Source organism: Streptomyces sp. NPDC047081 (assembly GCF_040643775.1).
Classification (GTDB): Bacteria; Actinomycetota; Actinomycetes; order Streptomycetales; family Streptomycetaceae; genus Streptomyces.
Genome location: NZ_JBEYUY010000032.1, coordinates 1 through 56,822, shown reverse-complemented (window position 1 = coordinate 56,822; position 56,822 = coordinate 1). Strand labels below are relative to the sequence as shown.

52 protein-coding genes and 1 riboswitch (1 of these 53 running past the window's edge) are annotated in these 56,822 nt (G+C 71.2%); of the genes, 29 read left to right on the top strand and 23 right to left on the bottom strand.

Annotated features, from left to right (window positions below):
- Positions 1 to 1,552, top strand: partial view of a GMC oxidoreductase gene (locus tag ABZ848_RS40865; RefSeq protein ID WP_360840360.1) — the 3' portion only. The gene continues 32 nt to the left of window position 1, outside the view; only the last 1,552 of its 1,584 coding nucleotides appear in the window; its start codon lies off the left edge, out of view; the stop codon is at positions 1,550 to 1,552.
- A gap of 13 nt (positions 1,553 to 1,565) precedes the next feature.
- Here ABZ848_RS40865 and ABZ848_RS40860 read toward each other — a convergent pair whose 3' ends face one another.
- On the bottom strand, positions 1,566 to 3,362 hold the full coding sequence (locus tag ABZ848_RS40860; RefSeq protein WP_360840285.1) for an AMP-dependent synthetase/ligase: 1,797 nt from the start codon (positions 3,360 to 3,362) through the stop codon (positions 1,566 to 1,568).
- A gap of 295 nt (positions 3,363 to 3,657) precedes the next feature.
- Here ABZ848_RS40860 and ABZ848_RS40855 point away from each other — a divergent pair, with 295 nt between their 5' ends.
- The 6 genes from ABZ848_RS40855 (at position 3,658) to ABZ848_RS40830 (ending at position 8,731) form a co-directional block, all read left to right on the top strand.
- Positions 3,658 to 4,455, top strand: a complete 798-nt coding sequence (locus ABZ848_RS40855; RefSeq protein WP_360840283.1) for a metallophosphoesterase — start codon at positions 3,658 to 3,660, stop codon at positions 4,453 to 4,455.
- A gap of 124 nt (positions 4,456 to 4,579) precedes the next feature.
- The gene (locus ABZ848_RS40850; RefSeq protein ID WP_360840282.1) at positions 4,580 to 5,023 is read left to right on the top strand and encodes an SRPBCC family protein; all 444 of its coding nucleotides are present in this window, start codon (positions 4,580 to 4,582) and stop codon (positions 5,021 to 5,023) included.
- A gap of 83 nt (positions 5,024 to 5,106) precedes the next feature.
- On the top strand, positions 5,107 to 6,264 hold the full coding sequence (locus ABZ848_RS40845; protein WP_360840280.1) for an ArsA-related P-loop ATPase: 1,158 nt from the start codon (positions 5,107 to 5,109) through the stop codon (positions 6,262 to 6,264).
- A gap of 57 nt (positions 6,265 to 6,321) precedes the next feature.
- Complete coding sequence (locus ABZ848_RS40840) at positions 6,322 to 6,822, top strand: DUF5304 domain-containing protein (protein ID WP_360840279.1); 501 nt, start codon at positions 6,322 to 6,324, stop codon at positions 6,820 to 6,822.
- A 107-nt stretch (positions 6,823 to 6,929) separates the two neighbouring features.
- Positions 6,930 to 7,883 (top strand): ROK family glucokinase, encoded by a 954-nt coding sequence (locus ABZ848_RS40835; protein WP_360840278.1) that lies wholly within the window; start codon positions 6,930 to 6,932, stop codon positions 7,881 to 7,883.
- Between the two features lie 140 nt (positions 7,884 to 8,023).
- Positions 8,024 to 8,731: an endonuclease/exonuclease/phosphatase family protein gene (locus tag ABZ848_RS40830; RefSeq protein ID WP_360840276.1), complete on the top strand. Its 708-nt coding sequence runs from the start codon at positions 8,024 to 8,026 to the stop codon at positions 8,729 to 8,731.
- A gap of 7 nt (positions 8,732 to 8,738) precedes the next feature.
- Here the strand turns inward: ABZ848_RS40830 and ABZ848_RS40825 are convergent, their stop codons facing one another.
- The 4 genes from ABZ848_RS40825 to ABZ848_RS40810 all read right to left on the bottom strand — a co-directional run bounded on the left by ABZ848_RS40825 (position 8,739) and on the right by ABZ848_RS40810 (position 11,870).
- Positions 8,739 to 9,737 carry a CU044_5270 family protein gene (locus tag ABZ848_RS40825; protein ID WP_360840274.1) on the bottom strand — a complete coding sequence of 333 codons (999 nt, stop codon included), beginning with the start codon at positions 9,735 to 9,737 and terminating at the stop codon, positions 8,739 to 8,741.
- On the bottom strand, positions 9,730 to 10,353 hold the full coding sequence (locus ABZ848_RS40820) for an RNA polymerase sigma factor (RefSeq protein ID WP_360840273.1): 624 nt from the start codon (positions 10,351 to 10,353) through the stop codon (positions 9,730 to 9,732). Before ABZ848_RS40820 ends, ABZ848_RS40825 begins: the two co-directional genes overlap by 8 nt.
- Positions 10,354 to 10,513: 160 nt before the next feature.
- On the bottom strand, positions 10,514 to 11,098 hold the full coding sequence (locus tag ABZ848_RS40815) for a hypothetical protein (RefSeq protein ID WP_360840271.1): 585 nt from the start codon (positions 11,096 to 11,098) through the stop codon (positions 10,514 to 10,516).
- Complete coding sequence (locus tag ABZ848_RS40810) at positions 11,091 to 11,870, bottom strand: alpha/beta fold hydrolase (protein WP_360840358.1); 780 nt, start codon at positions 11,868 to 11,870, stop codon at positions 11,091 to 11,093. The genes ABZ848_RS40815 and ABZ848_RS40810 overlap by 8 nt, the downstream gene beginning before the upstream one ends.
- Before the next feature lie 190 nt (positions 11,871 to 12,060).
- On the opposite strand from ABZ848_RS40810, the gene ABZ848_RS40805 reads away from it, so the two are divergent.
- The 5 genes from ABZ848_RS40805 (at position 12,061) to ABZ848_RS40785 (ending at position 16,919) form a co-directional block, all read left to right on the top strand.
- Positions 12,061 to 12,789 (top strand): lysophospholipid acyltransferase family protein, encoded by a 729-nt coding sequence (locus ABZ848_RS40805; protein ID WP_360840356.1) that lies wholly within the window; start codon positions 12,061 to 12,063, stop codon positions 12,787 to 12,789.
- Between the two features lie 35 nt (positions 12,790 to 12,824).
- Positions 12,825 to 14,039 carry a DUF5931 domain-containing protein gene (locus ABZ848_RS40800; protein WP_360840270.1) on the top strand — a complete coding sequence of 405 codons (1,215 nt, stop codon included), beginning with the start codon at positions 12,825 to 12,827 and terminating at the stop codon, positions 14,037 to 14,039.
- The gene (locus ABZ848_RS40795; RefSeq protein WP_360840268.1) at positions 14,036 to 14,713 is read left to right on the top strand and encodes a response regulator transcription factor; all 678 of its coding nucleotides are present in this window, start codon (positions 14,036 to 14,038) and stop codon (positions 14,711 to 14,713) included. Before ABZ848_RS40800 ends, ABZ848_RS40795 begins: the two co-directional genes overlap by 4 nt.
- 107 nt (positions 14,714 to 14,820) lie before the next feature.
- Positions 14,821 to 15,849: a 6-phosphofructokinase gene (locus ABZ848_RS40790; protein ID WP_360840266.1), complete on the top strand. Its 1,029-nt coding sequence runs from the start codon at positions 14,821 to 14,823 to the stop codon at positions 15,847 to 15,849.
- Between the two features lie 74 nt (positions 15,850 to 15,923).
- Entirely contained in the window at positions 15,924 to 16,919 is a 996-nt protein-coding gene (locus ABZ848_RS40785) for a 2-hydroxyacid dehydrogenase (RefSeq protein ID WP_360840265.1), read from the top strand.
- On the opposite strand, the gene ABZ848_RS40780 is transcribed toward ABZ848_RS40785, so the two are convergent.
- Positions 16,871 to 18,751, bottom strand: a complete 1,881-nt coding sequence (locus ABZ848_RS40780) for an anthranilate synthase family protein (protein ID WP_360840263.1) — start codon at positions 18,749 to 18,751, stop codon at positions 16,871 to 16,873. The two genes, ABZ848_RS40785 and ABZ848_RS40780, sit on opposite strands and share 49 nt — an antisense overlap.
- Before the next feature lie 89 nt (positions 18,752 to 18,840).
- Positions 18,841 to 18,897: a trp operon leader peptide gene (locus ABZ848_RS40775; protein ID WP_071528813.1), complete on the bottom strand. Its 57-nt coding sequence runs from the start codon at positions 18,895 to 18,897 to the stop codon at positions 18,841 to 18,843.
- Between the two features lie 233 nt (positions 18,898 to 19,130).
- Here ABZ848_RS40775 and ABZ848_RS40770 point away from each other — a divergent pair, with 233 nt between their 5' ends.
- From ABZ848_RS40770 to ABZ848_RS40750, 5 genes are all read left to right on the top strand, one after another.
- Entirely contained in the window at positions 19,131 to 25,385 is a 6,255-nt protein-coding gene (locus ABZ848_RS40770) for an RHS repeat-associated core domain-containing protein (RefSeq protein WP_360840261.1), read from the top strand.
- Between the two features lie 17 nt (positions 25,386 to 25,402).
- Complete coding sequence (locus ABZ848_RS40765) at positions 25,403 to 25,834, top strand: DUF4265 domain-containing protein (protein WP_360840259.1); 432 nt, start codon at positions 25,403 to 25,405, stop codon at positions 25,832 to 25,834.
- Positions 25,831 to 26,502, top strand: a complete 672-nt coding sequence (locus tag ABZ848_RS40760; RefSeq protein WP_360840257.1) for a hypothetical protein — start codon at positions 25,831 to 25,833, stop codon at positions 26,500 to 26,502. Before ABZ848_RS40765 ends, ABZ848_RS40760 begins: the two co-directional genes overlap by 4 nt.
- Before the next feature lie 68 nt (positions 26,503 to 26,570).
- Positions 26,571 to 27,923: a class II 3-deoxy-7-phosphoheptulonate synthase gene (locus ABZ848_RS40755; RefSeq protein WP_360840256.1), complete on the top strand. Its 1,353-nt coding sequence runs from the start codon at positions 26,571 to 26,573 to the stop codon at positions 27,921 to 27,923.
- Positions 27,924 to 28,068: 145 nt separating this feature from the next.
- Positions 28,069 to 28,302 (top strand): (2Fe-2S)-binding protein, encoded by a 234-nt coding sequence (locus ABZ848_RS40750; protein ID WP_360840354.1) that lies wholly within the window; start codon positions 28,069 to 28,071, stop codon positions 28,300 to 28,302.
- Here the strand turns inward: ABZ848_RS40750 and bfr are convergent.
- Complete coding sequence (gene bfr / locus ABZ848_RS40745) at positions 28,299 to 28,778, bottom strand: bacterioferritin (protein ID WP_360840254.1); 480 nt, start codon at positions 28,776 to 28,778, stop codon at positions 28,299 to 28,301. The two genes, ABZ848_RS40750 and bfr, sit on opposite strands and share 4 nt — an antisense overlap.
- 175 nt (positions 28,779 to 28,953) lie before the next feature.
- Between bfr and ABZ848_RS40740 the strand changes: the two genes are divergently transcribed.
- On the top strand, positions 28,954 to 29,601 hold the full coding sequence (locus ABZ848_RS40740) for a sulfite oxidase-like oxidoreductase (RefSeq protein WP_360840252.1): 648 nt from the start codon (positions 28,954 to 28,956) through the stop codon (positions 29,599 to 29,601).
- 22 nt (positions 29,602 to 29,623) lie between these two features.
- On the opposite strand, the gene ABZ848_RS40735 is transcribed toward ABZ848_RS40740, so the two are convergent.
- From ABZ848_RS40735 to thiO, 6 genes are all read right to left on the bottom strand, one after another.
- Positions 29,624 to 30,124: a DUF4396 domain-containing protein gene (locus ABZ848_RS40735; RefSeq protein ID WP_360840250.1), complete on the bottom strand. Its 501-nt coding sequence runs from the start codon at positions 30,122 to 30,124 to the stop codon at positions 29,624 to 29,626.
- A 76-nt stretch (positions 30,125 to 30,200) separates the two neighbouring features.
- A complete protein-coding gene (locus ABZ848_RS40730; protein WP_360840248.1) occupies positions 30,201 to 31,070 on the bottom strand; it encodes a deoxyribonuclease IV in 870 nt (289 codons plus the stop codon).
- A 67-nt stretch (positions 31,071 to 31,137) separates the two neighbouring features.
- The gene (gene pknB, locus ABZ848_RS40725) at positions 31,138 to 33,063 is read right to left on the bottom strand and encodes a Stk1 family PASTA domain-containing Ser/Thr kinase (protein ID WP_360840246.1); all 1,926 of its coding nucleotides are present in this window, start codon (positions 33,061 to 33,063) and stop codon (positions 31,138 to 31,140) included.
- Between the two features lie 193 nt (positions 33,064 to 33,256).
- Positions 33,257 to 34,051: a thiazole synthase gene (locus ABZ848_RS40720; RefSeq protein WP_360840245.1), complete on the bottom strand. Its 795-nt coding sequence runs from the start codon at positions 34,049 to 34,051 to the stop codon at positions 33,257 to 33,259.
- Between the two features lie 3 nt (positions 34,052 to 34,054).
- Positions 34,055 to 34,255, bottom strand: a complete 201-nt coding sequence (gene thiS / locus ABZ848_RS40715; RefSeq protein WP_360840243.1) for a sulfur carrier protein ThiS — start codon at positions 34,253 to 34,255, stop codon at positions 34,055 to 34,057.
- A complete protein-coding gene (thiO, locus tag ABZ848_RS40710) occupies positions 34,252 to 35,406 on the bottom strand; it encodes a glycine oxidase ThiO (protein WP_360840242.1) in 1,155 nt (384 codons plus the stop codon). The genes thiS and thiO overlap by 4 nt, the downstream gene beginning before the upstream one ends.
- Positions 35,404 to 35,515: riboswitch (TPP riboswitch) on the bottom strand. It overlaps the preceding gene by 3 nt.
- Before the next feature lie 53 nt (positions 35,516 to 35,568).
- Here thiO and ABZ848_RS40705 point away from each other — a divergent pair.
- The 6 genes from ABZ848_RS40705 (at position 35,569) to ABZ848_RS40680 (ending at position 40,471) form a co-directional block, all read left to right on the top strand.
- On the top strand, positions 35,569 to 35,910 hold the full coding sequence (locus ABZ848_RS40705) for a hypothetical protein (protein WP_360840240.1): 342 nt from the start codon (positions 35,569 to 35,571) through the stop codon (positions 35,908 to 35,910).
- A gap of 45 nt (positions 35,911 to 35,955) precedes the next feature.
- Positions 35,956 to 37,185: an FAD-dependent oxidoreductase gene (locus ABZ848_RS40700; protein WP_360840238.1), complete on the top strand. Its 1,230-nt coding sequence runs from the start codon at positions 35,956 to 35,958 to the stop codon at positions 37,183 to 37,185.
- A gap of 65 nt (positions 37,186 to 37,250) precedes the next feature.
- Positions 37,251 to 37,622 carry an Rv2175c family DNA-binding protein gene (locus ABZ848_RS40695; RefSeq protein ID WP_123760175.1) on the top strand — a complete coding sequence of 124 codons (372 nt, stop codon included), beginning with the start codon at positions 37,251 to 37,253 and terminating at the stop codon, positions 37,620 to 37,622.
- Between the two features lie 142 nt (positions 37,623 to 37,764).
- Positions 37,765 to 38,412, top strand: a complete 648-nt coding sequence (gene thiE / locus ABZ848_RS40690; protein ID WP_360840236.1) for a thiamine phosphate synthase — start codon at positions 37,765 to 37,767, stop codon at positions 38,410 to 38,412.
- Positions 38,413 to 38,510: 98 nt separating this feature from the next.
- A complete protein-coding gene (gene metF / locus ABZ848_RS40685) occupies positions 38,511 to 39,434 on the top strand; it encodes a methylenetetrahydrofolate reductase [NAD(P)H] (RefSeq protein WP_360840235.1) in 924 nt (307 codons plus the stop codon).
- A gap of 56 nt (positions 39,435 to 39,490) precedes the next feature.
- Positions 39,491 to 40,471 (top strand): hypothetical protein, encoded by a 981-nt coding sequence (locus ABZ848_RS40680; protein ID WP_360840233.1) that lies wholly within the window; start codon positions 39,491 to 39,493, stop codon positions 40,469 to 40,471.
- A gap of 21 nt (positions 40,472 to 40,492) precedes the next feature.
- Here the strand turns inward: ABZ848_RS40680 and ABZ848_RS40675 are convergent, their stop codons facing one another.
- The 5 genes from ABZ848_RS40675 to ABZ848_RS40655 form a co-directional block, all read right to left on the bottom strand.
- A complete protein-coding gene (locus ABZ848_RS40675; RefSeq protein WP_360840232.1) occupies positions 40,493 to 41,998 on the bottom strand; it encodes an NAD(P)/FAD-dependent oxidoreductase in 1,506 nt (501 codons plus the stop codon).
- A gap of 30 nt (positions 41,999 to 42,028) precedes the next feature.
- A complete protein-coding gene (locus ABZ848_RS40670) occupies positions 42,029 to 42,649 on the bottom strand; it encodes a DUF4126 domain-containing protein (RefSeq protein WP_360840231.1) in 621 nt (206 codons plus the stop codon).
- 400 nt (positions 42,650 to 43,049) lie between these two features.
- The gene (locus ABZ848_RS40665; RefSeq protein WP_360840230.1) at positions 43,050 to 43,685 is read right to left on the bottom strand and encodes a TetR/AcrR family transcriptional regulator; all 636 of its coding nucleotides are present in this window, start codon (positions 43,683 to 43,685) and stop codon (positions 43,050 to 43,052) included.
- 50 nt (positions 43,686 to 43,735) lie between these two features.
- The gene (locus ABZ848_RS40660) at positions 43,736 to 45,820 is read right to left on the bottom strand and encodes a YhgE/Pip domain-containing protein (RefSeq protein ID WP_360840229.1); all 2,085 of its coding nucleotides are present in this window, start codon (positions 45,818 to 45,820) and stop codon (positions 43,736 to 43,738) included.
- Positions 45,792 to 46,517 carry an ATP-binding cassette domain-containing protein gene (locus ABZ848_RS40655; RefSeq protein ID WP_360840227.1) on the bottom strand — a complete coding sequence of 242 codons (726 nt, stop codon included), beginning with the start codon at positions 46,515 to 46,517 and terminating at the stop codon, positions 45,792 to 45,794. Before ABZ848_RS40655 ends, ABZ848_RS40660 begins: the two co-directional genes overlap by 29 nt.
- A 192-nt stretch (positions 46,518 to 46,709) precedes the next feature.
- Here ABZ848_RS40655 and ABZ848_RS40650 point away from each other — a divergent pair, with 192 nt between their 5' ends.
- The 3 genes from ABZ848_RS40650 to ABZ848_RS40640 all read left to right on the top strand — a co-directional run bounded on the left by ABZ848_RS40650 (position 46,710) and on the right by ABZ848_RS40640 (position 48,996).
- A complete protein-coding gene (locus ABZ848_RS40650; RefSeq protein WP_360840225.1) occupies positions 46,710 to 47,276 on the top strand; it encodes an SAV_6107 family HEPN domain-containing protein in 567 nt (188 codons plus the stop codon).
- 269 nt (positions 47,277 to 47,545) lie between these two features.
- Entirely contained in the window at positions 47,546 to 48,316 is a 771-nt protein-coding gene (locus ABZ848_RS40645; RefSeq protein ID WP_242760967.1) for a methyltransferase, read from the top strand.
- A 278-nt stretch (positions 48,317 to 48,594) separates the two neighbouring features.
- Positions 48,595 to 48,996 carry a DUF3040 domain-containing protein gene (locus tag ABZ848_RS40640; RefSeq protein ID WP_360840224.1) on the top strand — a complete coding sequence of 134 codons (402 nt, stop codon included), beginning with the start codon at positions 48,595 to 48,597 and terminating at the stop codon, positions 48,994 to 48,996.
- A gap of 89 nt (positions 48,997 to 49,085) precedes the next feature.
- Here ABZ848_RS40640 and ABZ848_RS40635 read toward each other — a convergent pair whose 3' ends face one another.
- The 4 genes from ABZ848_RS40635 to ABZ848_RS40620 all read right to left on the bottom strand — a co-directional run bounded on the left by ABZ848_RS40635 (position 49,086) and on the right by ABZ848_RS40620 (position 54,828).
- On the bottom strand, positions 49,086 to 51,608 hold the full coding sequence (locus ABZ848_RS40635) for a DUF3488 and transglutaminase-like domain-containing protein (RefSeq protein ID WP_360840222.1): 2,523 nt from the start codon (positions 51,606 to 51,608) through the stop codon (positions 49,086 to 49,088).
- Positions 51,605 to 52,993, bottom strand: a complete 1,389-nt coding sequence (locus tag ABZ848_RS40630) for a DUF58 domain-containing protein (RefSeq protein WP_360840221.1) — start codon at positions 52,991 to 52,993, stop codon at positions 51,605 to 51,607. Before ABZ848_RS40630 ends, ABZ848_RS40635 begins: the two co-directional genes overlap by 4 nt.
- Entirely contained in the window at positions 52,993 to 54,033 is a 1,041-nt protein-coding gene (locus ABZ848_RS40625) for a MoxR family ATPase (protein WP_360840219.1), read from the bottom strand. Before ABZ848_RS40625 ends, ABZ848_RS40630 begins: the two co-directional genes overlap by 1 nt.
- Before the next feature lie 249 nt (positions 54,034 to 54,282).
- Entirely contained in the window at positions 54,283 to 54,828 is a 546-nt protein-coding gene (locus ABZ848_RS40620) for a carbonic anhydrase (RefSeq protein WP_360840217.1), read from the bottom strand.
- A gap of 332 nt (positions 54,829 to 55,160) precedes the next feature.
- On the opposite strand from ABZ848_RS40620, the gene rsmH reads away from it, so the two are divergent.
- Both rsmH and ABZ848_RS40610 read left to right on the top strand, forming a co-directional pair.
- Complete coding sequence (gene rsmH, locus ABZ848_RS40615) at positions 55,161 to 56,120, top strand: 16S rRNA (cytosine(1402)-N(4))-methyltransferase RsmH (RefSeq protein WP_360840215.1); 960 nt, start codon at positions 55,161 to 55,163, stop codon at positions 56,118 to 56,120.
- Positions 56,121 to 56,165: 45 nt separating this feature from the next.
- On the top strand, positions 56,166 to 56,681 hold the full coding sequence (locus ABZ848_RS40610; protein ID WP_360840213.1) for a septum formation initiator family protein: 516 nt from the start codon (positions 56,166 to 56,168) through the stop codon (positions 56,679 to 56,681).
- Positions 56,682 to 56,822 lie beyond the last annotated feature (141 nt).

Here is a 56,822-nt window from a genome sequence, read left to right as displayed (position 1 = left end):
TCTCACCCGCATCGGTCTCCAGTCGGCCCAGGCCGCCGAGGAGGCCGCCGCCGTCGACAACGCCCCTGCCATCGTGGTCGGTTCGGGTTACGGCGGTGCCGTCGCCGCGCTCCGGCTCGGGCAGGCCGGCATCCGTACCCTCGTCCTCGAAATGGGCCGGCTCTGGAACACCCCCGGCGCCGACGGCAAGGTCTTCTGCAACACCGCCAACCCGGACCAGCGCTCCATGTGGTTCCGCACCCGCACCGAGGCGCCGCTCGCCACCTTCCTCTGGCTGGACGTCGTCAACAAGGACATCACCGCCTACCCCGGCGTCCTGGACCGCGTGCACTTCGACAACATGTCCGTGTACGTCGGACGCGGTGTCGGCGGCGGCTCCCTGGTCAACGGGTCGATGGCGGTCACCCCGCTCAAGTCGTACTTCGCGGAGCAGTTCCCCACCGTCGACGCCGACGAGATGTACGGCACCTACTTCCCGCGCGCCAACTCCATGCTCGGCGTCAACACCGTCGACCCCACCTGGTTCGAGTCCACCGAGTGGTACCAGTTCACCCGCGTCTCCCGGAAGCACGCCCAGAACACCGGCCTGAAGACCACCTTCGTGCCCAGCGTCTACGACTTCGCCTACATGCAGAAGGAGGCGGCCGGCACCGCGACCAAGTCCGCGCTCGGGCAGGAGGTCATCTACGGCAACAACTACGGCAAGAAGAGCCTCGACAAGACCTACCTGGCCGCCGCGCTCGGCACCGGCAACGTCACCATCAACACCCTGGAGAAGGTCAGGTCCATCACCCGGGCGAGCAACGGGAGTTGGCTGCTCACCGCCGACCGCATCGACGTCACCGGCGCGGTCGTCGAGACCAAGCAGTACAGCTGCACGTACCTCTTCCTCGGCGGCGGCAGCCTCGGCACCACCGAACTCCTCGTCCGCGCCCGGGACACCGGCGCGCTGCCCGCGCTGAACTCCAGCGTCGGGGCCGGCTGGGGCACCAACGGCAACACCATGGTGGGGCGCGCCAACCACCTCTGGGACACCGTCGGCGCCAACCAGTCGACCATGCCCGTCATGGGCATCGACGACTGGGCCAACACCGCCAACCCCGTCTTCGCCGAGATCGCCCCGCTGCCCACGGGCCTGGAGACCTGGGTCAGCCTCTATCTGGCGATCACCAAGAACCCGGAACGGGCGTCGTTCACGTACGACTCCTCGACCGGTGGGGTGAAGCTCGGCTGGACGGCCGCGCAGAGTGCCGTGTCGGTCGCGATGGCCAAGAAGCTGTTCGACCGGATCAACTCGGCCAACGCGACGATCTACCGCTACGACCTGTTCGGCTCCACCAGCAAGGTCTTCGCCGACGACTTCTGCTACCACCCGCTCGGCGGCTGCGTGCTGGGCAAGGCGACCGACAACTACGGCCGGGTGAAGGGCTATTCGAAGCTCTACGTCACCGACGGCTCGCTGGTGCCGGGCAACATCGGCGTGAACCCGTTCGTCACGATCACCGCGCTCGCGGAACGGACGATGACACGGGTCCTCGCCGAGGACACCTGACCCAACCGGCCCGCTACTTCTGGTAGATGGCCTCGATCTCGTCCGCGTAGTCCTTCGCCACCACGTTGCGCTTGAGCTTCAGCGAGGGCGTGAGGTGGCCCGACTCCTCCGTGAACTGGGAGGACAGAATGCGGAACTTCCGCACCGATTCCGCTTTCGACACCGCGGCGTTGCCGTCGTCGACCGCGTCCTGGATCGCAGCGATCAGATCCGGGTCATCGCGCAGCGACGCCGCGGTCACACCCTCGGGCTTGCCGTGGTCTGCGGCCCAGCGGCCCAGGAACTCCTCGTCGATGGTGACCAGCGCGCCCACGAACGGCCGCCCGTCGCCCACCACCATGCACTCCGCGACCAGCGCGTGCGCCCGGATGCGGTCCTCGATCACGGCCGGGGCGACGTTCTTGCCGCCCGCGGTGACGATGATCTCCTTCTTGCGGCCGGTGATCCTGAGGTAGCCGTCCTCGTCGAGGGTGCCGATGTCCCCGGTGTGGAACCAGCCGTCGGTCAGCGCCTCGGCCGTCGCGGCCTCGTTGTTCCAGTAGCCCTTGAACAGGTGCTCGCCGTGCAGCAGCACCTCGCCGTCGTCCGCGATCCGGATCACCGAGCCCGGCAGCGGCTGCCCGACCGTGCCGATCTTCGTACGGTCCCAGGGGTTGAAGGCGGTGGCCGCGCAGGACTCGGTCAGGCCGTAGCCCTCCAGCACCGTGAAGCCGATGCCGCGGAAGAAGTGGCCGAGTCTCTCGCCCAGCGGGGCGCCGCCGGAGATGGCGTACTCGCCCCGGCCGCCCAGCACCGCGCGCAGCTTGCTGTAGACCAGCTTGTCGAAGGTCCTGTGCTTGATCTTCAGACCGAGCGAGGGGCCGGACGGGGTGTCCAGCGCCTTGCTGTACGCGATCGCGGTGTCGGCCGCCTTGTCGAAGATCCTGCCCTTGCCGTCGGCCTGCGCCTTGGCGCGCGCCGAGTTGTAGACCTTCTCGAAGACGCGCGGGACGCCCAGGATCAGCGTCGGCCGGAAGGACGCCAGCTCGTCGGTGAGGTTCTTGATGTCCGGCACGGTGCCCAGCTTGATCGGCGCCATCATCGGCGCGATCTGCACGAGCCGGCCGAAGACGTGCGCCAGCGGCAGGAACAGCAGCACGGAACACTCGCCGGTGCGGAACAGCGGCCGCAGGCGCTCGACGATGTTGCCGCACTCGGCGAAGAAGCTGCGGTGGGTCAGCACACAGCCCTTGGGGCGCCCGGTCGTGCCGGAGGTGTAGACGATCGTCGCCGGGTCGTCCGCCCGCGCCAGCGAGCTGCGGTCCTCGACCATCGCGTCGGTGACGTCCTTGCCGAGGCGCCCGAGCTCCTCGATCGCGCCGCCCTCGATCTGCCACACGTGCTTGAGCGCCGGCAGGCTGTCGCGTACCGACTCGACGGCGGCCACGTGGTTGTCCAGCTCCACGACGCACGCGGTGGCCCCCGAGTCGCTCAGGATCCACTGCACCTGCTCCGGCGAGCTGGTCTCGTACACCGGCACGGTCACCGCGCCCGCGCTCCAGATCGCGAAGTCCAGCAGCGTCCACTCGTACCGGGTGCGGGACATCAGGCCGACCCGGTCGCCGGGCTGCACGCCGGAGGCGATGAGACCCTTGGCGGCCGCGCGCACCTCGGCCAGGAAGGCCGTCGCGGAAACGTCCTGCCACTCGCCGCCCACCTTGCGGGCGATCACGGCGACGTCCGGATGCTGCGCGGCGTTTCTGCGGACGATGTCGGTCAGGTTGCCGTCCGCAGGGACCTCGTACAAAGCCGGAAGGCTGAACTCGCGCAAGACTGCTGCTCCTAATAAGGCGCCGGCGCCACGACGTTGTGTGATGCGACGGTGGGTCCAAGGCTCGGGCAGGTACTCAGAGCTTCAGTGGTTGAAATACTGAGCACGACTGGACTGCCCGGACGTTACCCGCCGGTATGGCTTCTTCGACAGGGGGTCCCGGCGAGATGTTCGCTGCGTCACACAGATTGGTGTTCCTCCGCGTACGGTAGTCCACCCGCTAACTGACTGGCCAGTAACCGCAGGTCCCGCCGCCACTGTTCACGTTTGCCGCACACGCTTACCCTTGATCGCCATGGCATCCACACCAGCTGGTAATCGCACCACGCGGGTCCACGTGGTCAGCGACGTGCACGGCAACGCCCGTGACCTGGCCCGCGCCGGCGAAGGCGCCGATGCCCTGATCTGTCTCGGCGACCTGGTGCTCTTCCTCGACTACGCCGACCACTCGCGCGGCATCTTCCCCGACCTGTTCGGCAGGGAGAACGCCGACCGCATCGTCGAGCTGCGCACCGCCCGCCGTTTCGAGGAGGCGCGCGAGTTCGGGGCCCGGCTGTGGGCCGGCATCGGCGGGGACCGGGCGTCGGCGATCGAGAAGGCGGTGCGCAGGCAGTACGCCGAGATGTTCGCGGCGTTCCCGACACCGACGTACGCGACATACGGCAATGTCGATATGCCGCCTCTCTGGCCGGAGTACGCGGGACCGGGCACGACCGTGCTCGACGGTGAGCGGGTGGAGATCGGCGGCCGGGTCTTCGGCTTCGTGGGCGGCGGCCTGCGCACGCCGATGCGGACGCCGTACGAGATCAGCGACGAGGAGTACGCGGCGAAGATCGAGGCGGTCGGCGAGGTGGACGTGCTGTGCACCCACATCCCGCCGGAGGTTCCGGAGCTGGTCTACGACACGGTGGCGCGGCGCTTCGAGCGGGGCAGCGCGGCTCTGCTGGCCGCGATCCGCCGTACGCGCCCCCGGTACGCCCTGTTCGGCCACGTCCACCAGCCGCTGGTGCGGCGGATGCGGATCGGCGCGACCGAGTGCGTGAACGTGGGGCACTTCGCGGGGTCCGGAGCGCCCTGGGTTCTTGAATGGTGAGTGAACGCAGGTGGGGGTGAAGTCGGGCGCCGACGTGCGCGGTAGCCTTCACGCTGCACACACGTGCGCACGACGACCTCTCTACTGGCCTCTTTACCGGCCCGCATCTGGAGGAGCCACGGCGATGGCGGAACACACCAGCTCGAGCATTACGATCGAGGCGGCACCGGCCGACGTCATGGGGGTGATCGCCGACTTCGCCCGGTATCCGGACTGGACCGGCGAGGTGAAGGAGGCGGAGGTCCTGGCGACCGACGCGGCCGGGCGCGCCGAGCAGGTCCGTCTGGTGATGGACGCGGGTGCGATCAAGGACGACCAGGTGCTGGCGTACACGTGGACCGGGGAGAACGAGGTCTCCTGGACGCTGGTGAAGTCGCAGATGCTGCGGTCGCTGGACGGGGCGTACATCTTGAAGGCGGCGGGGGGTGGGGCGACCGAGGTCGTCTATCAGCTGACCGTGGATGTCAAGATTCCGATGCTCGGGATGATCAAGCGGAAGGCCGAGAAGGTCATCATTGATCGGGCGCTGGCGGGTCTTAAGAAGCGGGTGGAGTCGGGGGAGAAGTAGGACGGACTTCGGGTGCGGGTGCGTTGGGGCTGGTCGCGCAGTTCCCCGCGCCCCTAGGTGGGTCTGAGTTAGCGTTCCTTCCCATGCGCACCATCCTGATCACCGGGGCCGGCGGGGCCGGTCGTACGACCGTTGCTGCCGCCACCGCCCTGGCCGCCGCTCGCGAGGGCGCCCGCACTCTCGTCCTCAGTGCCGACCGGGGTGACACCCTCGGCGCTGTTCTCGGTACGACGACCGGCCCCGCCCCCGCCTCCATCGCCCCGAACCTCACCGCCTGGCGGCCCGATGCCGTTGCCGGGTTCCGGGACGATCTCGGTGCTTTTCAGGAACGTGCGGCCAATGTGCTGGACCTTCTCGGGGCCTCCCGGCTCGATGCCGAGGAGGTCACTCCGCTTCCGGGCGCCGAGGAGCTGACCATCCTGCGGGCCCTGCGGGACGCCGTACTGTCCGAGAAGTTCGACCTTCTCGTCGTCGATCTGCCTGCCACCCCGCAGGCTCTCGCCCTGCTCTCCCTCCCCGAGGAACTCCGGCGCTACCTCCGGCGGCTGCTCCCGCCCGAGCGGCAAGCCGCCCGCGCCCTTCGTCCCGTCCTCGGGCGGCTGGCCGGGGTGCCCATGCCCTCGGAGTGGCTGTACGAGACCGCCGCGCGGTGGGACACGGAGCTGGCCGCCGTGGAGGCCGTGCTCGCCGACCGGGACACCGTCGTGCGGCTGGTCGCCGAGCCCGGGCCCGCCGGGGTCGAGGGCGTGCGGGAGGCAGGGCTCGGACTTGCCCTGCGCGGGCTGGAGCCCGACGTGCTCGTGGCGAACCGGGTCGTCTCCGAGGAGTGGCCCGCCGGGCTCGTCGCCCAGCAGCGGAAGGTGCTGGAGGAGTGGGGGGAGTCGTACGACGTACGGACGGTTCCGCATCTCGGGCACGACCCCCGCGGCACCGACGACCTCGCCGCGCTGCCCGTCCCGGGCGTCAACGACACGGCCTCCACCGTCGGGTGGCCCGTCGTCGACCGGATCGGTGAGGACGGGGTACTCGTGTGGCACATCCCGCTGCCGGGGGCGATACGCGACGAGCTGGACCTCATCCGGCGCGGTGACGAACTCGTCGTCACGGCGGGGCGGTTCCGGCGGATCGTCGCGCTGCCCTCCGCGCTGCGCCGGTGCACCGTCGCCGGGGCCGCGCTGCGCGAGGGGGAACTGCGGATCCGGTTCGCGCCGGACCCGGATCTCTGGCCGGAGAGGCAGTGAACGGCATACGCCCGTTCGGGTAACGTCGTAAGGACGAACCGTAGTCAGGAGTCCGTCATGAGCGAAGAGCTCCCCCCGTCGGATGCCGGTGCGAAGGATGCCGTCGACGAGGTGCGGGCCACCGACGCCGACGCCTGGGCGACGGCGTGCGCCGAGGACCTCGCCGCGGAGAAGGCCCGCCGTCGTGCCGAGTACGGCCAGCCGCCGGTGTCGGCCGCCGAGGAGCTGCGCAAGCTCGTCGACGCCGTCTCGGAGAAGCTGTCGTCGATCCAGTCGCCGCTGTTCGGGGCGGTCGCGGGACCCGCGGCCCAGCAGGTGGTGAAGCAGGTCGTCCAGCAGGCCAAGGCCGCCGTCGAGCCCGTCATCGAGCGCAACCCGGACGTCTTCGACCACCTGGCCGCGGCCGGCAGCGAGCTGCTCGCCGCCTACCGCTCCGCGGTCCAGGCCCAGGAACAGCGCTGGACCCGCCCGACCGACCTGCACAAGGACCTGGACGAGAGCAACAAGAAGGACGGCGGCGAGGGCACCGGCCCAGGGCAGCGCATCGACCTGGACTGACGCCGCTCCCTCCCGCCCGGCTGCCCGGCGGGTGGACGACGAGTCCCTGACGGCAGGGCCTCGGGTACGGTTGGCCGTAGCGGGGCTCGACCGAAACTGAGGGATTCATGGGACTCACCATCGGCGTCGACATCGGCGGTACCAAGATCGCGGCCGGTGTGGTCGACGAGGAAGGCAACATCCTCTCGACCCACAAGGTGCCGACCCCGGGCACGCCCGAGGCGATCGTGGACGCCATCGCCTCCGCCGTGGAGGGCGCACGCGCCGGGCACGAGATCGTCGGCGTGGGCATCGGTGCGGCCGGTTACGTCAACCGGCAGCGCTCCACCGTCTACTTCGCGCCGAACATCGACTGGCGCCAGGAGCCGCTGAAGGAGAAGGTCGAGGCCCGCGTCGGCCTCCCGGTCGTCGTGGAGAACGACGCCAACGCGGCCGCGTGGGGCGAGTACAAGTTCGGCGCCGGCAAGGGCCACCGCAACGTCATCTGCATCACCCTCGGCACGGGCCTCGGCGGCGGCATCATCATCGGCAACAAGCTGCGCCGCGGCCACTTCGGCGTCGCCGCCGAGTTCGGCCACATCCGCATGGTCCCCGACGGCCTGCTGTGCGGCTGCGGCTCCCAGGGCTGCTGGGAGCAGTACGCCTCCGGCCGCGCCCTGGTCAGATACGCCAAGCAGCGCGCCAACGCGACCCCGGAGAACGCCGAGATCCTGCTCGGCCTGGGCGACGGCAGCCCCGACGGCATCGAGGGCAAGCACATCTCCATGGCCGCCCGCCAGGGCGACCCGGTGGCGGTCGACTCCTACCGCGAGCTGGCCCGCTGGGCCGGCGCCGGCCTGGCCGACCTCGCCTCCCTCTTCGACCCCTCGGCCTTCATCGTCGGCGGCGGCCTCTCCGACGAGGGCGAACTGGTCCTGGACCCCATCCGCAAGTCCTACAAACGCTGGCTGGTGGGCGGCAACTGGCGCCCGGTGGCAGAGGTGATCGCGGCCCAACTGGGCAACGACGCGGGCCTGGTAGGGGCTGCGGACTTGGCAAGGGAACCCGACCCGATCATGTGATCGGCCTCGGGGAAACGCCTTTAGGGGCGCGGGGCGGTAGTCGATATGCGGCTACCGCCGCGTGGGCGCGACAAGCCACGACGAACCGTCAGTCGCACACGCTCCTCGCGCCCCTCCCCCTTGGGCGTACATTGATCCACATGGCCCTCGTCAGAGTCCTGAGCTACAACATCCGCTCGATGCGAGACGACACCACCGCCCTCGCTCGCGTCATCACCGCCTGCGACCCCGACCTGGTCCTCGTCCAGGAAGCCCCCCGCTTCTTCCGCTGGCGCAAGAAACTCGCAAGACTCGCGTCGGCCTCAGGCCAGGTCATCCTCACCGGCGGAGGAACCGCCGCAGGCCCCGCCATCCTCTGCAACCTCCGCGTCACGGTCGAACGCACCGAGGACGTCCTCCCCCCCCTCACCCCCGGCCAGCACCGCCGCGGCTTCGCGACGGCCGTCGTCGACATCGCCGGCGCCCGCCTCGGCGTCCTCAGCTGTCACCTCAGCCTCCAGAGCGACGAGCGCTACGACCAGGCAGGCATGCTCCTCGACCGTCTCGCCGGCATGGGCGTCGAGCACGCCGTCGCGGGCGGCGACCTCAACGACCGCCCGGACGGCCGCACCTTCCGCCGCCTGGCCGCCGGCCTCCAGGACTGCTGGGCCGTCAACCCCTCCGGCGGCGAACACACCTGGACCCGCGACGAGCCACACCGCCGTATCGACGCGATCTTCGCCACCAAGGGCGTCGAGGTGCTCGGCTGCGGTGTCCCCACCGGCCTCCCCGGCGTCACCGCCGCAGACCTGAGGGCGGCCACGGACCATCTCCCGGTCCTGGCCACCCTCGAAGTCCCCGCCGCCTAGCCCGCGGCTACGGCCGTTCCTTCACCCGGTCCACGACCGCCCAGCTGTCGAGATACGAGAGCTGGGTGTACGTCTTCATGGCCGCACCGTCCCCCGAGGTCCGCACGTCACGGAAGCCGAGGAACTCGTACGTCTTCGGGTCGAAGATGAAGTAGCTGCCGAAGGAGCCCTCGGGCCGGGTCGGATCGTCGTAGGCGACGGCCACCCCGGTGCGCCCCTCCGCGTCCTTCTGGTTCGGCACGAGCTTGACCCCCGGCACCATGCCGAGCGCCTCGTAGGCCGCCGGCCGCAGCCCCTCCGGCATCACCGGCACCAGCTTGAGCAGCCCGGCGAGGCTGAAGTGGACCTGCCACCACTGTTCGTCGCTGATGTCGTCGAGGGAGGTGGCACGCCCCCCGAACTCGTTCGCGATCGAGAGGATCAGCCGCTTCGGGTCGGTCGGCAGCTTCCGCAGCGCGCCCCAGTCCTGCGGCGGCCACACGCTCTCGCCCTTCTTCAACGGCGGCGACCACCAGCCGTGCCCGATCTCCATGATCCAGGACCGCTTCGAGCCGTCCACGGAACGCCAGTTCTCGTCGACGTAGCTCTTCGTGGCACCGGTCTTCTGGTTCGTCTCCTTGATGATCTCCCTGGTGTAGATGAACTGGTCGTCCCGCGGACTCACCGTCCGCTCGTGCTCGCGGGCGTACGCGGCGGCCCCCTTGAGCACCGTCTGCGCGCTCACGTTTCGCATGGCGGGCGCGCTGGTGGCCGGCGGTTTCGCCGTGCGGTGCGTGGCGGTGCCGTCGTCGTCGCGTACGGCGACCAGCACACCCGCCGCGACCGCGGCGGCCAGCCCGGCCGTCAGGGCGATGCGCAGGACGGGGCGGCGGGGCCGTACCCGCGCGGCCGGCCCGTCGATCGCCGCGAGCAGCCGGGCCCGGGCCCGCTGCCTGGTCGCGTCGTCGAGCGGGGGCGTCCCCGTGTCGAAGTCCCTCAGTTCGCGCAGTTCGTCGATGTCACGCATGGGCGTCCGCCTCTCGGAAAGCCGTCGGATCGGTTCCGCCCAGTGCTTCGCGCAATCTGCTGCGAGCCCGATGCAGCCGCGATCTCACGGTGCCGACCGGCACACCCAGCGCCTCGGCGGCCTCCTCGTAGTCGAGGCCGGCCCACGCCACCAGCAGGACGACATCACGCTGCCGGGCGGACAACCCGCCCAGCGCGGCCGCCAGTTCCCGGCGCACCCCCGTGGCACCGGCCCTGGAAACCGCACGTTCCGCGACCGGCTCCTCGTGCTCCACCGGCTCCGGCAGCCGGGACAGCGCCTTGAAGCGGCGCGCCTCGGCCCGGCGGTGCCGGCCCACGAGGTTGGTCGCGATGCCGAACAGCCACGGGCGGGCGTCGGCACGCGTGAGGTCGTACGTATGGCGTCGCTGGAAGGCGGTGACGAAGGTCTCCGCCATCAGATCCTCCGCCGCCTCCGCGCCCAGCCGCCGGGCCGCGTAACGGTGTACGGCGTCGGCATGCCGGTCGAAGAGTGCGGCGAACCGCTCGGGCTCGTCCCGGGACCGTGCGATCATCCGGGCGTCGCTGTCCTCGCGATCCTCGTCGCGGGTGCCGGTGCCCGGTGGTCCGACGGTCATCGGGGCTCCTTTCGTTCCTCTGAACGCCTCGAAGGCTTGGGCTTGTTGAGCTTGTTCACCTCTCCTTCGCCGTTCGGCGCGATCGAGTTCCCTTTTCGAGGCGGAGACGCGCGAGGGCCCGCCCGGAGCGTCTCCGGACGGGCCCTCGGCGTATGGGGTGTCAGACGACCGCGCCGCGGCCCGGGTCGTCGTCCTCCTCGTCGTCCGTGCGCATCCGCATCACCAGCGTCGCGAACCCGCCCAGGAAGCCGCCGATGCCGACGGTAGCCAGCCACCAGGTCATGTCCCAGCCGAACAGCACCGCGAGCAGCAGCAGGACCGGACCGCCGACCACGCCCAGCCAGGCGAACTTCGCCGTGGTGTCGGCGGCGGGCAGCGGGGGCGGTTCCGGCGGTACGAAGTGGCCCTCGTCGTCCTCGTCGTCATGGTCGTCATGGTCGGAGCCGTCCTCGGACGGTTCGGGCGGCGAGTAGTCGCGCGGGCCGACGCCGGGCGCGAAGGAGACCGAGCCGCCCAGGGGCTTGGCCGGCTTCTCCTCCTTCTTCGGGGTCTCGGCCGGAGCGTCGTTCGTCTCCGGTTCGAGCAGCGCCAGGTCCTCGACGGACTTGAACGGCTTGGTGCCCGGCGGGTCCTTCGGCTCCTCGCCGTACCCGGCGACGATCGCGGCCCATGCGGCGTCCTCGTCGAAGGGGACGCCCTGCTCCTCCGGTTCGCGGTCCTCGCGATCCGAACCGTGCTCAGCCACCAGCGGCCGTCCCTTCCTTGCCGACACCGGTTGCGAGCCGGCCGATGAACGCGAGGCTCTCCTCGAAGATCCGGTCCGCGTCATGGTCCAACGTCGCGACGTGGTAGCTCTGTTCCAGCAGGATCTCGCGCACGTCCCGGGACGAGACCCGGCCCAGGATGCGCGCCGAGTCGGCGGGCGGGACCACATGGTCCTGCGGGCTGTGCAGAAGCAGCAGCGGCTGGGTGACCTGCGGCAGCTCGCGGTCGACAAGGTGGAAGAAGTTGCGCAGGGAGTGGGCCGCGTGCAGCGGCACCTTGTCGTACCCCAGCTCGGCGCTGCCCTCCTTGGCGATGTCGCTGGCGATGCCCTTCGTCGTCCGGACGAGATGCCGGGCCACCGGAAGGGCGTACGCCGCCAGGCCGTGCACCTTGTTCGCCGGGTTGACGACCATCACGCCCGAGACCGCGTCCCCGTGCTTCGCCGCGAGCCGCAGCGCGAGCGCGCCGCCCATCGACAGGCCGGCCACGAACACCTGCGAGCAGCGCTCGCCCAGGGCGCGCAGCTCGCGGTCCACCTCCGCGTACCAGTCCTGCCAGCCCGTGAGCTGCATGTCCTCCCAGCGGGTGCCGTGCCCGGGCAGCAGCGGCAGCGAGACGGTGAAACCGCGCTCGGCGAGATACTCCGCCCACGGGCGCAACGACTGGGGCGAACCGGTGAAGCCGTGGCAGAGGAGGACGCCTACCTCCCCGCCCTCGTGGCGGAACGGCTCGGCTCCAGGAAGGACCGGCACCATCGGTCTCCTGTCAGTGAGAGTGAGTGTGCAAGTGAGAGTGAGTCTGCATGAGAGTGACGTGAGTCCAGGTGTGCTTCACCGTACGCGACGGCACTGACACCGACCAGGGCCGTCGGCTCCTTTGACGGCGGGCCGGGTTAAGGTCTGATCGACGGAAACGGGAGGCACACGGGTGTTGTACGGCACGATGAAGGTCGCCATCGGCGGACCGCTGAAGGTTGCCTTCAGGCCCTGGGTGGAAGGCCTGGAGAACATTCCGGCCGAGGGGCCCGCCATCCTGGCGAGCAACCACCTCTCCTTCTCCGACTCGTTCTTCCTCCCGGCGGTCCTCGACCGCAAGGTGACCTTCATCGCGAAGGCCGAGTACTTCACCACGCCCGGCGTCAAGGGCCGCCTCACCGCAGCCTTCTTCAAGGGCGCGGGTCAGCTCCCCGTGGACCGCTCGGGCGCGCGCGGCGCGGGCGAGGCGGCCGTCAAGGCAGGCATCGACGTCCTGGAGCGCGGTGAGCTGTTCGGGATCTACCCGGAGGGCACCCGCTCGCCCGACGGCCGGCTCTACCGGGGCAAGCCCGGCGGCCTCGCGCGCGTGGCGCTCGCCACGGGCGCGCCCGTCATCCCGGTCGCGATGATCGACACCGAGAAGATCCAGCCCCCGGGCAAGGTCATGCCCAAGCTGATGCGCCCCGGCATCCGCATCGGCAAGGCCCTCGACTTCAGCCGCTACCAGGGCATGGAACACGACCGCTTCGTACTGCGCGCGGTGACCGACGAGGTCATGTACGAGATCATGAAGCTCTCCGGCCAGGAGTACGTCGACATCTACGCGACCGCGGCCAAGCGACAGCTCGCGGAAGCGGCGAAGGCCGACAAGGAACAGGCCAAGGAACAGGCCAAGAAGGAGAAGTCCGGGGCCTAGGCTGTCGGTCGTTGGGGTCGATGGGGGTGGGGGACATGGCCAGGCGTGAGCGAGTCATGAGGATGTCGGTCGAGCAGCCGCTGTGGCGTGCCCTGACCGCGTACCGGGTGCTGACCATGCTGTACGCGGTCGGGCTGTTCGCCACCGCCTACGACGAGTACGACCACGCGGGCATCGCCATCGTGTACTACTGCGTGCTGTTCGTCTGGACGCTCGCCACCCTGCCCCGGGTGCAGAGCGCCGTCGCCTGCACCAAGCGCTTCCTCGCCGTCGACCTCGCCATCGCGCTCACCGGCATCGTCCTGACCCCGCTGGCGGCGAACGACCAGCACATCCAGAGCGGCGGCCCCACCCTGCCGTCGATATGGACGGCCGGCTCGGTCCTCGCGTACGCCATCAAGGGCGGCTGGCGCTGGGCCGCCTTCGCCTCCACCCCGGTCGCCGCGGCCAACCTCATCGAGCGCGGCGCCCCGGCCCGCGACACCGTCCACAACGTCATCCTGGTCTGGGTCGCCTCCATCGCCATCGGTTACGTCGTCGAGGTCGCCCGCGCCTCCGAGCGCACCCTCGCCCGCGCCCTGGAGATCGAGGCCGCGACCAGGGAGCGGGAGCGGCTCGCCCGGGACATCCACGACGGCGTGCTGCAGGTGCTGGCCATGGTGCAGCGCCGGGGCGCGGTCCTCGGCGGCGAGGCGGCCGAGCTGGGCCGGATGGCCGGCGAGCAGGAGGTCGCCCTGCGCACCCTGGTCTCCGGCGGCCTGGTCCCCGTATCGCGGGCGTCGGAGAACGCCGCCGAGGGCGCGGTCGTAAGGGCCGTCGACGAGCCGTCGTACGACGAGGACGCCCCCGTCGACCTGCGGGCTCTGCTCGCCCCCTACGCCGCCGCGAAGGTCAGCTTCGCCGAACCCGGCGCCCCCGTGCTGCTGCCCGCGCCCGCCGCGAAGGAGCTGGCCGCGGCCGTCGGCGCCGCCCTGGACAACGTGCACAAGCACGCCGGCGAGCACGCGCGCGCGTGGATCCTCGTCGAGGACGAGCCCGACGAGGTCGTGGTGACCGTACGGGACGACGGACCCGGCATCCCCGAGGGCCGGCTCGCCCAGGCCGAGGGGGAGGGCCGGCTCGGCGTCGCCCTGTCGATCCGGGGCCGGCTGCGCGAGCTGGGCGGCAGCGCCGAGCTGATCTCGATTGCCGGGCAGGGCACGGAGGTCGAGCTGAAGGTACCCAAGGACGCGAAGGCGAGGCATCGATGAGTGAGCAGCAGGGCCCGATCAAGGTCATGGTGGTCGACGACCACCCGATGTGGCGCGACGCGGTCGCCCGCGACCTGACCGAGTCCGGCTTCGACGTGGTGGCCACCGCGGGCGACGGCGACCAGGCCGTGCGCCGCGCCAAGGCCGCCGGGCCGGACGTGCTCGTCCTCGACCTCAACCTGCCGCTGAAGCCCGGCGTCCAGGTCTGCAAGGAACTCGTCGGCCACAACCCGGCGTTGCGCGTCCTGGTGCTGTCCGCGAGCGGCGAGCACGCCGACGTACTGGAAGCCGTGAAGTCCGGTGCGACCGGCTACCTCCTCAAGTCGGCGTCCACCGAGGAGCTTCTCGACGCGGTGCGCCGTACCGCCGTCGGCGACCCGGTGTTCACGCCGGGCCTCGCCGGTCTGGTCCTCGGCGAGTACCGCCGCCTCGCCTCCGACCCCACGCCCTCCTCGGACCCCGACGAGCCGAAGGCCCCGCAGCTCACCGACCGCGAGACCGAGGTGCTGCGGCTGGTGGCCAAGGGCCTGAGCTACAAGCAGATCGCCGAGCGCCTGGTCATCTCGCACCGCACGGTCCAGAACCACGTCCAGAACACCCTCGGCAAGCTCCAGCTCCACAACAGGGTCGAGCTGGTGAGGTACGCGATAGAGCGCGGACTTGACGACGAGTAAACCAACGGCCCGGTGATTCACCGGAATTGCCCTTCACGCCCATCCCTCTGTGACCTGGATCACCATTAGCGTGGCCTCACAGGCAACCGCGGCGAAGGGACATTTCCATGCGGGTCGGAGTACTGACCGGAGGCGGCGACTGCCCCGGGCTCAACGCCGTCATCCGGGGCATCGTCCGCAAGGGCGTGCAGGAGTACGGCTACGACTTCGTCGGCTTCCGGGACGGCTGGCGGGGTCCGCTGGAGGGCGACACCGTACGCCTCGACATCCCCGCCGTGCGCGGCATCCTGCCCCGCGGCGGCACCATCCTCGGCTCCTCGCGCACCAATCCCCTCAAGCAGGAGAACGGCATCCGCCGCATCAAGGAGACCCTCGCCAAGCAGGAGGTCGAGGCGCTCATCGCGATCGGCGGCGAGGACACCCTGGGCGTGGCCGCGCGCCTCACCGACGAGTACGGCGTACCCGTCGTCGGCGTACCGAAGACCATCGACAACGACCTCTCCGCCACCGACTACACCTTCGGCTTCGACACCGCCGTCGGCATCGCCACCGAGGCCATCGACCGCCTGCACACCACCGCCGAGTCCCATATGCGCGTCCTGGTCTGCGAGGTGATGGGCCGGCACGCCGGCTGGATCGCCATCCACTCCGGGCTCGCCGGTGGCGCCAACGTCATCCTCATCCCCGAGCAGCGCTTCGACGTCGAGCAGGTGTGCGCCTGGATCACCTCCCGCTTCAAGGCGTCGTACGCCCCGATCGTGGTCGTCGCCGAGGGCGCGATGCCCAAGGACGGCGACATGGTCCTGAAGGACGAGTCGCTCGACTCCTTCGGCCACGTACGCCTCTCCGGCGTCGGCGAGTGGCTGGCCAAGGAGATCGAGAAGCGCACGGGCAAGGAGGCCCGGACGACCGTCCTCGGGCACATCCAGCGCGGCGGCACGCCGAGCGCCTTCGACCGCTGGCTCGCCACCCGCTTCGGCCTGCATGCCATCGAGGCCGTCCGCGACGGAGACTTCGGCAAGATGGTCGCCCTGCGCGGCACCGACATCGTCCGCGTCCCGATCGCGGAGGCGACGGCGAAGCTGAAGACGGTGGACCCGAAGCTGTACGAGGAGGTCGGGGTCTTCTTCGGCTGACCGGATCCGGACCGGCACCTCGGGGTTGTGGGCCGTATATTCGGCCCATAACCCACCAGAACGGGAGCCGTTTCGTGGAGATCCTCGCCTTCGGCGTCCAGGCGGACGAGAAGCCCCTGATCGAGCGTGCCTTCCACGGCCACCACGAGGTGCGCTGCCTCGACGTCTTCCTGAACGAGGACACCGCCCCCATCGCGGCGGGCTACGAGGTCGTCTCCACGAGCGTCAACGCCGAGCTCGGCCCGCGTGTCCTGGAGATCCTCTCGGCGGGCGGCACGCGGATGATCGCCCAGCGCTCCACCGGGTTCAACAACATCGACCTCAAGGTCGCCGAGCGGCTCGGCATGACGGTCGCCCGGGTCTCGTACTACTCGCCGTACTCGGTCGCCGAGTTCGCCTGGACCCTCGCCATGGCGGTCAACCGCCGTATCGTGCGGGCCTCCACGCGCACGCGTGACTTCGACTTCCGCCTCGACGGGCTGATGGGCCGCGACATGCACGGCCGCACCGCGGGCGTCCTCGGCACCGGCAAGATCGGCGAGGCCTTCACCCGGATCGCCCACGGCTTCGGCATGCGGCTGCTCGGCTGGGACATCGCCGAGAACCCGGTCTGTATGGAACTCGGCATGAAGTACGTCCCCAAGGAGCAGCTCCTCGCCGAGTCCGACCTGGTCACCCTGCACGTCCCGCTGATGCCGGAGACCCAGCGCCTCATCGACGCCGAAGCCCTGAAGACGATGAAGGACGACGCGATTCTGATCAACTCCAGCCGCGGCGGCCTGATCGACACCGCGGCCCTCGTCGCCGAACTGCGCGAGGGCCGCTTCACGGGCGTCGGCCTGGACGTCTACGAGGCGGAGGCCGGTCTCTTCTACGTCGACAGGTCGCTGGAGGCGATCGAGGACGACACCCTGGCCCGCCTGGTCACCTTCCCGAACGTCCTGGTCAGCTCCCACCAGGCCTACTACACCGAGGACGCCGTCGGCCAGATCATCGAGGCCACGGTCGGCAACGTCCTCGACTACAAGGCAGGACGCCGCTCGGAGAACGTGCTCGTACCGCGCAGCTGACCGACCAGTTCCCGCACGACGGCGGCGCCGTTCAGCGTCAGCACCGACTCCGGGTGGAACTGCACGCCCGCGAAGCCCGGCCCCCGTACCGCATGCACCTCCGTGTTGTCCGCCCTGCTGACCTCGATGCCGTGCGCGGCCAGCTCCTCGGCCACCTCGTCGTCGCAGCGCGCCACGAAGCTGTTGTAGAAGCCGACCGTCTCGGGCCGCCCGAACAGGTCGACCGTCGTCTGGGCGCCCTGGTACGGGACTTCCTTCCGTACGATCTCCAGGCCCAGCTCGGCCGCAATCAGCTCGTGCCCGAGGCAGACGCCGAGCACGCCGTGCGGGTGGGTCCGGATCACCCGGGCGGTGAGGTCACGCAGGAAGCGCATCTTCGGGTCGTCCAGGTCGGACGGGTCACCGGGGCCGGGGCCCAGCACGACCGGCCCTTCGTGGGCGAGGACGGCCTCCTCCAGGCCGGGCTCGTCGTAGCGCCGGACGGTGACTTCCAGTCCGCCCGACCGCAGCACGTGCGCGAGCATCGCCGTGAAGGTGTCCTCGCCGTCCACCACGAGGGCGTGCCCCTCGATGTCGTACGACCGCTCCTGCATCCGCAGCCAGAACGGCGCGAGGGAGGACCGGCGGCCGTCGAGCGCGGCACGCACGCGTGGGTCGTCGGCGAGACGTACGCGCGTGTGCTCCGCGCGGGGACGGGACGGCCGTACGCCCAGAGCCGCGAGGACACCCGCCGCCTTCGCGTGGGTCTCGGCGACCTCGCTCTCAGGGTCGGAGCCGCGCACGAGGGTGGCGCCGACCGGGACGCGCAGGCCGCCGTCTGCGTCGATGTCGGCGGTGCGGATGAGGATGGGGGAGTCCAGCGTCTGGGCGCCGCCGGAGTCACGGCCGAGGAGGGCCAGCGCGCCGGCGTAGTAGGCGCGTCCGCCGACCTCGTGGCGCTCGATGACGCGGCAGGCGTTCTGCACGGGGGAGCCGGTGACGGTGGCCGCGAACATGGTCTCCTTCAGGACCTCCCGGACGTCCAGGGACGACTTCCCGCGCAACTCGTACTCGGTGTGCGCGAGATGGGCCATCTCCTTCAGGCGCGGGCCGATCACGACCCCGCCCATGTCGCCGACCGTGCACATCATCTTGAGCTCCTCGTCGACGACCATCGACAGCTCCTCGATCTCCTTGCCGTCGGCGAGGAAGTCCAGCAGGTGCTCGGGGGTGGGCCCGTCGGCCGGGTAGCGGTACGTGCCGCTGATCGGGTTCATGACGACCGTGCCGCCGGACATCCGGACGTGCACCTCGGGGCTGGCGCCGACCAGGGTGCGCTCGCCGGTGTGCACGACGAAGGTCCAGTAGGCGCCCCGCTCGCCCTCGAGCAGCCGCCGGAACAGCGCGAGGGCGTCGGCGCGTCCGAACCCCGGGATCTCACCCTCGTACGTCCGACGGATCACGAAGTTGGCGCCCTCGCCCTGCCCGATCTCCTCGCGCAGCACGCGGCCGACGATCCCGGCGTACTCCTCGTCGGCGACGTCGAAGGCGCCGCGTTCGACGCGGACGTCGTGGGCGGGGAGCTGGGCGAGGGCCGCGTCCAGTGGAATGTGACATAGCACTGTCGGGGTGAGTGCCAGCAGCGGCGTCCCGTCGTCCCGCACGTCGAAACCGCGCTCGCGGATCTGCCGGTAGGGGACGAGCGCGAGGCACTCGTCGGGCAGGTCGGCGAGCCGGTCGTAGGAGCGCACGGGGCCGAGGAACACCTCCACGGTGTCCTCGTCATGACCGGGCGTACGGCGGCGGAGCAGGGCGAACGGGCGGTCGTCGTCCAGCAGCTGTGTCAGGTCCATGGTTCCTCTGCCTGGTGAGGGAGGAACGACCCCGGAAACACCGAAGGCCGCCCCTCGGGCGGCCTTCGCGAAGTCTTGCGTACGCGCAGTCAGTGGGCCGCCGGATGAGCGGTCCACCACCAGTTCTGGGTCGAGTGCGCGAACATGCCGCGGATCTTACACCCTATTCCTTCACAGGAATGTCTCAGACTTCTCCTTGACGTGCTCATGATTGAATCGTGACTCTTGAGCCCTTACGGGTGGAGGGGGACTCATGAAGCGCTTCCGGTCATCCTGCGTCGCAGCGGTGGTCCTGGCCCTGGGCCTGTCCGGCTTACAGCCGGCGGTCGCCGAGGCCGCACCGAGAAAGACCACCTCGGTCGCCGACGCAGAGAGATCCGTGACCACGATCGACCGCACCGAGATCCGGGCAGACGCCCGGTTCGACACCAGACCCACCGACGCGAAGGGCGGACCGCTCGCCGCCGCCCGGGCCGCGAAGGTCACCTGGCCCAGCCCCGGCGAGGACAACGTTGCCGTCGGCGCCGGCCCGGCCCGCGTCGCCGCCACCGCCGTCTCCGTGACCGCGCCCCGCAGCCGGGCCGCCGCTCCCGAAACGGTCGACGTCCGGGCGTACGACAACGCCAAGGCCCGCCAACTCGGCGGCCACGCCACGGCGTTCACCCTGAAGGCGGCCGAGACCACCGACCGTGTCGGCGTCCGCGTCGACACCTCCGGCTTCCGGCGGGCCTTCGGCGCCGACTTCGAGTCCCGGTTGCGGCTGATCGCCAAGCCCGTCTGCGCCCTGAGCACGCCCCGCGCCGCGCGATGCGCGGCGAGCAGCCCGGTCAGGAGCCGCATCGACCTGACCACGCACATCCTCTCCGCCGAGCTGGCCGCCGACCCGGACACCGTCTTCGTGGTCGCCGCCGCCCCGAACGGCGAGACGGGCTCCGCCACCGCCACCAAGCTCTCCTCGTCCAGCAAGTGGCAGGTCGGCCTCAGCTCCGGTGACTTCTCCTGGTCGCTGCCCCTGCCCCAGGTCCCCGCGATCGCGGGCGACGCCCCCGACATCAACCTCGGCTACTCCTCGCAGGCCGTCGACGGCATGGTCGCCGCCGAGAACAACCAGCCGTCCTGGGTCGGCCAGGGCTGGGACCTCGCTCTGCCGTACATCGAGCGCCGCTACAACGGCTGCGCCGACGACGGCGGCGACACCGGAGATCTCTGCTGGGCCGGCGACGAGTACCGCATCTCCCTCCAGGGCACCTCGTCCGCGCTGGTCAAGGACACCGCGGCGGGCGGCGACACCTGGCGCGCGCAGGAGGACCCGGGCTGGCGCGTCCAGCACAGGACCGGCGCCGAGAACGGCGACAACGACGGTGAGTACTGGGTCGTGACCACGCCCCAGGGCACGCGGTACACCTTCGGCCGTGGCCAACAGGCCACCACCGACACGGCCACGGACTCCGTCTACACCGTGCCCGTCTTCGGCGACGACGAGGGCGAACCCTGTCACAAGGCCGACGTCGAGGACTCGTACTGCACCCAGGCCTGGCGCTGGAACCTCGACGGTGTCGTCGACGCGCACGGCAACTCCAACACGTACTTCTACGAGCAGGAGACCAACCGCTACGCCCGCAACGGCGACCCGGACAAGTCGACCTCGTACGTCCGCGGCGGCCACCTCAAGGACATCGTCTACTCGCAGCGCTCCGGCGCCGAGGACCAACAGGCCCCCGCCCGGCTGCACTTCACCACCGGCCTGCGCTGCGTCGAGGCCGCCGACGGCAGCGGTGACTGCCCGGCCTTCGACGCCGACCACGCGAGCTCGTACCCAGACGCGCCCCTCGACTCCCTGTGCGCGAGCGGTGACTGCACGGGTGAGGAGCAGAAGTCGCCGACGTTCTTCACGAACGCGCTGCTGCGTTCGGTGACGGCCCAGCGTTCCGGCGCCGACGGCGGCTGGACGGACGTGGACCGGATGGACTTCACGTACGACTACCCGAAGCCCTCCGACGGCACCGACGCCATGCTGTGGCTGACCAAGGTGCAGCAGACCGGCCTGGTCGGCGGTGAACTCAAGCTTCCCGCGGTCGAGTTCACCGGCAAGGAGTTCGCCAACCGGGCCGACGCGGATCCGGCGGCCGGCGCCCCCGAGATGCGCAAACTGCGCATCACCTCGTTCCTCGACGAGCTGGGCCGCCGCGTGGACGTCACCTACGGCCAGCCCGACCCGTGCCCGATCGACGACCTGCCCGAGGGCCGCTACGACTCCAACACCCAGGACTGCTTCCCGGGTTGGCGCACCAACGGCACCTCCTCCGGCTTCGGCGTCTGGCACAAGTACCTCACCACCAAGGTCACCGTCCGTGACAGCGGCGGCGGTTCGCCCCCGCAGACCACCGAGTACCGCTACCGGGGCACGCCCGCCTGGCACCACGACGACGACCCGGTCACCAAGGCCGAGCGCCGCTCCTGGAGCGACTGGCGCGGCTACGGCAGCGTCGACGTCGCCAAGATGACCGACCCCGCCTACCGGGGCGAGTCCGCGAGCCGCGCCGTCCAGATCACCCGCTCGCTCAACTACCGCGGCATGGACGGCGATTCGAAGGCCGACGGCTCGCACAAGTCCGTCGAGGTCACCGACTCGCAGGGCAACTCGGTCAAGGACCTGCCGTATCTGAAGGGCAAGGAGCGCGAGAGCGTCCAGTTCCAGGTGAACGCCGACGGCTCGGCCGGCTACGAACTCGGCGGCACCCTGCACGGCTACACCTCCGCGCACACCACCCCGGCCAAGGAGGGCGAGAGCGATCCCGACAAGGACGCCCACCTGGTGGTCGAGAACAACTCGGTCAGCCGCGAGACCCTGATCGGCGACAACGGCGACCGCTCCACCCGCACCACCACCCTGGCCACCGACTACGACACCTACGGCCAGGTCACCTCGGTCCTCGACACGGCCGGCGACGACGTCCGCTGCACGAAGACCTCGTACGACCGCGGTGCCGCCGCCGTCGACTCCTGGACGCTCGCCTTCCCCTACCGGATCCGCACCTACTCCGGCACCTGCGCCGACCCCAAGTCGCTGATCACCGGCAAGGACCAGTACTACGACGGCTCCACCGACCTCGGCGCCCCGGTCACCAAGGGCGACGTCACGCGCAGTGTCGCCGCCGTCGCGGCCTCCGGCCCGGACACGGTCACGAAGACCGAGACGACCGAGGCCACCTTCGACGCCTACGGCCGCACGGCCACCCAGACCGACGCCAAGGGCAACACCGACCGCACCGTCTACAGCCCGGACACCGGCCGCCCGGCCACGGTCACCGAGACCAACGCGCTCGGCCAGGCCGAGGTGACCACCTTCGAGGCGGACCGGCAGCTGCCGGTCTCCGTCAAGGACGCCAACGGGCAGGTCACCCGCAACACCTACGACCCGCTCGGCCGGCTGCTCAGCGTGCGCCAGCCCGAGCAGGGCGCCGACGACCCGCCGGCGCAGGTCTTCACCTACTTCCTCGACCCCGAGCACGCGAAGCCGCCCCGGGTCACCACCGCCAACCTCCAGTCCGGCGACACCTACGTCACCACCTGGCAGTACCTCGACTCGCTGGGGCGCAACCGGCAGACCCAGCAGATCTCCCCGGCCGCAACCGGCGGCACCGACAAGACGATCGTCACCGACAAGCGCTACGACGACGCCGGGAACGTGGCCGCCGAGTCGCTGCCCGTCGTCGCGGCCGGAGCGGCCGGCAGCGCCCTGCTCGCCGTACCCGGCGACCAGGTGGACGAGACGCGCTACACCTACGACGGCCTCGGCCGGACCCTGGAGGCCGCGCAGTACGGCAACGGCAAGCGCCTGTGGGCCACCACCACCGAGTACTTCGGCGACCGCACCCGCACCACCCCGCCCCGCGGCGGCGTGCCCAGCACCGCCTGGACCGACGCTCGCGGCCGCGGTGTCCGCAAGCAGGAGGGCACCGGGGACACGGCCGCGACGACGACGTACACCTACACCCCGGCCGACCAGACCGCGTCGGTCACCGACGCCGGCGGCCACACCTCCACCTTCGGCTACGACCTCCTCGGCCGCCGCACCGAGGCCGTCGACGCGGACGCCGGCCGGATGCGCACCGAGTACGACGCCAACGGCAACCCGGTGGCGTCCTGGGACGCCAAGGCACTCGCGGCAGGCTCGGACACCCCGACGCTGTCCACCGAGTACGACAAGCTGAACCGCCCGGTGTCCCGCTGGACGGGCCGGGTCGGCAGCGGCACCAAGGTCGCCTCGTGGGCCTACGACTCCACCGACGTCCCGAACGCCGTCGGCCATGTCACCACGCAGACCACCTACCAGGACGGCCGCGCCTACACCCTCGCCGCCACCGGCTTCGACCCGCGGGGCCGTATCACCGGCAAGAAGTGGACCTTCCCCAAGGGGCTCGGCGGCCTGCTGAAGGACACCTCCTACCGGGTCGAGTACGGCTACGACGCCTCCGACCACGTGGTCCGCACCAGCTACCCGGACGCCGCCCCCGGAACCCCGAAGGAGACCCTCACCACCGGTTACGACAGCCTCGGCAACCCCACCACCCTCACCGGTACCATCACGGATCCGCTGACCGGCGAGGACCACACCCGGACCTACATCTCCGGCACCGGCTACGCGGCCGACGGCAAGCTCGCCACCCGCGACTACGCCGACGCCCTCCACCCGCTGCGCCGCGCCTACGGCTACGAGGGCGACACCCAGCGGCTGTCCCGCATCCAGACCCTCGTCGGCTCCGCCCACGACGACACCTGGGAGGCGAAACAGGACGACGGCTACGCCTGGGACCAGGCGGGCAACCTCACCTCGATCACCGACAACGCCCTGAAGACCCCGGTCGCCACCTGCTACACGTACGACGGACTCGACCGGCTCGCCCACGCCTGGACGACCGAGCGCACCGACTGCTCGGACGATGACTCGACCACCGTCCACGACGGCCCGGCCGGCTACAACGAGTCCTGGACCTACTCGGCGGACGGCAACATCACCTCGGCCCGCTCCCTGCTCGGCAAGCAGGACTACGCGTACGAGGACCCCGACCATCCGCACGCCGTCACCCAGGCCGGTCACGACACCTACGCCTACGACGCCGACGGCGCCCTGAAGAAGCGGGTCGAGGACCTGGTCCCGGCCTCCTACGAATGGGACGCCCAGCAGCGCCTCGCCTCGGTGACGACGGCGTTGCTGAAGAAGACCGACTTCGTCTACGCCCCCGACGGCACCCGGATCGCCCGGATCGATCCGCTCGGCGTGGCCACCCTCTACCTGGACGACCAGGAGATCACCGTCGCCCTCGGCATCCTCAAGGGCGGCACCCGCTACTACCGCATCGCCGGGACCGCGGTCGCCGAACGGCTCCCGGCCGGCATCCTGAAGTGGCGGTTCAACGACACCCAGGGCTCCGCGCAGATCGCGGTGCCCGAGGGCACCGGCGTGGTCGAACGGGCGTACTACGACCCGTACGGCAAGATCAGGGACCCGCTGCTGCACGCGCCGCCCACCGACCGGGGCTGGCTCGGCAAGGTCCGCGACCCCAGCACCGGCCTGAACGCGCTGGACGCCCGCTACTACGACGCCGGCCTCGGCCGCTTCGTCTCCACCGACCCGGCCCTCGACCTGACCTCCGCCCAGACCGCCAACGCCTACTCCTACGGCGCCAACAACCCCGTCATGTACGTCGACCCGACGGGTCTGTGGTCGCTGTCCGGCGTCTGGAACTCGGTCAAGGAAGGCGCCTCCGACGCCTGGAACTGGGCCAAGGAGAACAAGGGCGTCATCGCCAACGTGGCGGTGGGCATCGCGGTCGGCATCGCCGTCGGGGCCGTGTGCTCCACCGGCGTCGGCTGTGTGATCCTCGCCGGGGCGGTGGCGGGTGCGGCCGGCGCGGCGACCGGTTACAGCGTGGACGCCGCGGAGGGCAAGACGGACTTCTCCGTCGGCGGACTGCTCACCGCCACCGGGGTCGGCGCCGTCACCGGAGCGGCCACGGCGGGCGCGCTCGCCGGACTCGGCGCCGGTGCCCGCGCCGCGCTCAACAGCAGTGCCGGCAAGGCGGTGACCTCAGCGGCCAGCAGGGCTGTCTCCGGTGGCAGCGGGAAGGCGATCTCCGCGGTCACCGGGGCGGCCGCCCGGGCCGGCAAGGCCATCGCCAACTCCAAGCCCGGCAGCAAGATCGCCGACATCGCCAAGGGGATCGCGAACACCGCCCGCAAGATCACCGGCGGCAAGCCCGGCAGCGGCCTGGAGGACGGCGTCGAGTACGTCACCAAACGGCCCGGCTTCACTCCGACCCCGGGCCGGGGCGGGGCACCCGGCAGCAGGCCGTACATGAAGTTCACCCCGGCCGGCAAGGACGAGGTGCTGCAGCGCAACGCCTCCGCCCAGTCCGACGGCATCGCCCGCTGCGCCAACCCGACCTGCAACGTGCCGCTCACCAAGGCTCAGCAGTCCCGCAGCGGTGTCACTCCGCGCTCCGACGAGGCCGCGGTCGACCACATAGAGCCGCAGGCGCACGGCGGGTCCGGGGATCCGTCCAACGGGCAGGGCCTCTGTAGGGTCTGCAACGGAGACAAGTCCGACGGCCCGGCACCGTGGGGCCCCTAGGGAATGGACCGAGCCCGGTGACCCATGTGTACGTGTCCCTGGAACGGGACGAGGACGGCTACCCGCCCTTCGACAAGGAGGAGATCGACGCCACGGAGATGGGCGGGGGCCGGTTCCGGATCGAGGGCGTCCCGGTCTTCGTCTACGGACTCGCCGTCGGCGACGTCGTGAAGGTCGCCCGGGTACGCGGGGACGACCGGCTGTGGGTCACCGAGGTCGTCGAGCAGGCCGGCCACTGGACCAGCCGGGTGGTGCCCAAGGACCCGGCCGCGCTCGACGACGTGGCGAGCCTCTTCCAGGAGCTCGGCTGCCGGGCCCACGCCACCCCCTTCGGTCTGGTCGCGGTGGACGTCCCGGCGTCCGCCCCGGCCGGGCCGGTGCTCGCCCTGCTCGACCAGGGGGCCGCCTCCGGCCGCTGGCACTTCGATCTGGGGGTCGGTCCCGAGTGACGGCACACGAGGTGGCCCGTCTGCTGCCCTCCCCGGCCGCGCTGCGGGACCGGTGCCGGGCGATGGCGGTGCTGGAGGCGATCCTCAGCCCCGAGTGGGGCGACCGCCACCACTCCTACGACCACCGATGGGCACCCGGCGTGGAGCTGGCCTCGATGCGCGACGGCTCCGGCGACGAGTACGCCATCGTCTTCACCTCGGAGGGGACGTACATCAGGGGGTTCGCCCACGAGTCCCCGATGAGCCCCTACAAGGCCGGCGGCCCCTGGCCGGGCGTGGTCGACACCGTGCCCAAGCCGCTGCGGGTCTGGGTCACCGAACCGGCCTTCTGCGACCGGCACGGGATGCCGGTGGTCACCGCGTGTCTGTGGCGCGAACCGGCCGACGAGGGGTGGCGGACGGGCGAGGTCGAGTACCCCGACGATCCGGACCCGGACGGCGCGAGCGGGCTCTTCCGCCTGCTCGTCGCTCCCGGGCCGCTGGCCGCGGAGGCCTTCCGGGAGTTCGCCGAGGACTACTACGGGGAGCCGCTGGATCCGGCCGCCCTGCGGCATGTCTACGAACTGCGCCCCCTGACCGAGGAGATCGTCACCGTCCTCAACGGCTCGTCCACCCTCGCGGAGGTGGCCGGGGACGCCGCGGCGGCGGACTATCCGGTGGCGGGCTGACCGGGACGTGCGTCTCATCTGTCGAGCGCGGCACAAACCAGTCGACACGACCCCGTAATGTTTGGGGGGTGACCGTGAACGCTAAGACCAGCGCCAGCGCTGGCAACACCTGGCGAGATCTGCCCGCGGCGCAGCAGCCCGAGTACCCCGACCTTGAGGCTCTGCGCGCAGTCGTTGCGGACCTCGAGTCGTATCCGCCGCTCGTCTTCGCGGGCGAGTGCGACCAGCTGCGCGCCCGGATGGCGGCCGTCGCCAAGGGAGAGGCGTTCCTCCTCCAGGGCGGCGACTGCGCCGAGGCCTTCGACGCGGTGTCCGCCGACCACATCCGCAACAAGCTGAAGACCCTGCTGCAGATGGGCGCCGTGCTGACGTACGCCGCCTCGGTGCCGGTCGTGAAGGTCGGCCGTATCGCCGGCCAGTACTCCAAGCCGCGCTCCAAGCCGACCGAGACCCGCGATGGTGTGACGCTGCCGACCTACCGCGGCGACTCCGTCAACGGCTTCGACTTCACCGAGGCCGCCCGCGTCCCGGACCCCGAGCGCCTGAAGCGGATGTACAACGCGTCCGCCTCCACGCTCAACCTGGTGCGCGCCTTCACCACCGGCGGTTACGCCGACCTGCGCCAGGTGCACGCCTGGAACCAGGACTTCGTGAAGTCGTCCCCGTCCGGCCAGCGCTACGAGCAGCTCGCGCGGGAGATCGACAACGCGCTGAACTTCATGCGGGCCTGCGGGACCGACCCGGAGGAGTTCAAGACCGTCGAGTTCTACTCCTCGCACGAGGCGCTGCTGCTCGACTACGAGTCCGCGCTGACCAGGGTCGACTCGCGCACCGGCCAGCTGTACGACGTCTCCGGGCACATGGTGTGGATCGGTGAGCGCACCCGGCAGCTGGACGGCGCGCACATCGAGTTCGCCTCGCAGATCCGCAACCCGATCGGGATCAAGCTCGGCCCGACGACCACGGCCGAGGACGCGCTGCAGTACATCGAGCGCCTCGACCCCGACCGTGAGCCCGGCCGGCTGACCTTCATCGTCCGCATGGGCGCCGACAAGGTCCGCGACAAGCTCCCCGAGCTGGTCGAGAAGGTCACCGCGTCCGGTGCGACCGTGGCCTGGGTGACCGACCCGATGCACGGCAACACCTTCGAGGCGGCTTCGGGTCACAAGACCCGCCGTTTCGACGACGTGCTCGACGAGGTCAAGGGCTTCTTCGAGGTCCACAAGGGCCTCGGCACCCACCCGGGCGGCATCCACGTGGAGCTCACCGGTGACGACGTCACCGAGTGCGTGGGCGGCGGCGACGAGATCTTCGTCGACGACCTGCACCAGCGCTACGAGACGGCCTGCGACCCGCGGCTGAACCGCAGCCAGTCGCTCGACCTGGCGTTCCTCGTCGCGGAGATGTACAGGGACCAGTAGTGGTTTCGCCTGTTACAGGGGCATGACGTGGGGCGCGGATCACATACGATCCGCGCCCCACTCCACTTTTGCGGCCGCTGTACGGCGGGTAAGGTTAGGTTAGCCTCACCGATCAACGGGGATGGCACCACGATCCCGCCGGGAGGTGAACCGCGTGTACGTCTGCAGTTGCTTCGGCATCACCGAGCAGCAGGTCAAGAAGCACGCGGAGGACGGTGCCTGCACCCCTCGCCAGATAGCCTCGGCCTGCAAGGCGGGCACGGACTGCGGTTCCTGCGTCCGCCGCATCCAGGCGATCCTGGGCCGCGGCGCCTGCCCCCGCCGCGAACTCGTCGACCAGGGCGCCTCGGCCCTGGCCCAACTGGACGAGGCCGCCTAGCTCTCCGGCTGCTCGATCAGCTGTGCGATGTAGAGTGCCTCGCCGAGCTTCTCCACCAGTTCCAGCTGGGTGTCGAGGTAGTCGATGTGGTGCTCCTCGTCCTCGAGGATCGACTCGAAGATGTTCGCGGACGTGATGTCGCCCTTCTCGCGCATCACCTTGATGCCCCGCTTGAGCCGGTCGATCGCCTCGACCTCGATCTGCCGGTCGGCCTCGAACATCTCCTTGACCGTCTGCCCCACGCGCACGTGGAAGAGGCGCTGGTAGTTCGGCAGCCCCTCCAGGAAGAGGATCCGGTCGGTGAGCACCTCGGCGTGCTTCATCTCGTCGAACGACTCGTGGCGGGTGTACTTCGCGAGCTTCGTCCAGCCGAAGTTCTCCTGCATCTTCGCGTGCAGGAAGTACTGGTTGATCGCGGTCAGCTCGCCGGTGAGCTGCTCGTTGAGGAATTCGATGACCTCGGGGTCGCCCTGCATCGCAGAGGCTCCTTCCAACGCAAGGGAACTGGCAGGTTGCGCCGCATGATTGCACTGGCGACGAAGATCGTCCAGTAAGTCTTCACTTAGTAAGTAAGTGCATGCTTAGTCGCGGTTGCCCCGGTTTGGGTGGGGCAGGTCAGATGCACCCTTCCCGGTCTGTCAGGATGGAGACATGGGTCAGCCGGTGGAGCGCGAGTCGGGAGAGCGCGATTCAGGAGGAGCAGGTCAGCCCGAGCTTCCGCCGGGACAGCGCCTGCAACGCGGCTGGCCGGTCACCCACTACGGGCCGGTCCCCAAGTTCCGCCCCGAGCGCTGGGAGTTCAGGGTCTTCGGCGCCACCGCGGACGGCGAGAAGCACTGCTGGAACCACGAGGAGTTCACGGCCCTGCCGTACGCCGGCGTCGTCGCCGACCTGCACTGCGTCACGAAGTTCAGCATGCTCGGCGCCGAATGGGGCGGCATCCCGGCACGTACGATCCTGGAGATCGCGCCGCCGGCCCCCGCCGTCACCCACGTGATGGTGTGGGCCGAATACGGATTCAGTTCGAATCTCCGGCTGTCGGACTTCGCGTCCGAACGGACCATCTTCGCCACCCACAAGGACGGCGAGCTGCTGACCGCGGAACACGGCTTCCCGCTCCGCCTGGTCGTCCCGCACCTGTACGCCTGGAAGGGCCCCAAGTGGGTCCGGGGCGTGGAGTACATGACCGCCGACCGCCGCGGCTTCTGGGAGGAGCGCGGCTACCACAACGTCGGCGACCCCTGGAAGGAACAGCGCTACTCCTACCAGGAGGAGCCCGGGGACGGCCCCGAGCTCTGACTCCCGGCGTCCTTCCCGTACGTCAGTGGTACTGGTGCACCACCGCGTGCCCCTTGCCCCGCCCGATCATCCACTTGTTGACCGGCGTGGTGACCAGGAAGGCGATCACCAGCGAGATCGCGAGCGAGCCCCAGAACAGCAGATCGCTCAGAGTCGCGTCCATCGCGTCCGGCCACAGCACGATCACGCCGTTGTCGATCAGCTCCATCACGGCGATGGACAGGGTGTCCGCGGCCAGCGCCACCCGGAACGCGGCGCGGAAGCCGACGCCCGCCTTCAGGACTCCGCGCAGGGTGAGCGAGTAGCCGAAGAAGAACGCGAGCACGATCGCGAGGACCGTGGTCGAGAGGTTCCCCCAGTCGAACGCGGTGCCGATCACCATGCCCAGCACCTCGCCGATGGCGCATCCGGTGAGGCAGTGCAGGGTGGCCTGGGCGGCCATGGCCCAGGTGGCGGCGGCCTGGTGGTGGTGCGCGTGGGTCTCGTGAGTCTCGTGGTGCTGCGTGTGTGCCTCGTGCTGCATGGTGCCCCCAACCTCGGAATAGCGGTTCCTGCACCTGGCGGGAACCGTATACCCCCAGGGGGTATTCCTGAACGCCCTAGCAATCGCGGAGTTTCTTCAGCCGCTCCACGTCCGCCGCATGCCCCTCCTTGCCGCCGGGCGTCTCGATGATCAGCGGTACGCCCTCGGTCGCGGGGTGGGTCATCAGCGCGCGGAACGGGTCCTCGCCGATGTGGCCCGCGCCGATGTTCTCGTGCCGGTCCTTGTGCGCGCCGACGACGTCCTTGGAGTCGTTGGCGTGGATCAGCTTCAGCCGGCCCTCGCCGACGGTGTCCACCAGCAGGTCGAGAGTCTGGTGCATACCGCTGGGGCCGGTCAGGTCGTGCCCGGCGGCGAAGATGTGGCAGGTGTCCAGGCAGACGCCCAGCTTCGGATGGGCGTCGAGCGCCTCGAAGTACGGCCCGAAGTCCCAGGTCCGCGAGCAGAGTGAGGCACCCTGCCCGGCCGTCGACTCCAGCAGCAGGAACGGATCGTCGTCGTGCGTCAGCTCGTCGAGCAGCGGCAGCATGTACTGCCGTACCTGCTTCAGCGCCACCGACCGCTCCCGCCCGCCCGTCGCGCTGCCGGTGTGCACCACCACGCCGAGCGCCCCGATCTCCCGCCCGCGCCGCAGCGAGTGCCGCAACGACTCCACCGACTTCTCGACGGTGGCCTCGGTGTGCGAGCCGAAGTTGATCAGATACGGCGCGTGCACGTACGCCGGGATCGCCCCGTCCGCGCACGCCGCGCGGAACTCCTCGTCCTGGCGCGGGTTCCCGACGGGCGTGGCCCAGCCGCGCGGATTGGCGACGAAGACCTGCACGGTCTCGGCCTTCAGATCACGGGCGTAGCTGAGCCCGACGGAGTTCAGACCACCGGCCACGGGGACATGACCGCCGACGGGGTTGCGGGACTGCTGCTTCTTCACCCGCTCAGGGTGTCATGCGGTACGAGCCGTTCGGTCACCGGATCTTGAGGCGGACGGCCCGCGAGAGTCACCGGATCTTGATCGTGATCGTCGACCCCTTCGGCGCCGTCTGCCCGCCCTCCACGGACTGGCCCTTGACGGTGTCGCCGAACAGGCCCAGCAGACCCCGGTCCTCGTCGACCTGGAAGCCGGCCTTCTCCAGGGCGGTGTGCGCGTCGTCCACGCTGTCGCCCGTGACGTCCGGGACCTCGACCATCTCGGGGCCCTTGGACAGGGTCAGCGTCACCGTGTCGCCCTCGGCGGCCTGGCCGTCGCCCGCCGGGGTCTGCGCGGCGACCTGCCCCTTGTCGTACTCGGAGTTGACCTGCTGGGCGGCGACCTTCACGGTCAGGCCCGCGTCCTCCAGGTCGGCTTTGGCGTCCGCGAGGTCCTCGCCGGTGACGTCCGGGACGTCGACGGCGCTGCCCTTGCTGACGGTCAGCGCGATCGCCGAGCCCGCGTGCCGCTTGGTGCCCTCCTCAGGGTCCGAGGAGATCACGAAGCCCTTGGGGACGTCGTCGCTGAACTCCCGGGTGACCATGCCCGGTTCGAGCCCGTCCTTCTTCAGCAGGGCGCGCGCCTTGTCCAGCCGGTAGCCCTGCAGCGCGGGCACCTGCACGGTCTCCGGGCCGTCGGAGATGGTCAGTGTCACGCGGGAGTTGTCGCGGATACGGCTGCCGGGCTCGGGGTCCGAGCTGATGACCGTGCCCCGCTTCACCGTGTCGCTGTAGGCGTGCTTGACCGTGCCCAGGTCCAGCCCGGCGTCGCTCAGCTGCTTGCTCGCCTGCGCCTGCGTCTTCGCCAGCACCAGCGGGACCTTGGTGAACTGGCCGGAGTTGATGTACCACACGCCCGTGCCGACGCCGAGGATCAGCAGGACGGCGACGACGATCGCGAGCGGCCCGCGCCGCGATCGCCCGCCACGCGCGCGGGGCGGCAGCGGCGGCGGGGACTCCAGCCGGCTGGTGCGGTGCAGCGCGGGCTCGTCCTCGTTGACCGGCAGCGGGCGCGGCACCGTGAGCGAGCGCGGGATGACGCTCGTACGGTCCTCGGAGATGTTCCGGTGCTCCTCGGTGACCGCCTGCGGCGGCACCGCGTCCAGCTGGTCCGCGCTGAGCGCCGCGCGCACGTCACGGGCCTGCGCGAGCAGCGCCACCGCGTCGTACGGGCGCAGGTCGGGGGTGCGGGCGGTGGCCGAGGCGACCAGCTCGTCCAGTTCGTACGGCAGTCCGGGCACGACGGCCGACGGGGGTGGGACGTCCTCGTGGAGGTGCTTGTAGAGGACGATGGCGGGGGAGTCGCCCTCGTGCGGGCGGTCGCCGGTGAGCATCTCGTACAGGACGACACCGCACGCGTACACGTCGACCCTCGGGTCGGCCGTGCCGTTGTCGATCTGCTCCGGCGCGAGGTACGAGACGGTGCCGAGGACGGTCCCGGTCGTGTTGGTCACCGTGTCCACGGACCGGACCAGCCCGAAGTCGGCGACCTTGACCCGGCCGTCGTCCCCTATCAGTACGTTCTCCGGCTTCATGTCCCGGTGCACGAACCCGGCCCGGTGCGCGGCGCCGAGCGCGGCGAGGACCGGCTCCAGGATGTCCAGGGCGGCGCGCGGCTGCAGTGCCCCGCGCTCGCGCAGCACGTCACGCAGGGTGCAGCCGGCGACGTACTCCATGGCGAGGTAGACGTACGACCCGTCGGTGCCCTGGTCGAAGACCTGCACCACGTTCGGGTGCGCGAGGCGGGCGACCGACTTCGCCTCCCGGATGAACCGCTCGACGAAGGTGCCGTCGGAGGCGAGTGCCGGGTGCATCACCTTCAGTGCGAGCACACGGTCGAGGCGGGTGTCCAGGGCCCGGTAGACCGTGGCCATCCCGCCGACCGCGATCCGCGCGTCCACGCGATAGCGGCCGTCGAGCACCTGCCCGACCAGAGGGTCCTGAAGGGTCGTATCCACGCAGGTGAGTGTACGAGCCGTGACTGACAGGGCCCTGGGTTCGGGGGAGATCGGGGCGGTACTGCAGCCGAGCTGTGACGGACATCGCACCGCCGTCCGGATCTGCTCGAACGTACGTTCAGGAGAGCCGATCGTTCCGGAGTCGGCCGTGCCGCTCCGGAAGGCCGGCCGTTCCGGAGCCGGCCGTGCCGGTTCAGAAAGCCGGCCGCTCCGGGTCCAGCCGTGCCAGCCCCTCCGTCGGCGAGGACGCCTCCGCGAAGTGCCGGCGCGGAATGCGTCCCGCCCGCCGGGCCAGCCGCCCCGCCTCCACCGCGTGCCGCATCGCCTCGGCCATCAGCTCCGGCTCCTGCGCCCGCGTGACCGCCGAGGCGAGCATCACGCCCGCGCACCCCAGCTCCATGGCGAGCGCCGCGTCCGAGGCCGTACCGGCGCCCGCGTCCAGGATCACCGGTACGCGCGCGTGCTCGACGATCAGCTGGAAGTTGTGCGGGTTGCGGATGCCGAGCCCGGAGCCGATCGGCGAGCCCAGCGGCATGATCGCCGCGCAGCCGACGTCCTCCAGCCTGCGGGCGAGGACCGGGTCGTCGTTGGTGTACGGCAGCACGGTGAAGCCGTCGTCGACCAGGGTCTCGGCCGCATCGAGCAGCTCGATCGGGTCGGGCAGCAGGGTGCGTTCGTCGGCGATGACCTCGACCTTGATGAGGTCGGTGCCGAGGGCCTCGCGCGCGAGACGGGCGGTGAGGACGGCCTCCCCGGCCGTGAAGCAGCCGGCGGTGTTCGGCAGCACCTGGATGCCGAGCTTCCGCAGCACGGACAGGACGGAGCCGTGCACCGAGGGGTCCACGCGGCGCATCGCGACCGTGGTCAGCTCCGTGCCGGAGGCCACCAGGGCCCGCTCCAGGACGTCGAGGCTGGGGGCACCGCCGGTGCCCATGATCAGGCGGGACGTGAAGGACGTACCGCCGATGACAAGGGGGTCGTCGGCCATGGGTCAGCCTCCTTGGACGGCGGTGAGGACCTCGACGCGGTCCCCGTCGGACAGGGGCGTCGACGGCCACTGCGCGCGCGGGACGACGGTCTCGTTCAGGGCGGCGGCCACTCCGGACGGAGCCGGGGTGAGCGTGCGTACGACGGTGTCGAGAGCCGTGCCGGGGGCGAACCGGCGGGGCTCTCCGTTGACGGAGATGTTCATGCGGGCTGCTCCACGCGCGCGAAGCGCTTCGGCGTGAACGGGCGGGCCTCGTCCGGGAGTTCACCGGTGGCCAGGACATGCGCCATGGCGTCGCCGGTCACGGGCGTCAGCAGCACGCCGTTGCGGTAGTGGCCGGTGGCCAGCAGGAGCCCGGGGAGCTGCGTCGGGCCGAGCAGCGGGGCGTTGTCGGGGGAGCCGGGGCGCAGACCCGCGCGGGTCTCCGTGAGCGGCAGCTCGGTGATGCCGGGGACCAGCTCGTGCGCGTCGCGCAGCAGCTCGTAGACGCCGCCCGCGGTCACCGTGGTGTCCCAGCCGAGCTCCTCGCTGGTCGCGCCGACCACCAGCTCGCCGTTCTCGCGCGGCACCAGGTAGACGCTGCTGCCGCGCACCACCGCGCGCACGGTACGGCTCAGGAACGGCGCGTACCGCTTCGGCACGGTCAGCCGCAACACCTGGCCCTTCACCGGCCGTACGGGCGGCAGTACGTCGTCCGGGACGCCCGGCAGCCGCCCGCTGAGGCTGCCGGCCGCCAGGACCACCTGGCCCGCGCCCAGCGCGGTGCCGTCGGTCGTGGTGATCCCGGAAGCGCGCTCCCGTACGACGTCGAAGCGCTCGGCCCAGGTGCGGTGGAAGACCACGCCCGCGTGCTCGCACGCGGCCACCAGCGCGCGTGCGAGCCGTCGCGGGTCGATCTGGTGGTCGCCGTCGACCCTGAGCCCCCCGCGCACGCCCGGCGCGAGCATCGGCTCCAGGCGCCGGCAGTCGCGCCCGGACAGCCACTCGGACTCCAGCCCCGACTGCTGCTGCAGGGCGTGCAGTTCGCGCAGATGGGCGCGGTCGTCCGCGTCCAGGGCGACGGCGAGTGTGCCGCAGCGGCGGTAGCCGAGGTCGTGGCCGGTGACGTCGGAGAGCTCGGCCGCGAAGTCCGGATACCGGCGGGCCGAGGCCAGATTGAGGCCGAGCAGAGTCTGCTCGCCGTAGTGCAGCTCGGTTACGGCGGCCAGCATCCCGGCGGCCACCTGGGCGGCCCCGCCGCCCGGCTCGGGGTCCACCACGGCCGTGGCGAACCCGCGCTGCGCGGCACGCCAGGCCGTGACCAGGCCGATGATTCCGCCCCCGATGACGAGGACGTCTGACGTACGTGACGACATGGGCGTCCAGCCCCTCCCTTCGCCGGCATGACCCGGATCAGGTTCGTACGGTCGGAGGCCGCCAGCCTCCCTCTCAGCCCGGTGCGTCCGGGCTCCCGCGAGTGCTTGTACGTTGGCCACCCTAGCCCGACCCGCCAAGCCTCGGTAAGGGAGCCTCCCGCCATGCCCCGCTCGCTGGACGGCCTCGTCCTCGCGCCCGTCGCCGACCAGGCCCCAGGTCAGGTGGGTACCCGTACCCGGTTCGCCTACCACGAGAAGGACAGCGAGATCTGGGCCGAGTACGCGGGCGGCGACGTCGTGCGCGGACATCTCGTGGGCACTCGGTCGGGTGACCGGCTGGACTTCCGGTACGTGCAGCTCAAGCGGGACGGGACGACCTCTTCCGGCCACTGTGTGTCCACGGTGGTGGAGTTGCCGGACGGGCGCGTGCGGCTTGAGGAGACCTGGGAGTGGGAGTCGCAGCCCGGCAGCGGCACGAGCGTTGTGGAGCAGGTCACTGAGTGAGCACGACCGCTGACTGACAAATTGTCAGTTGACTATGGTGATCAGGTGAGCGAGCAGACGACGAAGTCGCAGCGGAGGGTGGTCGTGGTCGGCGCGGGCATGGCCGGCGTCCAGACCGCCGTCGCCCTGCGCGAGCAGGGATTCACCGGCACCGTCACCCTGATCGGCGCAGAGCCCCATCAGCCGTACGACCGGCCGCCGCTGTCCAAGGCCGTGCTGCTCGGCAAGGCCGAGGGCTCCGCCTTCGACGTCGACTTCGAGGCCCTCGGCATCGAGCTCAGCCTCGGCCGCGAGGCGCTGGGCGTGCGCCCCGGCGAGCACGAGCTGGACACCGAGACGGGCCCGGTGCCGTACGACGTCCTGGTGCTCGCCACCGGCGCCGAACCGATCATGCTGCCGGGCACCGAGGGCGTGCCCGGCGTGCATCTGCTGCGCACCCTGGACGACGCCGAGCGGCTGCGGCCCGTGCTCGCGCGGCAGCACGACATCGTGGTCGTCGGCGCGGGCTGGATCGGCGCCGAGTTCGCCACCGCCGCGCGCGAGGCGGGCTGCGCGGTCACCGTCGTCGAGGCCGCCGACCGGCCGCTCGCGGGCGCGCTGCCCGCCGAGGTGGCCACGCGGATGGCCGGCTGGTACGGCGACGCGGGCGCCGTACTGCGTACGCACGCGCGCGTGGCGCGCATCGAGCCCGGCGCGGTCGTCCTCGACGACCACACGCGCGTGCCCGCGGGCGCGGTCGTCGTCGGCATCGGCGCCCGCCCCGCCACCGCCTGGCTCACCGGCTCCGGCATCGAGCTCGGCGCGCAGCGCGAGGTCGTCGCCGACGTCCACCTGCGCACCTCGGCACCGGACGTCTACGCCGTCGGCGACTGCGCGTCCTTCCCGTCCGGGCGCTACGGCGAGCGGCTGCTGGTCCACCACTGGGACAACGCCCTCCAGGGCCCGCGCACGGTCGCCGCGAACATCATCGGCGAGGCCACCGGGGAGCCCCCGGCGGTCTACGACCCGGTTCCGTACTTCTGGTCCGAGCAGTTCGGCCGCTTCGTCCAGTACGCCGGCCACCACACCTCCGCCGACACGACCCTGTGGCGCGGCGACCCGGCCGGCCCGGCCTGGTCGGTGTGCTGGCTGCGCGAGAACCGCCTGATCGCCCTGCTGGCGGTGGGCCGGCCGCGGGACCTGGCGCAGGGGAGGCGGCTGATCGAGGCGGGCACGGTCATGGACCCGGAGCTGCTTTCGGATCCGGCGAAACCATTGAAAGCGGCCACGGCCTGACCCGGAACCCCAGGTCGGACGGGTCTGGCTTCCGACTGTCAGTCCGGGATGGCAGGCTTGTTGTCGTGACCGAGATTGACGCAAAGATCGATGCTCTCGTCCCCGCCTGGCTCACCCTCCCCGACATCGCAGAGATGCTGGACGTCGAGGTGACGCGTGTGCGGCAGCTGGTCAAGGAGGGCCAGCTCATCGCCGTACGCCGTGGTGAGAACCGCGCGCTGCACGTCCCCGCCGCCTTCATCGACGGGGCTGAGCAGAAGGTCGTCAAGGGCCTGTCCGGGACCCTGACGCTCCTGCGGGACGACGGCTTCACCGACGAAGAGATGCTGGAGTGGCTCTTCACCCCGGACGAGAGCCTGCCGGGCACCCCGGCACAGGCCCTCAGCGAGAATCGCGGCACGGAGGTGAAGCGCCGGGCCCAGGCGCTCGCCGTCTGATCCGAGCGAGCTCATCCGAACAACCGTCCGGCGTACGGGCCGGGGTCCGCGCAGCCCAGTCCGCGCAGGCCACGGCCGTGCTTCAGTGCGGCCCGCGGCCCGTACGCCGCCGACATCGAACGACACCCAGGGGGACCCTCGTATGCCCGACACCGCACGCGCCGAGCTCGCCGACGCCCGCGTCTACCTGTGCACGGACGCCCGTCGGGCCCAGGGCGACCTGCCCGAGTTCCTGGACGCCGTCCTGGCGGGCGGTGTCGACATCGTGCAGCTGCGCGAGAAGGGTATGGAGGCCGCCGAGGAGCTGGAGCACCTCCAGGTCTTCGCCGAGGCCTGTGCCCGGCACGGCCGGCTCCTCGCGGTGAACGACCGCGCGGACGTCGCCCACGCGGCCGGCGCCGACGTACTCCACCTCGGCCAGGGCGACCTCCCGGTCCCCGCGGCCCGGGCGATCCTCGGCGACGACGTGATCATCGGCCGCTCCACGCACGCAGAGGGCGAGGCCGCCGCGGCCGCCGCCCAGGAGGGCGTGGACTACTTCTGCACCGGCCCCTGCTGGCCCACCCCCACCAAGCCCGGCCGCCACGCCCCCGGCCTCGACCTGGTCCGGTACACCGCCGGCCTGGGCACCGACCGCCCCTGGTTCGCCATCGGCGGCATCGACCTGGGCAACCTCGACCAGGTGCTGGAGGCCGGCGCCCGCCGGGTCGTGGTCGTCCGCGCGATCACCGAGGCGGACGACCCGGGCGCGGCGGCGGCGGAGTTCGCGAAGCGGCTGCGCAGCGCATAACGGGCACGGCTGTCCGATGGGTGGACAACAAGTCGGCAAATCGGGCAAATTTCCCGGGTTCGGTTGGGTGACCGCCGCCCCCTGACTAACCTGCGGGTATGGCCCTCGGAACCGCATCCACCAGGACTGATCGCGCACGCACCGTGCGTGACATGCTCGCCACGGGCAAGATGACGTACTCCTTCGAGTTCTCGGCGCCCAAGACGCCCAAGGGCGAGCGCAACCTGTGGAGCGCGCTGCGCAGGGTCGAGGCGGTCGCGCCCGACTTCGTCTCCGTGACCTACGGCGCCGGTGGCTCCACCCGCGCGGGCACGGTCAAGGAGACCCAGCAGATCGTCGCGGACACCACGCTCACGCCGGTCGCCCACCTCACCGCGGTCAACCACTCGATCGCCGAGCTGCGCAACATCATCGGCCAGTACGCCGACGCCGGGATCCGCAACATCCTCGCCGTGCGCGGCGACCCGCCCGGCGACCCCATGGGCGACTGGGTGGCGCATCCCAAGGGCCTGACCTACGCCGCCGAACTCGTCCACCTCATCAAGGAGTCGGGCGACTTCTGCGTCGGCGTCGCGGCCTTCCCGGAGATGCACCCGCGCTCCGACGACTGGGACACGGACGTCGCCCACTTCGTCGACAAGTGCCGGGCCGGCGCCGACTACGCCATCACCCAGATGTTCTTCCAGCCGGAGTCGTACCTGCGGCTGCGCGACCGGGTCGCCGCCGCTACGTGCGACACCCCCGTCATCCCCGAGGTGATGCCGGTCACCAGTGTGCGGATGCTGGAACGGCTTCCGCAGCTCAGCAACGCGCAGATCCCGTCCGCCCTGAAAGAGCGGATCCTCACAGCGAAAGACGATCCGACCGCTGTACGCTCCATTGGCATCGAATTCGCCACGGAGTTCTGCGCGCGGCTGCTGGCCGAGGGAGTGCCCGGACTGCACTTCATCACGCTCAACAACTCCACGGCGACGCTGGAAATCTACGAGAACCTGGGCTTGCACCACCCCCCGCAGGCCTAGACCGGCCGCACGGGTATACGACACACTGCGTAGCGGCGACTGGGAGAGGGGCGTACATGGGCTGGACGGTCCTCTACATCGCGTTTGGCATCGTCGCGCTGTGGCTGCTGGGTGAGGTGCTGCTGCAGTACAAGGCGCGCCTGCGCTGGCGGCTGCTCGCCTTCGTCGGCTTCCTCGGCGTCGTACTCGGTGTCCTCATTCCGTCGGTGATCGTCATCGGCCTCGGCGCGGCCGCGTTCGCGGTCGGCCAGACGTACGTCACGCTCTCCTTCCGCCGCGGCTTCTCCGCCGGCTGGGCGGTCAAGCGCCCGGACGCCGACGCCGAGCCGGCGGGCGGCGGCAGCAGCAAGCGCCGCCGCGGCAAGGCGGACCGCCACGACCCGACGCTGGAGGTCTCCGACCTGGAGCCCGCCGAGGGCGGCTACGGCGACGAGCACACCTTCGGCCAGGAGAACGTGTCCTATGGCGCCGAGGACGACTACGACCGCGACGACGTCTTCACCCCGTCCCGCGCGGCCCAGCCGACGGCCGCCGAGTCCACGGCCGTCTACGAGCCGCAGCCCATGCCCGACGACACCGGCTCCTACGGCATATACAGCGACACCGCGTACGCGGCCGCCGCCGACCAGTCCTACGCGAACGCGGGCCAGGACCAGTACGCCACGGCCGCCCAGGGCGCCGACCAGAACTACGGCTACGACTACTCCGGCTACAACCAGCAGCAGTACGGCTACGACGCCACCGGCCAGCAGCAGTACGCCGCCTACTCCGACCCGTACATCGGCACCCAGACCTACGGCGGCGGCTACGACGCCACCTACGGCCAGTACGACCAGCAGGGCTACGGCCAGGACCAGTACGCCACCGGCCAGTACGGCGGCGAGACCACCCCGGCCGGCGGGGTCTGGGTCCCGCAGCAGCGCACCGACGAGACCTACGGCGGCGAACTCCCGCCGGAACAGCAGTATCCGTACCAGGGCAACGGCCAGCAGCAGCCGCAGGGCAACGGGTACGACGAGCAGCAGTACCGCTTCTGACCGCTGCTCAGCGCCGGTCGCTCACTGCGAGCCCTTGAACTCCGGTCCCTCCACGATGAGTCCCGCCACCAGCGCGCCCGACATGCCGGCGTGGGGGAGGCCGCCGCCGGGGTGGGCCCAGCCGCCCGCTCGGTAGAGGCCGGGCAGGTGTGTGGTGTTCGCCGGGTGCAGGAAGCGGCCCTTGCCGGCGGCGAGCGCGGGCGCCGGTACGGCTCCGAAGCGGGCGCCCGTCTCGTCCTCGATGTGCTGAGGTGTGCGCACCTCATGCCACAACAGGCGCTCCGACAGCCCCGGGATCGCGGACCCGGCGGCTTCGAGCAGCAGATCCGTGTAGCGCCGGACCGTGCCCTCGTACTCCCAGTCGGCCTCGGCCGACACCACCGCGGACAGCACCACCGACTCGTGCTCGCCGTCCGGTCTGAGCGCGGGGTCGTCGGGGCGCAGCACGGTCACCGTGGGACGCGGCGGCTCGTCGCCGCCCGGGGAGACCAGGAAGTCCAGCTCGGACTCGGGGGCCGGCGCGTGCACGACCGTGCGATGCGCGGCACCGGCCTCGCGCGCGCCGCGCAGGGCCAGCAGCACGGTGAACCTAGTGGGCGCGTCCTGGCGCGGCTGTACGTCGCCGGTCTCGTCCAGCGGATGGTCCGTCAGGGCCCGCAGCCGCGCCGGGTCGACGTCCGCCACGACATGATCCGCCTCGGCCACCGACCCGTCGGCCAGCTCTATGCCCACCGCCCGTCCGTCCTTCTCCACGATCCGGGTCACCTCGGCGCCGAAGACGAACTCGACCCTGCGCCGCACGCACCGCTCGTACACCGCCCGCGCCAACTCCCGTATCCCGCCGCGGACATACCAGGTCCCGAAGGCGTGCTCCATGTACGGCAGCACCGCCGCGCTCGCCGGGGCGGTCCTGGGATCGAGGCCGTACGCGAGCGCGTGGCTCTCCAGGAGCGCCGCGAGCCGCTCGTCCCGCAGCTCCCAGGCGGCGACCTCGGCGAGCGTGGTCGCCCGGCGCGTGCGCAGCAGCCGCTTGTGCGGGAGCGAGGGGTAGGGCTCGCGCTCCGCAAGCACCGGCCAGTTCGGCCACAGCGGCTCCTCCAGGAGCGGCCGACGGGTGCGGTCCCAGGCCTCGCGGGCCCGCACCAGGAAGTCGCCCCAGCGCTCCCCGGCCCCCGCGCCCAGCGCCTCGTCCAGGGCCGTGACCACGCCCGCGCGCGAGGCGTTCGGCAGCGAGACCTCCGTGCCGTCCGTGAACACGTGCCGCGCGGACGGGTCGACCTGGACCAGCTCGACGCAGTCCTCCAGCGGCTCCTTGCCGGTCTTGACGAACAGATCGCGCCACACCGCGGGGAGCGTCAGCAGCCCGGGCCCGGTGTCGAAGCCGAACCCGTCCCGCTCGAAGCGGCGCACCGCACCGCCGTACGTCTCCGCACGCTCGTACACCGTCACCCGGTGGCCCGCGACGGCCAGCCGGGCGGCGGCCGCCATCGCGCCCATCCCGGCGCCGATCACCGCAATCCGTCCCATGCCCGCGACTTTATCGACCGCCACTGACAGTCACCGCACGGGCGGTCCCCCGGAGGATCTGTCCGCCAGCCGCCGCTCCTCCCGGCGCTGCGCTCTTCGCCGCAGGAACCGGCGGATCCGCGAGATCAGGAAGACCAGCACCACAAGACCGGTCACCAGCAGCACGGCCGCGATGACGGCGGCCGCTCCCGGATGGAACATCGCGAACGACACGATCCCGCCGACGCCGAGATCCTCCGCGAGGCTCAGCACGATGTTGCTGAACGGTTCCGGCGAGGTGTTCACCGCCATCCGCGTCCCGGCCTTCACGGTGTGGCTGGCCAGCGCCGTCGAACCACCGACCAGACCGGCGACCACGTCGTTGACCGAGCCGCTGTGCCCGGCGAGCAGCGCGCCCACCCACGCGCCCGCGACCGGCCGGACCACGGTGTGCACCGAGTCCCACACCGAGTCGACGTACGGGATCTTGTCGGCGACCGCCTCGCAGAGGAAGAGCACGCCCGCTGTGACGAGCACCTCAGGGCGCTGCAGCGTCTCCGGGACGTCGTCGCTCACGCCGGTCGCGCCGAAGAAGCCGAGCAGCAGCACCACGGCGTAGGCGTTGATACCGCTGGCCCAGCCGCTGGTGAAGACAAGAGGGAGTACCGACACGGGGGCGATCGTAACCAGTCGGCAACGGAGCGTCCTGGGGGTGAGCACGGACGGCTGAGTACGCGTACCTAGTGAGCGAGATGAGTACGCGCGCGGATGGGGCCCGACCTGCGCGAACGAGAGAGTGGAGACACGGAAAGGGGTACGGCTCCGGAACCGGCGACACGGGGCGCCGGAAACGGAGCCGCCCACGATCCGCTCCTTCCGCCGGCGGCTGTCGGCGGGAGCGAGGCACGGGGGAACCCGGGGGAAACGACCGATACGGGGGTCCCAACGGGGGGACACGGGGGAAAGAAAAAAGAAAACGGGGGAGCACGAGAAGGCGCCGGTTCGAGGTGGCCCGCGGGGGACGCGGCCACAGCGGACCGGCGCTTTCGTGTGCGCTCGGCTCGGACCGGCGTCAGCGGTTGCCGCGCCCGCTCACGCGCCCCTGGAGCAGCCGGGACAGCGCCGCGTGCACGTCGTCCAGGGAGCGCTCGGGCTGGAAGGACTGCCAGTCCAGGGCGGCCACCAGGACCATGCCGACCAGCGCGGAGGCCGTCAGCGACACGTCGATCTCGTCGCTGAACTCGCCGTTGGCCACGCCCTCGCGCAGCACGTCCTCGACGACCGCGACGGCCTGCTGGCGGACCACCATCAGGGTCGACTGCCAGGCCCTGTTGGTGCGCCACAGCTCGGCCACGTACAGCTGCGTGAAGGCCGGGTAGCGGTCGATGAAGACGAGACCCGCGCGGATCATCGCGTCCAGGGCGTCGACCTTGCTGCCGCCGTCCCGTGCCGTCTTCTCCGCCGCCTCCCTCAGAGAGGCGGCGAGGAGGCCCACACCGTGCCGCAGCAGCTCCTCGAAGAGGACGGACTTGCTCGCGAAGTTGTAGTAGACCGTGCCCTTGGCCACCCCGGCCCGCTCGGCGATCTCGTCCACTGTGGTGGCGGAGAAGCCCTGCTCGGCGATGAGCGTGACGGCGGCCTCGTAGAGCTTCTGCCGGGTGGCCTCGCGGCGCGTGCTGCCGCCCGACGTGGCGCTGCTGCTTTCCATGGTCCTGATTGTCACAGGAGCCGCCCCTTCCGAGGTCGTCACCGGGCTTCTCACAGGCTCAGCTCCGGATGCAGCCGGTCCAGCGTCCACACCTGGCGGCGGCGGGCCGACAGCGCGGTCAGCGCGAGCGCGCCCGCGGTGAACGCGACGAGCACCACGCACGCGTGCCACACGGGTCCGAGACCGCCGCCCGTGATGAGCCTTCGGAGCGCCTCCACGATGTAGCTCATCGGCAGGAAGGGGTGGATCGCGTTGAAGAAGTGCGGGCTGGTCTGCACCGGATAGGTGCCGCCCGCGGACGTCAACTGCAGCATCAGCAGGGCGAGTACGAGGATCCGGCCGGCCGCCCCGAAGCGCGCGTTGAGCCACTGCACGATCGCCGCGAAGCAGGCCGTCACCAGGAACAGGAAGCCGACCGTCCCGGCCGCCCGCGTCATCTCCAGGCCGATCGCCCAGTGCAGCACCGACATCAGCGCCACCGTCTGCAGTGCGCCGATCGCGACCACCGGGAGCCAGCCCGCCAGCGCGATCCGCCACGCGGGGGCGCCCGTGGCGAGCGCGCGCCGGTTCATCGGCGGGATCAGCATGTACGCCACCATCGCGCCCACCCACAGGGACAGCGGGATGAAGTACGGGGCGAACCCGGTGCCGTAATTGGGCGCCTTGTGCAGGTCCTTGGAGACCAGCCGGACCGGATCCGCCATCACCCCGGTGCGCTGGTCGCGGTCCTTCTTGTCGTAGTCGGGGATCTTGCCGGCGCCGTCGTGCAGTCCGCCCGCGAGCTTCCCGGAGCCGTCGACGAGCTTGAACATGCCGCCGTTGAGGGTCTGGGCTCCCGTCTTCAGCTTGCCGACGCCCGTGTCGAGTTCGGACGCGCCGGTGGTGGCCGTGCCGAGCCCCGAGTGCAGCTTTCTGGCGCCCGCGGCGACCTTCGTGGCACCGGCGTTCAGCTTGTTGACCTTGGCGACGGCGTCCTGGAGGTCCTCGGAGAGGTGCGGGGCGCGGTCGGCGAGGGCCTGGGCCTGCTTCTGGAGGGTGGCGAGGTTGGCGTCGAGCTTCTTCAGGTCGCCGTGCTGGTCGCCGATCAGCGTGTTGAGGTCGTCGGCGATCGTCGCCACGTCCGCCGCGGCCACCTTGGCCTTCTTGAGGTCGGCGCAGGCCGGGTCAGGGAGCACGGCCTGCTCGCAGCGCGCCCTGTAGACGTCGTTCAGCACCTTGGAGGCCGCGTGCGCCCCCTTGGCGGCCGTCGGGGCCGACTTCACAAGAACGTCGAGGTTGTCGCGGATCGCCTGCGAGGAGTCGGCCACCAACTGGGCGGTGTCCCCGATGGTCTTCTCGTTGCCCTTGATGAAGGGGCCCACCTTGGCGTCGACCGCGTTGACCTTGTCGGCCAGCACGCGCGTGCCGTCGGCGACCTGCCGCGAGCCGTCCTCCAGGGCGCCTGCGCCCGTGTCGAGCTTCTTCAGCCCCTTGGACAGCGCACTGCTGCCCTCCTTGGCGTCCTTGAGGCCGTCCGCGAGGTCCTTGGAGCCCTTCTCGGCCTTCCCGATACCGCCCTTGAGCTGATCGGCGCCGTCGGCGGCCTTCACGGTCGCGCCGTGGATGTCCGAGAACGAGATGAAGATCCGGTCCAGGAAGGACCGCGACGCCTTGGTGGACGCGGCGGTCCGCACCTCGCTGAACACCGTCCGCGAGATCTGCCCGACGATGTAGTTGTTCGCGTCGTTCGTACGCACCTGGAGCGCACCCGTCTCCGGGGAGTCGCCCGCGCTGGACGCGATCCGCTGGCTGAAGTCGGCCGGCATGGTCAGCGACAGGTAGTACGTGCCGTCCTCCACGCCCGCGCGTGCCTCACTGGCACTCACCTCGTGCCAGTCGAAGGTGTCGCTCTCCCGCAGCCCCTCGGTGATGTCGTCGCCGGCCGTGACCCGCTTGCCGCCGGCGGTCGCCCCCTTGTCGTCGTTGACGAGCGCCACGGGGATCCGGTCCAGGCGGCCGTACGGATCCCAGAACGACCACAGGTACAGCGCGCCGTACAGCAGCGGCAGCACCAGGAGCGCGACGAGCGCGGCCCGCGGCAGCTTCCCCCGGCCGAAGCGCCTGAGCTCAAGAGCGGCCAGTTTCGGCGAGCGCATCCGCCTTCTCCTTCTGAGCGGTGGTTACGACGACGGTGTCCTCGGGTGCCTCGCTGCACACCGCGAGGACAGTGGTCCCGGCCTCGGCGACGGACCTCAACAGCGCCCACACCTCGGCCCGTTCGGCGTCCGAGAGCTTCATATCGGCGTCGTCGACACCGAGCAGCCGCGGGCGACCGAGCAGGGCCAGCGCGATGGAAAGGCGCAGCGCCTCCAGCCGTTCCAGATCCCGTACGGCGGTCCGGGAGCCCTTGGGCAGGGCCGCCCGGTCGAGTCCGGCGGCCGCGAGGGCGTTGTCGATCCGCAGCTTCGCCTCCGCGGTGCGCTCGGCCCGTGGCCGCAGCAGCGCCTTCAGCGAGTCGCCGAACCGCCGCTGCAGCAGCGCCCGTTCGTGCAGGTGCTCGCCGACGGTCAGTGCCGGTTCGAGGTCGGTGACTCCGGTGACGTGCGCGAGCCCGCTCACCCGGCGTACCGCCGCCAACTGCTTGGGCAGCCGCCACTCGCCCACCTCGGCCGAGCCCTCGGTGGCCTTCATCCGGCCCGTGAGCGCGAGCAGCAGGCAGGTGCGGCCGGACCCGGACGGTCCCTCGATCGCGATCAGCGAGCCGGGCTCCGCCTCGAACGTGACGTCGCGGAAGGCCCAGCCGCGCGGCCCCCTGAGCCCGAGGCCGCGGGCCGTGACACCGGTTCCGGGCACGGTTTCCCCCATTCCCCTGGATTCCCCTGTGCGGAACTGATTTGAACTGACTGGTCAGTTCAAAAACTACTCCGAACCTTAGATCGAAGCAAAACCCCAGGTCAGAACGGATTGTCAGTGCCATACCGCACGATGGGGACATACGGCTACCCGAATGCGGGCATGCCGTCACGCAGAGACAGGAGGTTCGTCATGGCCAGCTATCACGCAGCAGCCGCCCGCCGGCGCCGTGCCACCGGCCCTGCCCCCTCACTGACCGGTCCGGCGAGCGACGTCCACCCGGTGCTGCGCCGGGCCGCCGCGCCGCGCGCCGCCCTCGACCTGCTCGCCCAGGCCCGCGCCGGACTGGACGAGGCGGCCGTCCTCGAAACGTCCAACGAGCGCTATGCCACCGCCCACCTCGCCGCCCTGCGCACGGCCGCCGCCGTGCTCGCCGCGCGGGGCCGCCCGGAGACCTCCGAGCGACGCCGGGCACGCATCCGGAGCGCCTGGGAAGTGCTCCCCGAAATAGCGCCCGAACTCGCCGAGTGGAGCGTGCTGTTCGCCTCCGGTGCCCGGCGCCGCGCCCGGGCCGAGGCCGGCATCCAGGGCGCGGCCAGCCGCCGGGACGCCGACGACCTGATACGCGACGTGGCGATGTTCCTGCGTCTCGTCGAGCGCATGCTCGTCCTCCAACCGGTCCTGCCACAGCCCCGCCACGACCCCGACCACCCGCAGCCGGGTCCTGGGGCGGAGCGGGACTTACCGGATACGGGGTGAGCGGATTCAGCAGATTCATGCGTGAGCCGATTCATCGCCTGAGCCGATGGCGGGTCGTGGTGTGGCCGGCTCGCAAGGTGTGCCGGTAGTCGCCCGCGTCCGCGGTGCGAGACGTTCCGCAGGCCGTGTGGGTGGAGTGACCGGGTGCGGCGGTGCAGGCAATAGGGTGGAGGGCGCCTGAAGCCTTTCCTCCCGTACCCCGGGGCCGGGGAGGCAGACCGTTCGCTCCGCCGTGCCAAGGGCGGTGCCGCGCCGAGGAGTCAACTGCCGTGTCGGACCCGATGAGGCCTCGCGCCTCCCTCCGTACCGCCGTGGTGTGGGAGGTCCTCCAGGACGCCCTCGACCGCCGGGTCAAGGCCACGGGACGCCAGGCGCTGGACGTGCTCGACGCCGGCGGCGGCAGCGGCAACTTCGCGGTGCCGCTCGCCCGCCTCGGCCACCAGGTCACCGTCGTCGACCCCAGCCCCAACGCCCTGTTCGCCCTGGAGCGCCGCGCCGCCGAGGCCGGCGTCGCCGACCGCGTCCGGGGCGTCCAGGGCGACGCCCACGGCCTCTTCGACGTGGTCGAGCGCGGCGGCCACGACGTGGTGCTCTGCCACGGCGTCCTGGAGTACGTGGACGACCCGGCCGAGGGCGTGCGCAACGTCGTCGCCGCCCTGCGCCCCGAGGGCGTCCTCAGCCTGCTCGCCGCCGGCCTCGGCGGTGCCGTGCTCGCCCGAGCCCTGGCCGGCCACTTCAAGGAGGCCCGGCAGGCCCTCGGCGACCCGGACGGCCGCTGGGGCGACGGCGACCCCGTGCCGCGCCGCTTCACCGCCGAGCAGCTGACCGCTCTGGTCGAGGGCGCCGGCCTGCGCGTGGGCGCCGTGCACGGCGTGCGGGTCTTCGCCGACCTGGTCCCGGGCGTGCTCGTGGACACCGAGCCCGGCGCCCTGGAGGCGCTGCTCAAGCTGGAGGAGGCGGCGGCCGAGCTGCCCGCCTTCCACTCCGTCGCCACCCAGCTCCATGTGCTCGGTGAGACCCGGGGGACCGACGGGGCCTGACCGGCCTGCCGGGGCGAGCCGCTGATCAGCGCGTTGGCTGCGGATGGAGTACGCCACAGGCCCCCCGAACGGGGGCTTGGCGCCGTATGATCGAAGGAGATCACCCGGCATGACGGGTCGGCCGCTGGGGAATGCAAGATTCAGCGAGCCGGGACGGTCATGGCGGAATCCGGTTGGCCAATTGGCGCAGAGGGGCGGGTTTCACGGGGGCGATTCCCTGCCTATCCTGAAGGGACCCCCCGGGTCGCCCCCGGCGACTGCACGATGAGGAGGACTCCGTGCCGCTCTCGGAGCACGAGCAGCGCATGCTCGAGCAGATGGAGCGAGCGCTGTACGCCGAAGATCCCAAGTTCGCGTCGGCGCTTGAGGGAAGCGGGCTGCGTACGTACACCCGGCGGCGGGTCTACCAGGCGGTCGCCGGCTTCCTCGTGGGTATTGCGCTCCTCATGGCTGGAATGGTCGCCAAGCAGGTCTGGCTCAGTGTGGTGGGCTTCCTCGTCATGCTGGGGTGCGCGGTGCTCGCCGTGACCGGCTGGCGCAAGGCCCCCAAGCCGGGTGAACAGCCCGCCGGCGGTGCCGCTCCGCACGCGCGCCGACAAGGACGGCCGAAGCGCTCCATGATGGACCGTATCGAGCAGCGCTGGCAGCGCCGCCGCGACGAGCAGCAGGGCGGCCAGTAGTCTTCCCGGCTCCCACTGGCAGTTGAGGGGGTGACCACCCGGTCGGGTGGTCACCCCCTCACGTATGCCCTGGAGCCGAGCCCGGTCTGTCAGCCGCTCTGCTGCCCCGACGGACGTCGGGTCCGGGCCAGTGCCGCCGTCCAGCGTTCGTTCGCGCGGGCCTTGACCGCCGTCCAGCGGTCCACTAGGTCCCAGACCGCGCGGACGGCCGAGCGGGGCGCCACGACCGCGCGTACCCGGGTGGGCCAGCTGACCCGGGCGCGCAGCGCGGCCCGCATCCTGCGGACGTCGTCGGCCAGGCCGGGCACGGCGTGCGGCCTCGGTGCGAACAGCACCTGCTCCACGGCGCCCGCCACCCGGTGCACCGACTCGGCCGTGACCGGGTCCAGTTGCCCCAGCCGCACGATCCGCGCCGCCGCCTTGCGCGGGGTGAGCGCGTCGTCCGGCGGGATGCCGTAGTCCCAGGCGGTGTCGGTGAGCTCGCGCCAGACGGCCAGCACATGCCCGGCGGCCACCTCGGCGGAGTAACGGTCATCCGCCTCCACCGCCATCGCCGCGGACTCCAGGTCCACGTCCGTGGAACCCTCACCGCCCCGGCCGCCGCCCCGGGCCCTGCCCGCTCCGGGCGGCGTGAGGCCGGCGGAGGCGTGCTGCCCCGACGCCAGCCGCACCGAGCGCCGGCGCAGCCGCCACAGCATGGGCAGCAGCGGTACGGCGAGCACCAGCACGCCGAGCACCACCCAGCCGGCGATCTGGTACCACGGCGGGCCGCTGTCACCCGGCTTGGCGCTGTCCAGCGGAAGCGCCTCCGCGCACGCCGCGAGCTTGCGGTCCTGCGCCGAGCAGCTCGTCGTCGCCGACGGAGCCGCCGAGGCCGAGGAACCGGCCGACGCGGAGGGCTGCGTGACGTCCGGCAGAGTGCTGCCCGTGCTGTCCGACTGCGTGTACGACGGCGCCACACCTCGGGTCGGGGTCGGCTCGAAGCGGGTCCAGCCCACGCCCTCGAAATACAGCTCGGGCCAGGCATGGGCGTCCTTCAGGCCCACCGAGACCGTGTCGCCGGTCTGCTGGGAACCGGGCGCGAAGCCCACCGCGACCCGGGCCGGTATGCCCAGGCTGCGGGCCATCGCCGCCATCGCGAAGGAGAAGTGGACGCAGAAGCCCTCCTTGTCCTTCAGGAACTTGGCGATCGCGTTCGGGCCGGTGCCCACCTGCACCTGGGTGCTGTACTGGAAGCCGCCGGTGGAGGCGAAGTACTCCTGGAGCTTGACCGCCTCCTCGTAGTGGTTGGCGGAGCCCGCGGTGACCTGGCGGGCGGTCTTCCCCACCACCGCCGGCACCGAGCTCGGCAGCTTGGTGTACTCCCGCTCCAGGGCGGGAGACGGGTCCGGCGCGTCGGCCAGCTGCTCCGCCGTCGGCTGCACGTCGAGGCTCTTGACCAGGTACGTCTTTCCGCGCGTGGTCTCACCGTGGTCGCCGACCAGCGTCATGCCCACGGGCTCGTAGCGCCACTTGCCGCTGACGTCCACGCCGCTGGGCGGGTACGGCATCGGCAGCCAGTCCTGCGCGTACCAGTCGGCCGCCGAGATCCGGGTCTCGATCTCCGCGCGCTTGACGTCCGGGCCCAGGCCGGTCGGGGTCGGGAGCTTGTCCGGCACGGAGATGATGTGCCGCTTGGACGGCTTCCAGGTACTGCCGTCGAAGTCGTCCAGGGAGACGATCCGCAGATACAGGTCCGAGAGGTCGCTCGTGTTGCTCTTCAGGGTCAGGACCTGGCGGTCCTCGTCCACGTTCAGACTGTCCCGGAGCGACACCAGCGGGTTCACCGCGGAGATCGTGCCCCCGCCGCCACTGCCCGAGCCCACGCCCGTGCCGGCGCCGTCCAGCAGCCCGCCGCTCATCGCGGGCAGCGCGACCGGCACCACGAGGGCGATGCCCAGCGCGAGCACGCCGATGCGCCGCCCGGTGCGGACGGGGGCCACCGGGCCCGGCTCGCCGCCCGGAGTGCGCGGCGCCCCGCCGAAGACGCGGCCCCACTGGGAGAGCCGGTCCCGGCCCTCGGCGAGCAGCAGCATCAGATAGCCGCCCGCCGCGACCAGGAACCAGAACCAGTCGGCGCCGCCGTCGGACAGCCCGGCGGCGACCGAGTACAGCGCGAGCAGGGGCAGCCCGGCAGGGGCCGCGCTGCGGAAGGTCACCGCGAGGGTGTCCACCGCGAGCCCGATGACCAGGACCCCGCCCAGCAGCATCAGCCGGATGCCGTCGGAGTCCAGCGGCGCCGGGATCGCGTACCGGGCGATGTCGTCGCTGCCCTGCTGCAGCAGGTCGGCGAAGTGCTGGAAGGCCTCGGGGCCCGGCACGATCCCGACGAAGGCCTGCTGCCGGGCGAAGATCAGGGTCAGTATCACCAGGGTGACCAGCGTCTGCGCGGCCACCGTCAGCGGCCGGGCCAGCGGCACCCGCCGGGTCAACGCGCCCACGGCGCTCTGCACGCCCAGCAGGAAGGCCGCCTGCAGGATCCAGGTGGCCGGGGAGACCAGGGGCAGCAGCGCGCACGCCGCCATCAGCGTGGCCGCCCAGGCGCCCAGCGTCAGTCGTGCCCGCCCGCTCATGACCCCGCCCCCTCACCGCTCGTACCGCTCGCCGCGGTGGTCCCGCCGGCGGCGGCCAGGCCCGCGCGCTCGCGGTCCGCCTGCCGCCACAGCTCGGTCAGCGAGGCGCCGCGCGGCACGCTCAGGACGGTCCAGCCCGCCTCCCGCAGCATCCGCTGCCGCTCCTCACGCATGTCCAACGGGCCGGGCACATCGGTCGGTTCCCGCACCCAGGTGCTGCTGTCCAACAGGAACGCGACCGCGCCCCCGCTGCGCTGGCGCATCTTGGCGGCCACCGTGGCCTGCTCCTCGTCGAGGTCGCCGAAGAAGGCGATCAGCAGCCCCTCGTTCCCGCCGCGCAGCACGTCGTACGCGCGGGACAGGCCCGCGCCGTCCGAGTGGTCGATGACCGCGAGGGTGTCCATCATCAGCCCGGCCGAGTCGGCGGTCTCCTGGCTCGCGCCGGCGAACCCGTCCGCGCCCTCGCCGGGCACCGAGCTGCCGGTGTCCGTCAACAGCCGGACGGAGAAGCCCCGTTCCAGCATGTGCACCAGCACGGAGGCCGCGCCGGACACCGCCCACTCGAAGGCCGAGTCGGGGCCCGCGCCCTGGAAGGCGATGCCCCGGGTGTCCAGCAGCACCGTGCAGCGGGCCCGCTGGGGCTGCTCCTCGCGGCGCACCATGAGCTCGCCGTAGCGGGCGGTCAGCCGCCAGTGGACCCGGCGCAGATCGTCGCCGTAGCGGTACCCGCGCGGGATCACGTCGTCCTCGCCGGCCAGCGCGAGCGACCGCTGCCGCCCGTCGCCGTACCCCTTCGACTCCCCGCTGAAGCGCACCGGCGGCAGCGCCTCCACGCGCGGGATCACCGTCAGGGTGTCGTACGAGGAGAAGGACCTGGTCAGCTCGCACATGCCGAACGGGTCGGTCAGGCGCAGCTGGAGCGGGCCCAGCGGATAGCGGCCGCGCAGGTCGGAGCGGACGCGGTAGGAGACCTCGCGGCGGCCGCCCGGCTCGACCCGGTCGAGGACGAAGCGGGGCCGGGGGCCGAGGACGTACGGCACCCGGTCCTGGAGCATCAGCAGGCCGGTGGGCAGCCGCGAGACGTTGTCCATCCGCAGATGGACGCGGGCCTCGCTGCCGGCGGGCACGCGCGCGGGGGAGAGACGGCGGCTGCCGGCCACCCGGTAGCGCGTGCGGTACAGGAACAGCGCGCACACCAGGGGCAGCACGGCGAGCAGCAGGCCGACCCGGAGCAGATCGCTCTGGCCGAGGACATAGGCGCAGATCGCGGCCGCGATACCGGCCGCAAGGAAGGAGCGACCGCGGGTGGTCAGACCCGCGAGGGCCGTACGGACACCGCCCTTCTCGCCGCGGTCGGCGTCCGGCCCGGTCCCCCCGGAGGACATCACAGCCTCCGCGGCGGCTGCTGGCCGTACGCCGGCGTGCCGTGTGCGAGGCCGCCGAAGCCGCTCTGCTGCTGGGGCGCCGCGGGCACCGGGGTGCGCTGCAGGATCTCCTGGACGACCTGCTCCGAGGTGCGGCGGTTGAGCTGGGCCTGTGCGGTGGGCAGCAGGCGGTGCGCCAGGACGGCGACGGCGAGCGCCTGCACGTCGTCCGGCAGCGCGTACTCCCGGCCGCTCAGGGCCGCGGAGGCCTTCGCCGCGCGCAGCAGGTGCAGCGTCGCGCGCGGGGAGGCGCCGAGTCTGAGGTCCGGGTGGTTGCGCGTGGCGGCGACCAGGTCCACCGCGTACCGCCGGACCGAATCGGCGACGTGCACGCCCCGCACCGCCTCGATCAGCTTCACGATGTCGTGCGCGTGGGCCACCGGCTGGAGGTCCTCCAGGGGGCTCACCCCGCCGTGGATGTCGAGCATCTGCAGCTCGGCCTCCACGCTGGGGTAGCCCACCGAGACCCGGGCCATGAAGCGGTCGCGCTGGGCCTCGGGCAGCGGGTAGGTGCCCTCCATCTCGACCGGGTTCTGCGTGGCCACCACCATGAAGGGGCTGGGCAGCTCGTAGGTCTGCCCGTCGATCGTGACCTGCCGCTCCTCCATGGACTCCAGGAGCGCGGACTGCGTCTTCGGCGAGGCGCGGTTGATCTCGTCGCCGATCACGATCTGCGCGAAGATCGCGCCCGGCTTGAACTCGAAGTCCCGGCGCTGCTGGTCCCAGATGGACACACCGGTGATGTCCGAGGGCAGCAGGTCCGGCGTGAACTGAATGCGCCGCACCGAACAGTCGATGGACCTGGCCAGCGCTTTTGCGAGCATGGTCTTGCCCACACCCGGCACGTCCTCGATCAGAAGATGTCCCTCGGCGAGCAGTACGGTCAGCGAAAGCCGTACGACCTCGGGCTTGCCCTCGATCACTCCTTCCACCGAACTGCGGACCCGCTCCACGGTGGCAGTCAGATCTGTAAGGCTCGCTCGATCGTCATAGGTCGTCACCCGGCCCTCCTCGGCCCGTTCTTTCTCCGGGCCGACGCGTGTTGTGCGGACCGGCCCACCCCGAATCACGGACACCACGCGTGAAAAGTTCCGCGCGACGCCACACCCGCATTCTTGCTGCCGTTACCGTTTCGTGTCACTCGACTGTGGACAACTGGCTGCGTTATGTCGGGTTTTACGGTGCTTGGGCTCCAGCATGCGCGGGATTTGCGAAAAACGAGAAGGGCCGGGGAGGGTTACGCGGCCCGGTTACGCCGGGTCGATCTCGCGCAGCAGGCCCGTCTTCACGTCGAAGACGAAGCCGCGCACGTCGTCGGTGTGCAGCAGGAACGGCGAGGTGCGTACCCGCTGCATGGACTGGCGTACGTCCTGGTCGACGTCCCGGAAGGCCTCCACGGCCCAGGCGGGGCGCTGGCCGACCTCCATCTCCAGCTCGGTGCGGAAGTCCTCGGTGATGGCCTCCAGGCCGCAGCCCGTGTGGTGGATGAGGACGATGCTGCGCGTGCCGAGCTTGCGCTGGCTGATGGTGAGGGAGCGGATCACGTCGTCGGTGACCACACCGCCGGCGTTGCGGATGGTGTGGCAGTCGCCCAGCTCCAGGCCGAGCGCCGCGTGCAGGTCGAGACGGGCGTCCATGCAGGCCACGACCGCCACGTGCAGGACGGGGCGGGCGTCCATTCCGGGGTCGGTGAATTCGGCGGCGTACCGTCCGTTGGCGTCGACGAGACGGTCGGTGACGGTGCCGCCGTGTATGGCGCCTTCGGACTCGGTGGGAACGGATGCAGAAGTCGTCATAGCTATGACGTTACTGGTCACATGCGATCCGGTCTGCGTGTGAGAGCGGGAAAAGAGCGTCATCACGGTCCTCTTGTGACGTAACCCACATAGGTGGCGGAGGTGGAGCCGTAAGGGTGATTTTCCCTGGTTTGCCGCTTCGCACGCACGCGGAGGCGCGACGCGCAGGCCGGTTGATTGACCGCGAGTCACCGTGGACTAAAGTGACGCGAAGCGGGAGGGGAGGCTCTCCCTGCTGGACTGAAATCCCCAGGAGACCCCGGCCGCCACGCCGATTTCTCCCCGCGGGCGGGGACCCGGCGGTGCGGGCCCGCCGGATCTGAGAGGGCCCCTTGAGCCAGAGTCGACATGTCCCGGTGATGCTCCAGCGGTGCCTGGATCTGTTGGCCCCCGCGCTGGAGCGGCCCGGCTCGGTGGTCGTCGACTGCACGCTCGGCCTCGGCGGCCACAGCGAGGCGCTCCTCGCGCGGTTCCCCGAAGCCCGGCTGGTCGCCCTCGACCGCGACAAGGAGGCGCTGCGCCTGTCCGGCGAGCGGCTCGCCCCCTTCGGCGAGCGGGCCACCCTGGTGCACGCCGTCTACGACGAGCTCCCGGACGTGCTCGACCGGCTCGGTATCGCGCGCGTGCAGGGCGTCCTCTTCGACCTCGGCGTCTCCTCCATGCAGCTCGACGAGGCCGACCGCGGCTTCGCCTACGCCCAGGACGCCCCGCTCGACATGCGCATGGACCAGACGACCGGCATCAGCGCCGCCGAGGTCCTCAACACCTACCCGGCCGGTGAACTCGTCCGCATCCTGCGCGCGTACGGCGAGGAGAAGCAGGCCAAGCGGATCGTCGGCGCGATCGTGCGCGAGCGCGAGAAGGAGCCGTTCGCCAACAGCGCGCGGCTCGTCGAGCTGATCCGGGACTCGCTGCCGCAGGCCGCCAAGCGCACCGGCGGCAACCCGGCCAAGCGCACCTTCCAGGCCCTGCGCATCGAGGTCAACGGCGAGCTGTCCGTCCTGGAGCGGGCGATCCCGGCCGCCGTGGGGGCCCTGGCCGTGGGCGGACGGATCGCCGTGCTGTCGTACCACTCGCTCGAGGACCGCCTGGTCAAGCAGGTGTTCGCGGCCGGCGCCGCCAACACCGCGCCTCCCGGGCTGCCGATCGTGCCCGAGCAGTACCAGCCGCGGCTCAAGCTGCTCACGCGCGGTGCCGAACTTCCCACCGAGGAAGAGGTCGCCGAGAACCGGCGGGCGGCACCGGCGCGACTGCGCGGGGCCGAGCGCATCAGGGAGGACGTGAGCGAGTGATGCGGGCAGCGAGCGGGTTGGGAAACCGGACTCACTGGAGGCCGTGTGAGTAGGAAACCCGAACTGAGGGGGCGCGCGGCTCGTCTCGCACGCCTCTTCCCGGGCCCGTCGGGCACCGGCCCGCAGGCCGCCCGCACCCCCTTCGTCCTTCTCGTCGTACTCCTCCTGGGCGGCGGGCTGATCGGGCTCCTGGTGCTGAACTCCGCGCTCAGCGAAGGCTCCTTCAAGCTCGACGACCTCCAGAAGGACACCAAGAACCTCACCGACGAGGAACAGGCGCTCCAGCGGGACATCGACTCCTACTCCGCCCCGGACGCCCTCGTGCGCCGCGCCCGTGAACTCGGCATGGTCCCCGGCGGCGACCCCGCCTTCCTGAACCCGGACGGCACCGTGAAGGGCGTCCCCTCCGCCGCCGCCCAGCAGTCCGCCGTACAGGTCCCGCTGGTCCTGCGCCCGCCGGAGACCATCACGCACAGCCCGGCCGCCACCCCCACGACCACGACCCTCCCCGCGGTCACTCCCACGCCCACGCCCACTCCGACCACGACCCCCGGCAGGTGACGGAGAAGTGTCCGACAGGGAACCGCCGCGCCGCCGCGTGCCCGGCCCCGCGCGCCCCTCGCACCCCGCCCGCCCCGCCGCCGGTCAGCGGCGCCCGGGCCCCGGCGCCCGCCCCCACGCCCGCAGCCGGAGCAGAGCGCC

What these genes read in the sequence shown, in the direction of transcription:
- ABZ848_RS40720 (WP_360840245.1), bottom strand. Translation starts at nt 34,051, where the DNA reads ATGGCCGACGACCCCCTTGTCATCGGCGGTACGTCCTTCACGTCCCGC.
- ABZ848_RS40780 (WP_360840263.1), bottom strand. Translation starts at nt 18,751, where the DNA reads ATGGACCTGACACAGCTGCTGGACGACGACCGCCCGTTCGCCCTGCTC.
- ABZ848_RS40800 (WP_360840270.1), top strand. Translation starts at nt 12,825, where the DNA reads ATGGCCAGGCGTGAGCGAGTCATGAGGATGTCGGTCGAGCAGCCGCTG.
- ABZ848_RS40705 (WP_360840240.1), top strand. Translation starts at nt 35,569, where the DNA reads ATGCCCCGCTCGCTGGACGGCCTCGTCCTCGCGCCCGTCGCCGACCAG.
- ABZ848_RS40805 (WP_360840356.1), top strand. Translation starts at nt 12,061, where the DNA reads ATGAAGGTCGCCATCGGCGGACCGCTGAAGGTTGCCTTCAGGCCCTGG.
- ABZ848_RS40850 (WP_360840282.1), top strand. Translation starts at nt 4,580, where the DNA reads ATGGCGGAACACACCAGCTCGAGCATTACGATCGAGGCGGCACCGGCC.
- ABZ848_RS40630 (WP_360840221.1), bottom strand. Translation starts at nt 52,993, where the DNA reads ATGTCCTCCGGGGGGACCGGGCCGGACGCCGACCGCGGCGAGAAGGGC.
- ABZ848_RS40790 (WP_360840266.1), top strand. Translation starts at nt 14,821, where the DNA reads ATGCGGGTCGGAGTACTGACCGGAGGCGGCGACTGCCCCGGGCTCAAC.
- ABZ848_RS40820 (WP_360840273.1), bottom strand. Translation starts at nt 10,353, where the DNA reads ATGACCGTCGGACCACCGGGCACCGGCACCCGCGACGAGGATCGCGAG.
- ABZ848_RS40665 (WP_360840230.1), bottom strand. Translation starts at nt 43,685, where the DNA reads ATGGAAAGCAGCAGCGCCACGTCGGGCGGCAGCACGCGCCGCGAGGCC.
- thiS (WP_360840243.1), bottom strand. Translation starts at nt 34,255, where the DNA reads ATGAACATCTCCGTCAACGGAGAGCCCCGCCGGTTCGCCCCCGGCACG.
- ABZ848_RS40840 (WP_360840279.1), top strand. Translation starts at nt 6,322, where the DNA reads ATGAGCGAAGAGCTCCCCCCGTCGGATGCCGGTGCGAAGGATGCCGTC.
- ABZ848_RS40735 (WP_360840250.1), bottom strand. Translation starts at nt 30,124, where the DNA reads ATGCAGCACGAGGCACACACGCAGCACCACGAGACTCACGAGACCCAC.
- ABZ848_RS40830 (WP_360840276.1), top strand. Translation starts at nt 8,024, where the DNA reads ATGGCCCTCGTCAGAGTCCTGAGCTACAACATCCGCTCGATGCGAGAC.
- ABZ848_RS40650 (WP_360840225.1), top strand. Translation starts at nt 46,710, where the DNA reads ATGGCCAGCTATCACGCAGCAGCCGCCCGCCGGCGCCGTGCCACCGGC.
- thiO (WP_360840242.1), bottom strand. Translation starts at nt 35,406, where the DNA reads ATGTCGTCACGTACGTCAGACGTCCTCGTCATCGGGGGCGGAATCATC.
- ABZ848_RS40825 (WP_360840274.1), bottom strand. Translation starts at nt 9,737, where the DNA reads ATGCGTGACATCGACGAACTGCGCGAACTGAGGGACTTCGACACGGGG.
- ABZ848_RS40795 (WP_360840268.1), top strand. Translation starts at nt 14,036, where the DNA reads ATGAGTGAGCAGCAGGGCCCGATCAAGGTCATGGTGGTCGACGACCAC.
- ABZ848_RS40680 (WP_360840233.1), top strand. Translation starts at nt 39,491, where the DNA reads ATGGGCTGGACGGTCCTCTACATCGCGTTTGGCATCGTCGCGCTGTGG.
- ABZ848_RS40835 (WP_360840278.1), top strand. Translation starts at nt 6,930, where the DNA reads ATGGGACTCACCATCGGCGTCGACATCGGCGGTACCAAGATCGCGGCC.
- bfr (WP_360840254.1), bottom strand. Translation starts at nt 28,778, where the DNA reads ATGCAGGGCGACCCCGAGGTCATCGAATTCCTCAACGAGCAGCTCACC.
- ABZ848_RS40660 (WP_360840229.1), bottom strand. Translation starts at nt 45,820, where the DNA reads ATGCGCTCGCCGAAACTGGCCGCTCTTGAGCTCAGGCGCTTCGGCCGG.
- thiE (WP_360840236.1), top strand. Translation starts at nt 37,765, where the DNA reads ATGCCCGACACCGCACGCGCCGAGCTCGCCGACGCCCGCGTCTACCTG.
- ABZ848_RS40855 (WP_360840283.1), top strand. Translation starts at nt 3,658, where the DNA reads ATGGCATCCACACCAGCTGGTAATCGCACCACGCGGGTCCACGTGGTC.
- ABZ848_RS40845 (WP_360840280.1), top strand. Translation starts at nt 5,107, where the DNA reads ATGCGCACCATCCTGATCACCGGGGCCGGCGGGGCCGGTCGTACGACC.
- ABZ848_RS40620 (WP_360840217.1), bottom strand. Translation starts at nt 54,828, where the DNA reads ATGACGACTTCTGCATCCGTTCCCACCGAGTCCGAAGGCGCCATACAC.
- ABZ848_RS40675 (WP_360840232.1), bottom strand. Translation starts at nt 41,998, where the DNA reads ATGGGACGGATTGCGGTGATCGGCGCCGGGATGGGCGCGATGGCGGCC.
- ABZ848_RS40740 (WP_360840252.1), top strand. Translation starts at nt 28,954, where the DNA reads ATGGGTCAGCCGGTGGAGCGCGAGTCGGGAGAGCGCGATTCAGGAGGA.
- ABZ848_RS40635 (WP_360840222.1), bottom strand. Translation starts at nt 51,608, where the DNA reads ATGAGCGGGCGGGCACGACTGACGCTGGGCGCCTGGGCGGCCACGCTG.
- metF (WP_360840235.1), top strand. Translation starts at nt 38,511, where the DNA reads ATGGCCCTCGGAACCGCATCCACCAGGACTGATCGCGCACGCACCGTG.